48 protein-coding genes and 1 tRNA gene (1 of these 49 cut by a window edge) are annotated in these 57,671 nt (G+C 72.8%); 40 read left to right on the top strand and 9 right to left on the bottom strand.

Going from position 1 to position 57,671, the window contains the following annotated elements; translation table 11 throughout:
- Positions 1 to 130 precede the first annotated feature (130 nt).
- Both ACZ4W5_RS03615 and ACZ4W5_RS03620 read left to right on the top strand, forming a co-directional pair.
- Positions 131 to 682, top strand: coding sequence for a GtrA family protein (locus ACZ4W5_RS03615; protein WP_360233507.1), 552 nt, complete (start codon positions 131 to 133; stop codon positions 680 to 682).
- Positions 683 to 692: 10 nt separating this feature from the next.
- Complete coding sequence (locus tag ACZ4W5_RS03620; protein ID WP_465652537.1) at positions 693 to 1,907, top strand: ROK family transcriptional regulator; 1,215 nt, start codon at positions 693 to 695, stop codon at positions 1,905 to 1,907.
- Between the two features lie 101 nt (positions 1,908 to 2,008).
- On the opposite strand, the gene ACZ4W5_RS03625 is transcribed toward ACZ4W5_RS03620, so the two are convergent.
- Positions 2,009 to 3,058 (bottom strand): ABC transporter permease, encoded by a 1,050-nt coding sequence (locus tag ACZ4W5_RS03625; RefSeq protein WP_360233513.1) that lies wholly within the window; start codon positions 3,056 to 3,058, stop codon positions 2,009 to 2,011.
- Between the two features lie 409 nt (positions 3,059 to 3,467).
- Here ACZ4W5_RS03625 and ACZ4W5_RS03630 point away from each other — a divergent pair, with 409 nt between their 5' ends.
- Positions 3,468 to 4,964: an MDR family MFS transporter gene (locus tag ACZ4W5_RS03630; protein ID WP_465652608.1), complete on the top strand. Its 1,497-nt coding sequence runs from the start codon at positions 3,468 to 3,470 to the stop codon at positions 4,962 to 4,964.
- 121 nt (positions 4,965 to 5,085) lie between these two features.
- On the opposite strand, the gene ACZ4W5_RS03635 is transcribed toward ACZ4W5_RS03630, so the two are convergent.
- Together ACZ4W5_RS03635 and ACZ4W5_RS03640 are read right to left on the bottom strand one after the other, a co-directional pair.
- Positions 5,086 to 5,334 (bottom strand): hypothetical protein, encoded by a 249-nt coding sequence (locus ACZ4W5_RS03635; protein ID WP_360233519.1) that lies wholly within the window; start codon positions 5,332 to 5,334, stop codon positions 5,086 to 5,088.
- 25 nt (positions 5,335 to 5,359) lie between these two features.
- Entirely contained in the window at positions 5,360 to 6,556 is a 1,197-nt protein-coding gene (locus tag ACZ4W5_RS03640; protein WP_360233522.1) for an inorganic phosphate transporter, read from the bottom strand.
- A gap of 438 nt (positions 6,557 to 6,994) precedes the next feature.
- Between ACZ4W5_RS03640 and ACZ4W5_RS03645 the strand changes: the two genes are divergently transcribed.
- Positions 6,995 to 8,512 (top strand): NlpC/P60 family protein, encoded by a 1,518-nt coding sequence (locus ACZ4W5_RS03645; protein WP_360233525.1) that lies wholly within the window; start codon positions 6,995 to 6,997, stop codon positions 8,510 to 8,512.
- 150 nt (positions 8,513 to 8,662) lie between these two features.
- Here ACZ4W5_RS03645 and ACZ4W5_RS03650 read toward each other — a convergent pair whose 3' ends face one another.
- Positions 8,663 to 10,948: an FdhF/YdeP family oxidoreductase gene (locus ACZ4W5_RS03650; protein ID WP_465652541.1), complete on the bottom strand. Its 2,286-nt coding sequence runs from the start codon at positions 10,946 to 10,948 to the stop codon at positions 8,663 to 8,665.
- 160 nt (positions 10,949 to 11,108) lie between these two features.
- Between ACZ4W5_RS03650 and ACZ4W5_RS03655 the strand changes: the two genes are divergently transcribed.
- Positions 11,109 to 12,983: a serine/threonine-protein kinase gene (locus ACZ4W5_RS03655; protein ID WP_465652543.1), complete on the top strand. Its 1,875-nt coding sequence runs from the start codon at positions 11,109 to 11,111 to the stop codon at positions 12,981 to 12,983.
- Between the two features lie 71 nt (positions 12,984 to 13,054).
- Positions 13,055 to 14,953, top strand: a complete 1,899-nt coding sequence (locus ACZ4W5_RS03660) for a serine/threonine-protein kinase (RefSeq protein ID WP_465652545.1) — start codon at positions 13,055 to 13,057, stop codon at positions 14,951 to 14,953.
- 16 nt (positions 14,954 to 14,969) lie between these two features.
- On the opposite strand, the gene ACZ4W5_RS03665 is transcribed toward ACZ4W5_RS03660, so the two are convergent.
- A complete protein-coding gene (locus tag ACZ4W5_RS03665) occupies positions 14,970 to 16,898 on the bottom strand; it encodes an FAD/NAD(P)-binding protein (RefSeq protein ID WP_465652547.1) in 1,929 nt (642 codons plus the stop codon).
- A complete protein-coding gene (locus ACZ4W5_RS03670) occupies positions 16,895 to 17,854 on the bottom strand; it encodes an amino acid ABC transporter permease (protein ID WP_465652549.1) in 960 nt (319 codons plus the stop codon). The genes ACZ4W5_RS03665 and ACZ4W5_RS03670 overlap by 4 nt, the downstream gene beginning before the upstream one ends.
- Positions 17,855 to 18,568: 714 nt before the next feature.
- On the opposite strand from ACZ4W5_RS03670, the gene ACZ4W5_RS03675 reads away from it, so the two are divergent.
- From ACZ4W5_RS03675 to ACZ4W5_RS03705, 7 genes are all read left to right on the top strand, one after another.
- Positions 18,569 to 19,723, top strand: coding sequence for an LLM class flavin-dependent oxidoreductase (locus ACZ4W5_RS03675; protein ID WP_465652551.1), 1,155 nt, complete (start codon positions 18,569 to 18,571; stop codon positions 19,721 to 19,723).
- Positions 19,720 to 20,247 (top strand): GNAT family N-acetyltransferase, encoded by a 528-nt coding sequence (locus tag ACZ4W5_RS03680; protein ID WP_465652553.1) that lies wholly within the window; start codon positions 19,720 to 19,722, stop codon positions 20,245 to 20,247. Before ACZ4W5_RS03675 ends, ACZ4W5_RS03680 begins: the two co-directional genes overlap by 4 nt.
- Positions 20,248 to 20,257: 10 nt before the next feature.
- Positions 20,258 to 21,205, top strand: a complete 948-nt coding sequence (locus ACZ4W5_RS03685; RefSeq protein ID WP_465652555.1) for an ABC transporter substrate-binding protein — start codon at positions 20,258 to 20,260, stop codon at positions 21,203 to 21,205.
- 28 nt (positions 21,206 to 21,233) lie between these two features.
- A complete protein-coding gene (locus tag ACZ4W5_RS03690; protein WP_465652557.1) occupies positions 21,234 to 22,295 on the top strand; it encodes an amino acid ABC transporter permease in 1,062 nt (353 codons plus the stop codon).
- Positions 22,296 to 22,360: 65 nt separating this feature from the next.
- On the top strand, positions 22,361 to 23,113 hold the full coding sequence (locus ACZ4W5_RS03695) for an amino acid ABC transporter ATP-binding protein (RefSeq protein WP_465652610.1): 753 nt from the start codon (positions 22,361 to 22,363) through the stop codon (positions 23,111 to 23,113).
- Between the two features lie 56 nt (positions 23,114 to 23,169).
- Positions 23,170 to 24,159 (top strand): ABC transporter substrate-binding protein, encoded by a 990-nt coding sequence (locus ACZ4W5_RS03700; protein ID WP_465652559.1) that lies wholly within the window; start codon positions 23,170 to 23,172, stop codon positions 24,157 to 24,159.
- 93 nt (positions 24,160 to 24,252) lie between these two features.
- Complete coding sequence (locus ACZ4W5_RS03705) at positions 24,253 to 25,461, top strand: serine/threonine-protein kinase (protein WP_465652561.1); 1,209 nt, start codon at positions 24,253 to 24,255, stop codon at positions 25,459 to 25,461.
- Here the strand turns inward: ACZ4W5_RS03705 and ACZ4W5_RS03710 are convergent.
- Positions 25,417 to 25,602 carry a hypothetical protein gene (locus ACZ4W5_RS03710; protein ID WP_465652563.1) on the bottom strand — a complete coding sequence of 62 codons (186 nt, stop codon included), beginning with the start codon at positions 25,600 to 25,602 and terminating at the stop codon, positions 25,417 to 25,419. The genes ACZ4W5_RS03705 and ACZ4W5_RS03710 overlap by 45 nt on opposite strands.
- A gap of 235 nt (positions 25,603 to 25,837) precedes the next feature.
- On the opposite strand from ACZ4W5_RS03710, the gene ACZ4W5_RS03715 reads away from it, so the two are divergent.
- Complete coding sequence (locus ACZ4W5_RS03715) at positions 25,838 to 26,689, top strand: fumarylacetoacetate hydrolase family protein (protein WP_465652565.1); 852 nt, start codon at positions 25,838 to 25,840, stop codon at positions 26,687 to 26,689.
- A 47-nt stretch (positions 26,690 to 26,736) separates the two neighbouring features.
- Here ACZ4W5_RS03715 and ACZ4W5_RS03720 read toward each other — a convergent pair whose 3' ends face one another.
- Positions 26,737 to 27,495, bottom strand: a complete 759-nt coding sequence (locus tag ACZ4W5_RS03720) for a TetR/AcrR family transcriptional regulator (protein ID WP_360233567.1) — start codon at positions 27,493 to 27,495, stop codon at positions 26,737 to 26,739.
- 164 nt (positions 27,496 to 27,659) lie between these two features.
- On the opposite strand from ACZ4W5_RS03720, the gene ACZ4W5_RS03725 reads away from it, so the two are divergent.
- The 3 genes from ACZ4W5_RS03725 to ACZ4W5_RS03735 all read left to right on the top strand — a co-directional run bounded on the left by ACZ4W5_RS03725 (position 27,660) and on the right by ACZ4W5_RS03735 (position 32,485).
- On the top strand, positions 27,660 to 29,366 hold the full coding sequence (locus ACZ4W5_RS03725; RefSeq protein ID WP_465652568.1) for a DUF885 domain-containing protein: 1,707 nt from the start codon (positions 27,660 to 27,662) through the stop codon (positions 29,364 to 29,366).
- A gap of 239 nt (positions 29,367 to 29,605) precedes the next feature.
- Positions 29,606 to 31,225 carry an MFS transporter gene (locus tag ACZ4W5_RS03730; protein WP_465652570.1) on the top strand — a complete coding sequence of 540 codons (1,620 nt, stop codon included), beginning with the start codon at positions 29,606 to 29,608 and terminating at the stop codon, positions 31,223 to 31,225.
- Between the two features lie 261 nt (positions 31,226 to 31,486).
- A complete protein-coding gene (locus ACZ4W5_RS03735) occupies positions 31,487 to 32,485 on the top strand; it encodes a trypsin-like serine peptidase (RefSeq protein WP_360233576.1) in 999 nt (332 codons plus the stop codon).
- A 139-nt stretch (positions 32,486 to 32,624) separates the two neighbouring features.
- Here the strand turns inward: ACZ4W5_RS03735 and ACZ4W5_RS03740 are convergent.
- A tRNA-Arg gene (locus tag ACZ4W5_RS03740) sits at positions 32,625 to 32,696 on the bottom strand.
- A gap of 180 nt (positions 32,697 to 32,876) precedes the next feature.
- On the opposite strand from ACZ4W5_RS03740, the gene ACZ4W5_RS03745 reads away from it, so the two are divergent.
- The 23 genes from ACZ4W5_RS03745 to atpD form a co-directional block, all read left to right on the top strand.
- The gene (locus tag ACZ4W5_RS03745) at positions 32,877 to 33,296 is read left to right on the top strand and encodes a response regulator (protein WP_360233707.1); all 420 of its coding nucleotides are present in this window, start codon (positions 32,877 to 32,879) and stop codon (positions 33,294 to 33,296) included.
- An 84-nt stretch (positions 33,297 to 33,380) separates the two neighbouring features.
- Positions 33,381 to 35,042: an arginine--tRNA ligase gene (gene argS, locus ACZ4W5_RS03750; RefSeq protein ID WP_465652572.1), complete on the top strand. Its 1,662-nt coding sequence runs from the start codon at positions 33,381 to 33,383 to the stop codon at positions 35,040 to 35,042.
- Between the two features lie 89 nt (positions 35,043 to 35,131).
- Positions 35,132 to 36,523: a diaminopimelate decarboxylase gene (lysA, locus tag ACZ4W5_RS03755; RefSeq protein ID WP_465652574.1), complete on the top strand. Its 1,392-nt coding sequence runs from the start codon at positions 35,132 to 35,134 to the stop codon at positions 36,521 to 36,523.
- Between the two features lie 137 nt (positions 36,524 to 36,660).
- The gene (locus tag ACZ4W5_RS03760; protein ID WP_360233585.1) at positions 36,661 to 37,953 is read left to right on the top strand and encodes a homoserine dehydrogenase; all 1,293 of its coding nucleotides are present in this window, start codon (positions 36,661 to 36,663) and stop codon (positions 37,951 to 37,953) included.
- Positions 37,954 to 37,963: 10 nt separating this feature from the next.
- Positions 37,964 to 39,061, top strand: coding sequence for a threonine synthase (gene thrC / locus ACZ4W5_RS03765; RefSeq protein ID WP_402481193.1), 1,098 nt, complete (start codon positions 37,964 to 37,966; stop codon positions 39,059 to 39,061).
- Between the two features lie 366 nt (positions 39,062 to 39,427).
- The gene (gene thrB, locus ACZ4W5_RS03770) at positions 39,428 to 40,366 is read left to right on the top strand and encodes a homoserine kinase (RefSeq protein WP_360233591.1); all 939 of its coding nucleotides are present in this window, start codon (positions 39,428 to 39,430) and stop codon (positions 40,364 to 40,366) included.
- A gap of 578 nt (positions 40,367 to 40,944) precedes the next feature.
- Positions 40,945 to 43,050: a transcription termination factor Rho gene (rho, locus tag ACZ4W5_RS03775; protein WP_360233594.1), complete on the top strand. Its 2,106-nt coding sequence runs from the start codon at positions 40,945 to 40,947 to the stop codon at positions 43,048 to 43,050.
- Between the two features lie 140 nt (positions 43,051 to 43,190).
- Positions 43,191 to 44,339, top strand: coding sequence for an LCP family protein (locus tag ACZ4W5_RS03780; protein ID WP_360233597.1), 1,149 nt, complete (start codon positions 43,191 to 43,193; stop codon positions 44,337 to 44,339).
- A gap of 151 nt (positions 44,340 to 44,490) precedes the next feature.
- Positions 44,491 to 44,712 (top strand): 50S ribosomal protein L31, encoded by a 222-nt coding sequence (rpmE, locus tag ACZ4W5_RS03785; RefSeq protein WP_030235761.1) that lies wholly within the window; start codon positions 44,491 to 44,493, stop codon positions 44,710 to 44,712.
- Positions 44,713 to 44,860: 148 nt separating this feature from the next.
- Positions 44,861 to 45,937, top strand: a complete 1,077-nt coding sequence (prfA, locus tag ACZ4W5_RS03790) for a peptide chain release factor 1 (RefSeq protein ID WP_360233600.1) — start codon at positions 44,861 to 44,863, stop codon at positions 45,935 to 45,937.
- A 63-nt stretch (positions 45,938 to 46,000) separates the two neighbouring features.
- On the top strand, positions 46,001 to 46,867 hold the full coding sequence (gene prmC / locus ACZ4W5_RS03795) for a peptide chain release factor N(5)-glutamine methyltransferase (RefSeq protein ID WP_360233602.1): 867 nt from the start codon (positions 46,001 to 46,003) through the stop codon (positions 46,865 to 46,867).
- 128 nt (positions 46,868 to 46,995) lie between these two features.
- Positions 46,996 to 47,643, top strand: a complete 648-nt coding sequence (locus tag ACZ4W5_RS03800) for an L-threonylcarbamoyladenylate synthase (protein WP_360233605.1) — start codon at positions 46,996 to 46,998, stop codon at positions 47,641 to 47,643.
- Between the two features lie 32 nt (positions 47,644 to 47,675).
- A complete protein-coding gene (locus ACZ4W5_RS03805) occupies positions 47,676 to 48,317 on the top strand; it encodes an arsenate reductase/protein-tyrosine-phosphatase family protein (protein ID WP_360233710.1) in 642 nt (213 codons plus the stop codon).
- Positions 48,318 to 48,426: 109 nt separating this feature from the next.
- Positions 48,427 to 49,707: a serine hydroxymethyltransferase gene (locus ACZ4W5_RS03810; RefSeq protein ID WP_465652580.1), complete on the top strand. Its 1,281-nt coding sequence runs from the start codon at positions 48,427 to 48,429 to the stop codon at positions 49,705 to 49,707.
- A gap of 173 nt (positions 49,708 to 49,880) precedes the next feature.
- Complete coding sequence (locus ACZ4W5_RS03815) at positions 49,881 to 51,161, top strand: MraY family glycosyltransferase (RefSeq protein WP_360233611.1); 1,281 nt, start codon at positions 49,881 to 49,883, stop codon at positions 51,159 to 51,161.
- Between the two features lie 301 nt (positions 51,162 to 51,462).
- Positions 51,463 to 51,906: a hypothetical protein gene (locus ACZ4W5_RS03820; protein WP_360233614.1), complete on the top strand. Its 444-nt coding sequence runs from the start codon at positions 51,463 to 51,465 to the stop codon at positions 51,904 to 51,906.
- 285 nt (positions 51,907 to 52,191) lie between these two features.
- Complete coding sequence (gene atpB / locus ACZ4W5_RS03825) at positions 52,192 to 53,007, top strand: F0F1 ATP synthase subunit A (protein ID WP_360233617.1); 816 nt, start codon at positions 52,192 to 52,194, stop codon at positions 53,005 to 53,007.
- A gap of 84 nt (positions 53,008 to 53,091) precedes the next feature.
- Positions 53,092 to 53,325 carry an ATP synthase F0 subunit C gene (atpE, locus tag ACZ4W5_RS03830; protein WP_360233620.1) on the top strand — a complete coding sequence of 78 codons (234 nt, stop codon included), beginning with the start codon at positions 53,092 to 53,094 and terminating at the stop codon, positions 53,323 to 53,325.
- 37 nt (positions 53,326 to 53,362) lie between these two features.
- The gene (locus tag ACZ4W5_RS03835; protein ID WP_360233623.1) at positions 53,363 to 53,923 is read left to right on the top strand and encodes a F0F1 ATP synthase subunit B; all 561 of its coding nucleotides are present in this window, start codon (positions 53,363 to 53,365) and stop codon (positions 53,921 to 53,923) included.
- Positions 53,920 to 54,735: a F0F1 ATP synthase subunit delta gene (locus ACZ4W5_RS03840; protein WP_360233626.1), complete on the top strand. Its 816-nt coding sequence runs from the start codon at positions 53,920 to 53,922 to the stop codon at positions 54,733 to 54,735. Before ACZ4W5_RS03835 ends, ACZ4W5_RS03840 begins: the two co-directional genes overlap by 4 nt.
- Before the next feature lie 172 nt (positions 54,736 to 54,907).
- On the top strand, positions 54,908 to 56,482 hold the full coding sequence (atpA, locus tag ACZ4W5_RS03845) for a F0F1 ATP synthase subunit alpha (RefSeq protein WP_360233628.1): 1,575 nt from the start codon (positions 54,908 to 54,910) through the stop codon (positions 56,480 to 56,482).
- A 32-nt stretch (positions 56,483 to 56,514) separates the two neighbouring features.
- Positions 56,515 to 57,429 carry a F0F1 ATP synthase subunit gamma gene (locus tag ACZ4W5_RS03850; protein WP_360233631.1) on the top strand — a complete coding sequence of 305 codons (915 nt, stop codon included), beginning with the start codon at positions 56,515 to 56,517 and terminating at the stop codon, positions 57,427 to 57,429.
- Between the two features lie 2 nt (positions 57,430 to 57,431).
- Positions 57,432 to 57,671, top strand: partial view of a F0F1 ATP synthase subunit beta gene (atpD, locus tag ACZ4W5_RS03855; protein WP_465652585.1) — the beginning only. Its footprint extends 1,206 nt past the window's final position; only the first 240 of its 1,446 coding nucleotides appear in the window; the start codon lies at positions 57,432 to 57,434; its stop codon lies beyond the right edge, outside the window.

A 57,671-nucleotide genomic window follows, 5' to 3' on the forward strand; every position in this document is an offset into this window, starting at 1 on the left:
GGGGGGGGGGGGGGTGGGTCGGGGAGTGGGGGGGAGGGTTTGTCGCTGTGTCGGGAGGGGTGGGGGGGGGGGGGCCGGGGCGGGTCGGGGGGCCCCCCCGGCCCGCCCCGCCGCGTGCCACACTGCGGAGATGCCGTCCCCCACGCAGCGCGTCCTGGCCCGGGTGCCGGCGAGGCTGCGGCCGTTCCTGGTGCGGCACCGCCGGCTGGTGAAGTTCCTGACGGTCGGCAGCGGCTGCTTCGTCCTCACCACGGTGATCGACGTCGAGCTCAAGTTCACCGTCCTGGAGCACCAGCCGGTGGTCGCCCTGACGGTGGCGACGGTGATCGCCACCGTCGTCTCCTACGTGCTCAACCGCCGCTGGGCCTTCCGGACGGACGGGCGCCGGCCGGAGGCCCTGCTGTTCTTCCTGGTCAGCGTGGTGGCGATCGGGGTCAACGACATTCCGCTGGCGCTCTCCCGGTACGCCCTCGACCTGCGCGAGCCGTACGTCGACCCGTTCCAGCAGGAGGTCGCCGACTTCCTCAGCGGGATGGTGGTCGGCACCTTCGTCGCCATGCTGTTCCGCTTCTGGGCGATGCGGCGCTGGGTCTTCACCAGCCCCGCCGCCCGGACGCACGCGGAGCCGGAACCCGGTTACGCTGCACCCGAGATGCCACGGGATGTACCGGAAAGACCGTGAGGTGAGGGTTATGCGCGGGGAGCCGGACGGCGTCCGGACCGGGCCCGCCAGCCAGCAGGGGATGCGCCGGGCCAACCTGGCCCTGGTGCTCGGCCTGATCGCGCGCGGCCCCCGCTCGCGCGCCGAGGTGGCCGCCGGAACCGGGCTGACCAGGGCCGCGGTCTCCTCGCTCGCCGAACAGCTGATCTCGGCCGGCCTGGTCGTCGAGGAGGGCCCGGCCGCCCCCAGCGGCAAGGTCGGCCGCCCCGGCACCGCGCTCGGCCTCAACCCGCTCGGGCCCGGCGGCCTCGGCGCCGAGATCGGGGTCCGCCACCTCGGCGTCTGCGTGGTCGACCTGCGCGGCGAGGTCCGGGCCTGGCGGCGCGAGGAGAGCGCCAACCACGGCCGGGAACCCGCCGCCGTGATGGCCGACCTGGCCCGGCTGGTGCGCTCGGCCGTCGCCGAGTCCGGCCTGCGCCCGGCCGGGCTGACCCTGGCCGTGCCCGGGCTGGTCGGCAGCGGCGGGGTGCTCCAGCGGGCCGCCAACCTCGGCTGGCAGGACGTCCCGCTGGCCGCCGAACTGCGCCCGGCGCTGCGCCTGGTCGGCGACGGCCTGGCCGAACTGCCGGTCGACGCGGACAACGAGGCCAACCTCGGCGGCCTGGCCGAACGCTGGCTGGGCGAGGGCCCGGAGGACTTCCTGTACGTCTCCGCCGAGGCCGGCGTCGGTGCCGCCGTGGTGGTCGGCGGCCGGCTGCTGCGCGGGTCGCGCGGCTACGCGGGCGAGCTGGGCCACATGCCCGTCCACCCGGAGGGGCGGCGCTGCGCCTGCGGCTCGCACGGCTGCCTGGAGCAGTACGCGGGAGAGGCGGCGGTGCTGCGGGCGGCGGGGCTGGCCGGGGTGCCCGGCGACTGGGTGGCGCTGCTCGCCGAACGCGCCGGCGCCGGGGACGAGCCGGTCCGGACGGCGCTGGCCGGGGCGGGGGCCGCGCTCGGCATCGCCGCCGCCGGGGCGGTCAACCTGCTGGACCCGGCCGAGGTGGTGCTGGGCGGCGGCTACGCCCGGCTGGCGCCCTGGCTGGTGCCGGCGATGCGGCACGAGCTGGCGGCCCGGGTGACGGTTCGGCCCTGGGCGGAGGACCGGCTCACGGTCTCCCGGCTCGGCCGGCGCGGGCCGCTGCTGGGGGCGGCGGTGGGCGTGGTGCGCGCGATCGTCGCCGACCCGGGGCCGCTCGCGGGCGGCTGAGCCGACCGGCCCCCGAACAGGAGCGGGCCCCCGGAGCGGGAACGGGCCCCCGACCACAGTGGTCGGGGGCCCGTTGCCGTTCGGAGGCGGTGTGTCGGGGCTCAGGCCGCTGCGGGGGCCTCGGCGTCGAGCTCGCGCCCGGCCTCGCGCGGGGTGCGCAGGACGGCCAGGAAGGCGACGGCGACGCCGACCAGCGCCCAGACCACCAGGACCAGGATCGGCATGCCCAGGTTGGTGGAGCCGAAGTAGGCGATCGACTTGGTGGCGCTGGTGCCGGCGCCGTTCGGGATCAGCGAGCCGATCGCCCGCCAGAACGGCGGCATCATCGGGGCCGGGTAGACGCCGCCGGCGCTCGGGTTGCCGAGCACCACGAAGACCAGCACCGCGAGGCCGATGCCGATGATGCCGAACAGGCACTGCAGGGCCATGGTGAAGGCGCCGACGGTGAACACCACCAGGGCGCCGAGGGCGGTCAGCGACAGGATCGAGCCGGGCATCGCGTCCAGCACCGGCCCGGCGATGATCGTGCCGCCGAGCCCGGCGCCGACCGAGTACAGCGCGAGGACGCCGAGGCGGATCAGCAGGCGGTGGACGTTGGCCGGCTTGGAGCCGGCGCTGATGCCGAGGATGGAGGCGACCAGGTAGCCGCCGACGCACCAGCCGATGACCAGGTAGAAGCCGGTGAGGCCGTTGGTGTCGCCCTTGGCCAGCGGCACGACGTCCTCGACCTTGACGGTGCGGCCCTGGGACTTGTCCAGCGCGGTGGTGATGCTCTCGGCGGCCTTGGCGGCCGAGGTGCCGCGGGCGCCGGCGGTCAGCAGGGTGTCCTGGGTGCCGTTCGGGTCCACGACCAGCGCGGCGTAGATCTTCTGGTCCTTGATCTGCTGGGTGGCCGTCTCGGTGTCCGGCGCGGTGACCGGCTTGACCGCCTCGTCCGGCACCGACTCCAGGGCCTGGACCAGCTTGGGCGTGACCTGCGGCGGGGCGACCACCGCGATCGAGAGCTTGTGCGGCGTCGGGTGGTGCAGCGCCCCGACGTACGAGGTGATGAACCCGAGCTGCAGCAGCAGCACGCCGATCACCAGCAGTGCCGCACGCGGTGTGACCGCGCCCTTCAGTTCGGCGACGAATCCCTGCCCCGGGGCGGTCATCCACATCTCCTTGCGTATCGGCGGAAAACGGATACTTAATACCATGAACTAACTTGCTCGTCCTATCTCCCGCGCCGGTTCTCGGCCACTGCCGCTGGGCGGCGCCGGCGCCGCGGCGGACGAGGAGTGCCTGGTGGTGACGGGGCGTCGGGTCGGGGCGAGGGCCCGGCGGGCCGCGCCGAAGTGGCGGAACTCTCACGCCGGACGGGGCTTTGCTTGGGCTTGAAGAAGGTTGCCTTACTCAACTATCAGTCGTATGGTTGCTTAAGGCAACGAATTTCCCTGCCCGTGTACCCCGCACGCCGCGCCCTGCGCCCCGCCCCGTAGCCGTCCGCCTCGCCGAAGGACCCAGATGACCGTGACCACCCAGGCCTCGACCGGCGCCGCAGCCGCCGTCGACGACCGTCCGATGACCCACCGGCAGGTGATGGAGGCACTGTCCGGCCTGCTGCTCGGCCTGTTCGTGGCCGTGCTCTCGTCGACCGTCGTCTCCAACGCCCTGCCGCACATCCTCACCGACCTGCACGGCGGCCAGTCCGCCTACACCTGGGTGATCACCGCGGCCCTGCTCACGCTGACCGCCTCCACCCCGATCTGGGGCAAGCTCTCCGACCTGGCCAGCAAGAAGCTGCTGCTCCAGATAGCCCTGCTGATCTACATCGCCACCTCCGCGCTGGCCGGCCTCTCGCAGAACACCGGCGAGCTGATCGCCTGCCGCGCCCTCCAGGGCATCGGCGCCGGCGGCGTCGTCGCGCTCGGCCAGATCTGCCTGGCCGCGATGGTCCCGCCGCGCGAGCGCGGCCGGTACAGCGGCTACTTCGGCGCGGTGTTCGCCCTCGCCACCATCGGCGGCCCGCTGATCGGCGGCGTCATCGTCGACACCTCCTGGCTCGGCTGGCGCTGGTGCTTCTACGTCGGCATCCCGTTCGCGCTGGCCGCGATCCTGGTGGTGCAGCGCACCCTCAAGCTGCCGGTGGTCAAGCGCCCGGCGAAGATCGACTACCTGGGCGCGCTGGTCATCACCGGCGCCGTCAGCCTGCTGATGATCTGGATCACGCTGGCCGGCACCGACTACCCGTGGCTGTCCTGGCAGACCGCGGCCATGGTCGGCGGCGGCGTGCTGCTGGCCGCGCTGGCCGTGGTGGTCGAGCGCCGCGCCGCCGAGCCGATCATCCCGCCGTCGCTGTTCAAGTACCGCACCGTCACCCTGGCCGCGATCGCCAGCGTGCTGGTCGGCGTCGGGATGTACGGCGCGACCACCTTCCTCAGCCAGTACTTCCAGCTGGCCCGGGACAAGTCCCCGACGACGGCCGGCCTGATGACGCTGCCGATGATCATCGGCCTGGCGGTCTCCTCCGCGGTGGCCGGCCGGCTGATCACCAAGTACGGCAGGTGGAAGGCCTACCTGGTCGCCGGCACCGCGCTGCTCGCGATCGGCTTCGGCCTGCTCGGCACCGCCCGGGTCGACACGAACTACGGGCTGCTCTCCCTCTACATGGCGCTCACCGGCATCGGCCTCGGCCTGACCAGCCAGAACCTGGTGCTCGCGGTGCAGAACACGGTGCCCCGGCACGAGCTCGGCGCGGCCAGCTCCGTCGTCACCTTCTTCCGCACCATGGGCGGCGCGATGGGCGTCTCCGCGCTGGGCGCGCTGATGTCCAACAAGGTCGGCCACTACCTGGCCGAGAACCTCGCCGCGGCGCACATCCCGGCCGGGGCCGCGGCCTCCGGCGGCGGCATCCCGGACCTGGCGAAGCTGCCGGCCCCGATCCTGCCGCTGGTCACCGACGCGTTCGGCCACGGCGTCGGCACGGTCTTCCTGTGGGCCGCGCCCTTCGCGGCGCTGTCCTTCGTCACCGTGCTGTTCATCCGGGAGACCGCGCTGCGGACCACCCAGGAGAGCTGACCGGGGCGGGGAAGCGCGCAGGCACGAACGCCGACGGGCCGGGGAGAGTTCGACTCTCCCCGGCCCGTCGGCGTCGCTCGGTGCCGTGGTGCCTTACGGCGCGGCACCGAGCCGCGATGCCTTACGGCGCGGCGATCAGCACCAGGCCGTAGACCACGGCGCAGGCGCAGAGCGCGAAACAGGCGTACGCGCCGGCCAGCAGGGCGGGCTTGCCGCCGCCGGCCGCCTGACCGCCCGCCTCGCGGGAGCTCAGCGCGGCCTCCCGGCGGGACAGCGCCAGGATGCCGAGGGCGAAGACGGCGACCACGGCGACGGTGACGCCGAAGCTGATGCCGGCGGTCTGGGCCAGGGCGTTCCACTTGATGTGCATGGGAGTGCTCCTCGGTCTGCGGCGCTCAGGCCGCGACCGTGGTCGAGGCGGGGGTGGGGGCGGCGGTGGCCGGGGTGGCGGCGACCTCGACGGGGGTGACCTCGACCGGGGTGACCTCGGGGACGTCGTTGACGTTGTCCGCGCCGACCGGCTGGCGGCGGGAGATGACCCACATGGTGGCCGAACCGGCCACCAGCACGGCGCCGACCAGGGCGACGCCCCAGGCGCCCTGGCGGGCCAGTACGGCCGCTCCGCCGGCGACCAGGCCGGCGGCCGGCAGGGTCAGGCCCCAGGTGTAGACCATGCGGCGGACCAGGCTCCAGCGCAGCTCCGGCTTCGGGCCGCCGAGGCCGGCGCCCATGATGCCGCCGGTGCAGACCTGGGTGGTGGAGAGGCCGAAGCCCATGTGCGAGGAGGTCAGGATGACGGTGGAGACGGCCGACTCGGAGGCGAAGCCCTGCAGCGGCTTGATGTCCGCCAGGCCCTTGCCCATCGAGCGGATGATCCGCCAGCCGCCCATGTAGGTGCCGAGCGCGATCGCGGCGCCCGCCGAGACGATCACCCAGGTGGGGGGCAGCGCGCCGTGCGGCAGGGCGCCGACCGAGACCAGGGTCAGGGTGATGATGCCCATCGTCTTCTGGGCGTCGTTGGTGCCGTGCGCCAGCGAGATCAGCGAGGAGGAGAAGATCTGGCCGGTCTTGAAGCCCTTGTCGGTGGCGGCGCCGTTGCCCCTGCGGGTGATCGCGTAGGCCAGCTTGGTGGCGCCCCAGGAGGCGAGGCCGGCGACCAGGGGGGAGGCGACCGCCGGGATGATGATCTTGGTGATCACGGTGTCGAAGTTGACGCCGTTCATGCCGACGCCGACGATCGTGGCGCCGATCAGGCCGCCGTACAGGGCGTGCGAGGAACTGGACGGCAGACCGCGCAGCCAGGTCAGCAGGTTCCAGAGGATCGCGCCGGCCAGGGCGGCGAAGATCACCTCGGGGTGGATGCCGGCCTTCTCGTTGACGATGCCACCGGAGATGGTGGTGGCGACCTTCACCGACAGGAACGCGCCTGCGAAGTTGAGCAGGGCCGCGATGGTGACCGCGACCTTCGGACGGAGGGCCCCGGTCGCGATCGCGGTGGCGGACGCGTTGGCGGTGTCGTGGAACCCGTTGGTGAAGTCGAAGGCGAGCGCCGTGATGATCACAACGGCTACCAGGAACGAGATGTGTTCCATACCCAAACAATCGTCGTAGTTGTCGCACGGACGTTGATGACCTCGCGACCGTAGGTCCGTTGGGTAAACGGAAGGTGAACTGAGCCGGGAATCGTGGTTCCGCCGGTGACCCACCGGTGTCCGGGAGCTTTCGGAGGGGTGTCCTGGGCCGCGCTGAGCTGGGCATTGGCGGAGAACGTCCTGTTTCGCCCCCGTTTGCTGAGACCTGTCTCACAGCTGCCGCGCGGATCAACGGGTCGGCGGATCAACAGTTCAATCGAGAATTAACCTCCCGGTCCGCGTGCGCTCTGTTTCCGACGAGTAACCCGTGGGAGGATCTGCGGGATCGTTCCCGGGGGAGCCCGCGGGCGGCGCACCGGCAGGACAGGGCAAGGGCGGGGAGGACCACCCATGGGCGGGGCTGCACAGCGCACGGAGACAACAGGAGTACGCCCCTGGGTGCGGGCGGCCCTGCGGTGCGGAGCCGTCCTCGCGGCCGCCGCGCTGGCGCTGCCGGTCGCCACCCAGGCCGCCTACGCGGCACCCGACCCGGGCGCCGGCGCCGCCGTCGCCCCCGGAGCCGACCCGCTCGCCGCGGCCAAGGCCACCCTCGGCCCGCTGCTCGACCAGCTGCACGGGCTCTACCAGAGCGCCGAGGCCGCCACCGAGCAGTACAACGGCGCGGTCGCCAAGGTCGCCGAGCAGCAGACCACGCTCACCGACCTCCAGGGCAGGCTCGACAAGCAGCAGAAGCAGGTCGACGCCGGGACGGACATCGCCTCCCAGCTCGCCGCCGCCCAGTACCGCAACGGCGCCTCCTCCGCCTACGCCGAGCTGCTGCTCTCCAAGGACCCGTACGAGGCCGTCACCATCGCCGAACTGCTCGCCGCGGCCAGCCGCTCGCAGTCCGAGTTCCTGGACAAGCTCAAGGCCGACCGGGACGCGCTCGACGGCTTGAAGAAGCAGACCGAGGAAGCCCTCAAGACCTCGCAGGCGCTGGTCGTCCAGCAGGACGCCGCCAAGGCCAAGGTCACGGCCGACCTCGCCTCGGTCGAACAGCTGGTCTCCTCGCTCACCGGCGCCCAGCGCACCGAACTCGAACAGCTGGAGAAGGCCAAGGCCGACGAGGCCCAGCTCGCCTTCCTCGCCTCCGGCGCCCTCGGCAAGGGCGAGCGCACCCCCTCGCTGGCCGGCCGCGGCGCCGTCGCCTTCGCACTCGCCCAGCTCGGCAAGCCGTACCTGTGGGGCGGCACCGGCCCGGACTCCTACGACTGCTCCGGCCTCACCTCGCAGGCCTGGCTGCACGCGGGGAAGGCGATCCCGCGCACCAGCCAGGAGCAGTGGGCGCAGCTGCAGCACGTCCCGCTGAACCAGCTGCGGCCCGGCGACCTGGTGGTCTACTTCCAGGACGCCTCGCACGTCGCGATGTACATCGGCGGCGGGCTGATCGTCCAGGCGCCGCGGCCCGGCGCGTTCATCAAGGTCTCGCCGATCGGCTCGATGGCGATCCTCGGCGCCGTCCGCCCCGACCCGGACGGCACGGCCGACGACGCCGGCGGCGCCTGGAAGGTGCCGGACCTGCCCAAGGGCTGGGACACCGTCACCCCGATCGCGCCCAGCCCGGTCGACCGGACCCCGGCCCCGCCGGCCACCGGCGGCACCCCGGCCACGCCCACCCCGGGCGGCACCGGCACGCCGACCGGGACGCCGTCCGGCACCGGCACGCCGACGACGCCGACCGGCCCGGGCACGCCGACCGGTACGCCCACCGGGACCCCGACCCAGACGCCGACGGGCACGCCGACCCAGACGCCGAGCGACAAGCCCACCCAGACGCCGACGGGCACCCCGACCGGCACGCCGTCCGGCACCGGGACGCCGTCGGGCACCGGCACCCCGAGCGGCACCGGCTCGGCGAGCGCCCCCGTGCCGGGCAGCCCCACGGCCACGCTGCCGCTCGGCGGCCTGCTGCACTGATCGCGTTCGGCTCCGGCGCCGCGTTCGGCTCCGGCGCCGCGTTCGGCTCCGGTGCCGCGTACGGCTTCGGCGCCGCGTACGGCTCCGGCACGAGGAGGCCGCCCCGCGTCCCAGGACGCCGGGCGGCCTCCGTGCCGTTCGGGGGAGCCGTTACCCGGCCGCGCCGGTGTCGGGCTCGAAGCGGATCACCACGGCCTTGGAGGTCGGGGTGTTGCTGATGTCGGCCGTGGAGTCGAGCGGCACCAGCACGTTGGTCTCCGGGTAGTAGGCCGCCGCGCCGCCGCGGGCGACGGGGTAGTGGACGACCCGGAAGTGCGGGGCGCGGCGCTCGGTGCCGTCCGTCCACTCGCTGACCAGGTCGACGTACCGGCCCTCGGTGAGGTCGAGTTCGGCGGCGTCCGCCGGGTTGACCAGGACGACGCGGCGGCCGCCCTTGATCCCGCGGTAGCGGTCGTCCAGGCCGTAGATCGTGGTGTTGTACTGGTCGTGCGAGCGCAGGGTCTGCAGCAGCAGCCGGCCCGGCGGGACCTCGGGGGCGGTCAGCGGGTTGACCGTGAAGTTGGCCTTCCCGGTGGCGGTGGGGAAGGTGCGGGTGTCGCGGGGGCCGTGCGGGAGGGTGAAGCCGCCGGGGCGGCGGACCTTCTCGTTGAAGTCCTCGAAGCCCGGCACCACCCGGGCGATCCGGTCGCGCAGGGTGTCGTAGTCGGTCGCGAAGTCCTCCCACGGCACGGTGTCCCGCGGGCCGAGGACGGTGCGGGCGAGGCGGCAGACGATCGCCGTCTCGGAGAGCAGCCCCGGCGCGGGCGGGCGCAGGCCGCCGCGCGAGGAGTGGACCTGGCCCATCGAGTCCTCGACGCTGACGAACTGGGCGCCGGCGGCGGTGACGTCCCGGTCGGTGCGGCCCAGGGTGGGCAGGATCAGGGCCCGGGCGCCGGTGACCACGTGCGAGCGGTTGAGCTTGGTGGAGACGTGGACGGTCAGCCGGCAGCGGCGCATCGCGGCCTCGGTGACCTCGGTGTCCGGGGTCGCGGCGACGAAGTTGCCGCCCATCGCGAAGAACACCTTGACCCTGCCGTCGCGCATCGCCCGGATGGTGTCCACCGAGTCGAGGCCGTGGGCGCGCGGCGGCTCGAAGCCGAACTCGTTCTCCAGCGCGTCCAGGAAGGCCTTGGCGGGCCGCTCGAAGATGCCCATGGTGCGGTCGCCCTGGACGTTGCTGTGCCCGCGCACCGGGCAGACCCCGGCGCCGGGGCGGCCCACGTTGCCGCGCAGCAGCAGGAAGTTGACCACCTCGCGGATGGTCGGCACCGCGTGCTTGTGCTGGGTGAGGCCCATCGCCCAGCAGACGATGATCTTCTTCGAGGCCAGCACCAGCCGGCCGAGCTCCTCGATCTGCTCCCAGGGCAGGCCGGTCGCCGCGAGCACCTCCTCGCGGTCCGTCTTCCGGGCCTGCTCCTCGAACTCCTCGAAGCCGTGGCAGTGTTCGGCGACGAAGGCGCGGTCGACGCCGTCCGCCTCCAGGATCATCCGGTTGAGCGCGCGGAACAGCGCCAGGTCGCCGCCGAGGCGGATCTGCAGGAAGAGGTCGGTCAGCTTGGTGCCGTGGCCGAGCAGGCCGCGGGCGTTCTGCGGGTTCTTGAACCGCTCCAGGCCCGCCTCCGGCAGCGGGTTGACGCTCACCACGGTGGCACCGGCCCGCTTGGCGCGCTCCAGCGCGGAGAGCATCCGGGGGTGGTTGGTGCCCGGGTTCTGGCCGGCCACGATGATCAGGTCGGCCTGGTAGAGGTCCTTGAGGCTGACGCTGCCCTTGCCGACGCCGAGCGTCTCGGTGAGCGCCGAACCGGACGACTCGTGGCACATGTTGGAGCAGTCCGGCAGGTTGTTGGTGCCGAACCGGCGGGCGAACAGCTGGTACGCGAAGGCGGCCTCGTTGCTCGTGCGGCCGGAGGTGTAGAAGGCGGCGCCGTCGGGGGTGTCCAGGGCGCGCAGCTCCTCGGCGATCAGCGCGAAGGCGTCGTCCCAGGAGACCGGGGTGTAGTGGGTGGCGCCCTCGTCCAGCAGCATCGGCTGGGTGAGCCGGCCCTGCTGGCCCAGCCAGTAGCCGGAGCGTTCGGCCAGGTCGGCGACCGGGTGGGCGGCGAAGAACTCGGCCCGGATCCGGCGCTCGGTGGCCTCCTCGGCGACGGCCTTGGCGCCGTTCTCGCAGAACTCGGCGGTGTGGGTCTTGCCGGGCTCCGGCCAGGCGCAACCGGGGCAGTCGAAGCCGTCCGGCTGGTTGACCTTGAGCAGGGTGGCGAGGGTGCGCCGGGCGCCCATCTGCTCGGCGGCCATCCGCAGGCTGTGACCGACGGCGGGCAGGCCGGCGGCCGCGTGCTGGGGCGCGGACACCTCGGGGGCGTCCTGCACCGGGTCGCTCTGCGGGGCCTGCTTGGCCATGACTGCGCTCCTCGGGGCTGTACGGGTCCGAGCCATCGCACCGTTGCGGGCTCTCCGCTCATCCTTCCACCTGGGCCGTCGGGTGGGGAGGCCCGTCAGGTGGGGAGGGCTGTCGGCCGTCGGTAGAGTCTGGGCGTCACAACGGGTGGGGGAGGGGCGCGTGCGAGTCGGGGACGTTCTGGACGGCCGGTACGAGCTGCGGGAGAAGCTCGGCCAGGGCGGTTTCGGAGTGGTCTGGCGGGCCCAGGACACCCGGATGCAGCGGCCGGTGGCCGTCAAGGTCATCGGGCACCACGGCGGCGACCAGGCGAAGGCCGCACTGCGCTTCGTCCGGGAGGCCTGCGCGGCCGGGAACCTCTCGCACCCGCACATTGTCACCGTGCACGACCTGGGGCAGAGCGAGGCCGACGACCAGCAGGTCACCTTCCTGGTGATGGAGCTGCTCACCGGCCGCACCCTGACCGAGGTGCTCCGGGCCGGACTGCCCGAGCCCGCGCTCAGCCTGCGCTGGGGGCGGGAGATCTGTGGGGCCCTGGCGGCCGCCCACGACGCGGGCATGGTGCACCGGGACATCAAGCCGGACAACGTCATGATCACCGACGCCGGGCACCTCAAGGTGCTGGACTTCGGCATCGCCCAGCTGGACACCGGCGCCGGCGGGCTGACCACCACCGGGACGATCGTCGGCAGCCCCGCCTACATGGCGCCGGAGCGGTGGACCGGCGGCCGGGTGGACGGGCGGGCGGACCTCTACGCGCTGGGCTGCGTCCTGGTCGAACTCTTCACCGGGGCACGGCCGTTCGGCGGGGACTCGACGCCGGTGCTGATGTACCAGCACCTCAACGAGCCGCCCCCGGCGCTCGATCCGGCCCAGTTCGGGCTGCCGCCCCAGGTGGCCGGGCTGGTCGCGGAGCTGCTGGCGAAGGACCCGGCGGAGCGGCCGGCCGACGCCCGTACGGTCGAGCGGCGGCTCGCCGAGCTGGCCGGGTGGCCGGTCGACGGGGTGGCGGCGGGGGCGGACCGGGCGGTTCCGGTCGCTCCGGTGGCTCCTGCTGTGCCCGCTGCTCCGGTTGTTCCGCCAGCGCCGGTCGCGCCGCCCGCGCCGCCCGCGCCGCCTCCGGCGCCGCCCGTCGCACCGCTCGCGCCGCCCGTGCCTTCGGCGCCGCCCGCGGCTCCTGCGGCGCCCTCCGTGCTGTCCCCGCTGACCACCCCGCCGGTGGTCGCGGCCCCCGCGTCCGGGGACGCCGTCCGGGCCGGGCTGCGCGAGCGCCGTGCGGCCGCGTACCGGGCCGCGACGGCGGGCGAGTCGGCGATCCTGCTGCAGGCGGTCGCCCAGGAGAGCGTCACCGCGCTCGGCGCGAGCGACCGGGACACCCTGGGAGCCTGGCGGGACTTCACCTGGTACCTCAGCCGGACCGGGGACCTGGACGGCGCGATCCGGCTGCTCTCCAGCGTGGTGGCCGACATGCGCTCCGCGCTCGGCCCGACCGACCCGGACACCCTCGGCGCCCGCTACCACCTCGCCTGGTGCATCGGCGAGAGCGGCTCGGCGGTCACCGCGATCCGGCTGCTGCGCGAACTCCTGCCGGACCTGGCCGCGGCCTGGGGCCCGCAGGACAGCCGGGTCCTCAAGGCCCGGCACGACCTCGCCGTCCACCAGGCCAACCGCGGCGACCTCCAGGGCGCGGTGGTGCAGTTGCACGCGCTGCTGCCCGAGCTGGCCCGGGCGCTGGGCGACCACCACCCGAACACCGTCCAGGCCTGGCAGGACCTGGCCGGCTACCAGCAGCGGCTGGCCCAGTCCGGCCGCAAGGGCGGCCACCACCGCCGCCGGGCGCCGCGGATGAGCCCGATCGAGGCCCTGGTGCTGGTCCGCCGGCTGCGGGTGTGGGACTTCGCCACCGACCAGGAGGCGGCCGCCTGCGTCGGCGCGCTGGAGCGGGGCATCGGCCTCAAGGGCGTCGCCGACGTGGTGTTCGAGGCGCCGGACCACGTCTCGGACGAGGACGTGGTGGAGGAGATCTTCGGCCCGTGAGGGCGGGGCGCGCCGCTGCCCGGGCCGCTCGCTAGAGTCGGTGGGTACACAGCCGATTGGGGGGAGGGCAGGTGCGGGTCGGTGACGTCCTCGACGACCGGTACGAGCTCCGGGAGAAGCTCGGCCAGGGTGGATTCGGGGTGGTCTGGCGGGCCCAGGACACCCGGGTCGGGCGGCCGGTGGCGGTCAAGGTCATCCGGCACGACGACGGCGACCAGGCGAAGGCCGCGCTGCGGTTCGCCCGGGAGGCCTCGGCGGCGGGCAACCTGTCGCACCCGCACATCGTCACCGTGCACGACCTCGGCCACAGCGAGGCCGACGACCAGCAGGTCACCTACCTGGTGATGGAGTTGCTCACCGGCCGCACCCTGACCCAGGTGATCCGGGAGGGCCGGCCGGATCCGCAGGTGGGTCTGCGCTGGGCCCGGCAGATCTGCGAGGCGCTGGCGGCCGCGCACGACGCGGGGATGGTGCACCGGGACGTCAAGCCGGACAATGTGATGATCACCGAGGACGGCCTGGCCAAGGTGCTGGACTTCGGTATCGCCCAACTGGACGTCGGGGCGAGCGGGTTGACCACCGTCGGCACGGTGATCGGCAGTCCGCCGTACATGGCGCCGGAGCGGTGGACCGGCGGCCGGGTGGACGGCCGGGCGGACCTCTACGCGCTGGGCTGCGTCCTGGTCGAACTCTTCACTGGGAAGCGGCTGTTCACCGGGGACTCGACGCCGGTGCTGATGTACCAGCACCTCAACGAGCCGCCCCCGGCGGTGGACCCGGTGAAGTACGGTCTGCCGCGCCAACTCCCCGACCTGTTGGTCCAGTTGCTGGCGAAGGAGCCGGCGGACCGGCCGGCCGACGCCCGGACGGTCGCCCAGCGCTTCGCGGACCTGGCGGAGGGCCGGGAGCTGCCGCCGACGGCGACACCGGTCGACCGGGTCGGGCCGGACGCGGCTGCTGCGGAACCGGCGGCCCCGGAGCCGACGGGCCTGGAGCCGACGAGCCCGAAGCCGACGAGCCCCGAACCGGCCGCCCCGAAAGCGGAGTTGGCGAAGCGGCCCGCACCCGTCCGGCGGCGCGCCCCGGCCCGGCAGCCGAAGCTCCGGCCGGTGGGCCGGCCCGCGCTGCTGTACCCGGCGCCCCGGCCGGTCGGCCGCCCCGTCGAACCGCCCGGGCCGGTCGAGGACGCGGTGGCCGTCCGGGCCCGGCTGGCGGCGACCGTGGGGGCCGTGCAGGACGAGCGGCCCGCGGCGGCCGTGCACCGGCTCCGGCCGGTGGTCGAGGCGGCCGTGCGCTCGCTCGGCGGGACCGACCCGGAGGTCGTCGCCGCCCGGCGGGACCTCGCCCGGCACCTCGACCGGGACCGCCGCCCGGCGCAGGCCGTCGGGCTGCTGGAGGACCTGCTGGCGGACCTCCAGCCCGTCCTCGGGCAGCTCGATCCGCAGGTGCTGGAGGTGCGGTACGACCTGGCCGGGATGGTCCGCAGGAGCGGCCACCCGGCCACCGCCGTCCGCCTGTTGACCGCGCTGCTGCCCGCGCTGCGGAGCGCCCGGGGCCCGCGCGGCCCGCTCGTCCTCCAGGCCGGGGTCGACCTCGCGGCGTGCTCCGCCCAGCTGGGCGACTTCCCGGCCGCCGCGGCCCGCCTGGAGGAGCTGCTGCCCCAGCTGGTCGAGGCCTTCGGCCCGGCCCATCGGCGCTGTGTGCAGGCCGGGGCCGACCTGGCGGAGTACCGGAAGCGGGCCCGGTTCCACCGCGCGCCGCACCGGGCCGTCCGCGCCTGGCGGGTGCGGATCGACCGTGACCAGGCGCTGCGGCTGGTCCGGTGGATCCGGACCGCCGGGGAGCCCGTCCCGGAGCTGTCCCGCGAGCTGGAGCGCGGGACGGGCGTCAAGGGCCTCGCGGAGCGGGTGGCCTCGGCGCCGCCCTTCGTCTCGGACGAGGACCTGCTGGTTGAGGTCTTCGGGCCGTGACGCCCCGCCCCCGGCCTCACCCCACCAGGGCCGCCGCCGGGAGTGCGGCCAGGGCGCGGAGCAGGGCCCGGGCGGCGGCGTCGTTCTGGCGGAAGGCCGGGGCGTTGGTGCGGGGCCGGGCGAAGGCGGCGGCCGCCCGGAGGCTGGTGTGCGGGCCGAGTGCGGTGCGGCGCGGGTGCGGGGCGCCGCCCAGGGCCGGGTCGATCAGCCGGCTGTCGGCGGGGTCGATGGTGACCAGCCCGGAGCGGTGGGTGTGCTCCGCGTCGCTCACCACCTCCTCCGCCACCCGTCCGGCGCGGTGCAGCGAGTCCAGCACCGGGTCGAGGGTGCGGGCCAGCGCGTGCTTGGGCAGGTACGCCTCGACCAGCGCGGTGACGGTGACGGCGTGGCCGGGCACGGTGCTGCCGGAGGCCCGCCAGGTGCCGGTGGCCTCGTCCCGCTCGATCCGTACGCCCGCGCCGAGGAAGCGCACCACCCCGGCCTCGGAGAGCGCGAGCAGCTGGCGCAGCCGGAAGCCGGGCGGGCCGGAGGCGAGGAAGCTGAAATAGCCGAAGAACCACTCGTCGACGTCCTCGGCGACCGAGCGGGCGGTGAGCCGGCCGGAGGCGAGGATCCGCGGGAGCTGGCCGAACAGCGACAGCAGGGCGAGGAAGGCGCCCAGGTCGGCGCTGTGGGACGGGTCGGCGCGGCGGTCGGCGTCGGCGGTGACGTAGTCGCGCAGGTGGGCCTGGAGCTCCTCGGCGGAGCCGAGTTCGAGCCCGGCCAGCGGGTGGTCGAGCCGTTCGAAGTCGATCCGGTCGGCCGGGTCGGGGACGGCCTCGGCGACGAGTGCGGCCAGTTCGGGGGAGTACCAGTCGTGCCGGTCGTACCGGGCGAGGAACTCGGGCCAGGGCAGCGCGGTGCGCTCCGGGTGGGCGTGGAACAGCTCGTGGTAGTGCCCGAAGCCGACCTCCTTGGCCATCGCCGGCCAGACGTCGCGGCGCAGCCGCAGCGGCCGGCCGGTGGCGAGCAGGGCGTCCACGGCGGCCGCGTCGAAGTACCGGGGGAGCGGGGCGGGCGGTCCCTGGAGCCGGTAGTCGGTCTTGGAGTGGTAGGGCACGCCGCGCCGGGAGCCCAGGTGCAGCACCGGTTCGCGGCCGGACGGGAGGTAGCGCAGGGCGGGCCCCTCGCCGGTGGGTTCGAAGCGGCCGCCGCGCCCCTCGGTGAGCATCGCGACCAGGTCGACGGAGGCCAGGCCGAAGCCGCGCAGCGCCACCTGCTCGCCGGGGGCGATCCGGGCCAACTCGGCCTCGACGTCGGCGGAGTAGGCGGGCGGGAGGTGGAAGCGGCCGTGCCGGGCGGCGAAGGCGGCGTCGGCGGCGTACCGGGGGTGCGGGGCGGAGTCGAGGTGGCCGAGGGTGAGGGCGACGTGGTCGGCGGTGAGGGTGGTGCCGTCCAGGTGGACGGTCTGCGGGCCGTCGGCCGGTCCGTCGATCCGCCGTACCGTGCCCCGGTGGACGGTGACCGTGACGTGGGCCGGCAGGTCGGCGACGGCGCGGCGGAACACCCAGTCCAGGTAGGCGCTCTGGGCGCGCCGGGTGGGGAAGTCGGTGGGCGCCAGGGTGGCCAGCTCGGCCCGTACGGCCGGGTCGGTGACCTCCCGGTAGGGCGCGAACTCCCTCTGCTGCAGGGCCCATTCGGCCAGTGAGGGGCCGGGGCGGACCGGGCCCTCGATGGTGGAGCGCTCGTCGGTGAACATGGTGACGTCCTCGGCCATCGAGTTCATCCGCAGCAGCGGGGACTGGTCGCGGCGCCAGATCCGGCCCGCGCCGGGCGGGTACGGGTCGACCAGGTGGATCTCCAACGGCCGGTCGGCGGGGAGGAGTTCGGCGGCGTTGGCGGCGATCCGCTCCAGCAGTCCGGTGCCGCGCGGCCCGGCGCCGACGATCACGAGCGTCGTCGTCATGCCCGGACCACCCGGGCGAGGGCGGCGCGGGCGCGCTGCAGCGGGGTGGGCGGCAGGCCGTCCCGGGTGGCGCCCCTGGCGAAGTGGCGTTCGACGTAGTACTGGAGGAGCGACAGCACGGTGGTGACCACCAGGTACCAGAGGGTGGCGACCATCAGCATCGGGATGACCTGGTAGGACTGCAGATAGACCAGTTGCACCGAGTAGAGCAGGTCGGAGACGGCCAGCACGCTGACGATGCTGGTGCCCTTGAGCGCCCCGATCAGCATGTTCCCGGCGCTCGGCACGATCGCGCGCATCGCCTGCGGCACCACGATCCGGCGCAGCACCCGCCACCGGCCGAGCCCGAGCGCGGCGGCCGCCTCCAGCTGGCCGCGGTCGACGGAGAGGATGCCGCCGCGGATCACCTCGGCGGCGTACGCGCTCTCCAGCAGGGTGAGGCCGATGACGGCGGTCAGGGTCGGGCCGATCAGGTTGACGGTCCTGACCGTGACGAACTCGGGGCCGAAGGGGATGCCGAGGCCGAGGGTCGGGTAGAGCGCGCCGATGTTGAAGAAGAACAGCAGCTGCACCAGCGGCGGGGTGGAGCGGAAGATCCAGATGTAGCCCCAACTGAGCGTGCGCAGTACCGGGTTGGTGGACAGCCGCATGGTGGCCAGGACGGTGCCGAGGACGAAGCCGAGGGCGAGGGTGACGGCGGTCAGCCACAGGGTGAGGGTCAGGCCGTCGAGGACGGACCGGGCGGTGAACCACTCGGCGACCACGCCCCACTGGAAGGCCTTGTTGCGGACCACCGAGCCGACCGCCATCGCGGCCAGCAGCAGGGCGGCGGCCGCGGCGATCCACTGCCCGGGCCTGCGGCGGGCGACGATCCGGGCCTCGGGGGGTGCCGGCGGGCTCTCGGTGAGGGCGGGCGCGGCGGCGGGTGCGGGCAGGACGTCCTGCGGGGTGGCCATGGCGGCGGCTCCTGGGCGGAGTGCGGGCGGGGAGAGGTACGGGTGTGATCACGTACGGGCCCTCGCGCACCGGCCCGCGTCCCTCAACGCGGCCGGCGCAACGCACTGCACTCCACCTCGATCGTACGCATGCGCGATCGACGGCTGTCAAGGGTGATCGGGGAGCGGTAGGGGCGCGGTCGGGGCCGCTCGGGGGCGGCGGGAGAGGCGACAGGAGATCGCAACAGTGCGGCAATGATGCACGGTTGACGTACCGCTCGGCCGACTGCTCAACTTGAAGCCATGTACGCCGAGCTGCCCCTGGTCACCCGCGACCACATCGACTTCGGTCGGGTGTGGTCCGCGGCGTGTCGCGGCTGACCCGGCAGCGGGCCGCCCGTCCGGCCCTGAATCCCTTCGGGGAGACCTCCCTCGGTGTGCCCCGTCGCGGGCCGGGAACCATGGTCCGTCACGCTAGTTGACGGGCCGTCAGGCGCACGCTGCCGCCTCGCCCTCCACCGCCCTCGTTCTGCGCTCCGGCAGTTCCGCTCGCATCCGCCGTCCTCCCGCGTCCCTCCTCCCGCGTCCGCACGCCCGCACGCCCGTACGCCTGTACGCCTGTACGCCCGCGTCACCGCTCCACCGCCCCGTGCCCGACGGCCGCGCCCCGCCGCGGCCGCCTCCGGCCTGCCCACCCGCAGCCCACCGGAGTCAGCCCACCCGAAAGGTTCCGCCATGCCCGTCGAATTCCTCGGCATCGCCGCCACCGGCGACGGTTCGGAGACCAACCCGCGCACCACCGCCGCCTTCGACCGCGACTACACCCTGCGGCTGGCCCGGGCGCACGAGGACCACGGCTGGGACCGGGTGCTCTTCGCGTACGGCTCCGGCTCCCCGGAGCCCGCGGCCGCGGCGGCCTTCCTCGCCTCGCACCTCGACCGGCTGCAGATCCTGCTCGCCCACCGGCCGAACGTCTCCTACCCGACCTTCGCCGCCAAGACCTTCGCGACCCTCGACCAGATCAGCGAGGGCCGGCTGACCGTCCACTTCATCACCGGCGGTACCGACCACGAGCAGCAGCGCGAGGGCGACTTCCTCACCAAGGACCAGCGCTACGAGCGCACCCGCGAGTACATCGGCATCGTGAAGAAGGCCTGGACCAGCCGGGAGCCCTTCGACCACGAGGGCCCGCACTACCGCTTCAACGACTTCGTCTCCGACGTCTTCCCGGTCCAGCAGCCGCGCCCGGCGGTCTCCTTCGGCGGCTCCTCGGACGCCGCCTACGCGGCCGGCGGGGCCGAGGCCGACATCTACTGCCTGTGGGGCGAGCCGCTGGCCCGCACCGCCGAGCAGATCGAGCGGGTACGGGAGGCGGCCCGGGCCGCCGGGCGGACCGACCTGCCGCGGATCCAGGTGGCGTTCCGGCCGATCATCGCGCCCACCGAGGAACTGGCCTGGGAGAAGGCGCACCGCACGGTGGCCGCCATCCGGGCCCGCCGGGAGAGCGGGGAGCCGGTGACCAGGCGCCGCCCGGTCGGCGGGGCCCCGGAGAACACCGGATCGCAGCGCCTGATCGAGATCGCCGAGGCCGGCGAGCGCTACGACCGCGCGCTGTGGACCCCGACCGCCGCGGCCACCGGCGGGGCCGGCAACTCCAACGCGCTGGTCGGCACCCCGGAGACGGTCGCCCAGGCGCTGCTGGACTACTACGACCTGGGCGTGGACATCCTCTCCGCCCGCGGCTACGACCTGCTGGACGACGCGATCGACTTCGGCCGGTACGTGATCCCGATCGTCCGCGAGGAGGTCGCCAAGCGCGACGCGGCCAAGGCCGAGGCGGCGGCCCGCGCCGAGCGGGACCGGCACCAGCTGATCGCGGTGCAGGCGTGAGCCCGGTCCCCGGGTGGGAGTTCCGCCGGGTCGCCCTGGCGGACCCGCTGGTCGAGCCGCTGCTGCGCGAGCTCACCCACGAGTACGTCACCCGCTACGGCCCCGAGGCCCACCAGGAGATGACCCGCTACCCGGACGACGCCTTCGCCGAGCCGCACGGAGTGCTGCTGCTCCTGCTGGAGGACGGCGAGCCGGTGGCCGGCGGCGCGTACAAGCGGTACGACGAGCGGACCGCCGAGGTGAAGCGGATGTGGACCCACTCCGCGCACCGCCGCCGGGGCCTGGCCCGCCGGGTGCTCGCCGAGCTGGAGCGGACCGCCGCGGCCGCCGGCTACCGGCGGATCTACCTCACCACCGGCCCGCGCCAGCCCGAGGCCAAGGGCCTCTACCTGGCCGCCGGCTACACCCCGCTGTTCGACGTCGGCGCCGACCCCCTGACCATCGGCCCGCTCCCGTTCGAGAAGCCCCTGCCGATCCCTGCCCCCTCGGCCCCTGCCCTGTCGACGCTGGTCCCGACCCACTGAAAGGCCCCCCGTGAGAACCACCACCGTCCGCCGCCTCCTCCTCGCGACCACCGCGCTGCTGCCGGTCCTGGCACTGGCCGCCTGCGGCTCGGACCCGAAGATCGCGGGCGCGGCCGGGGCGGGCGGACCGGCCGCCACCGCCACCGAGGACGTCGTCTCCGGCCTCGGCAAGTCGGAGGCCGCCGCCGCGCTGCTGCCCGAGGAGGTGCGCAAGTCCGGTGTGGTGAAGTTCGGTTCGTCCTTCGGCGCCCCGCCCAGCGCCTACTACGCCGACCAGACCACCAAGAAGCCGGTCGGGGTCGACGTGGACTTCACCGACGCCGTCGCCAAGGTCCTCGGCCTGACCGTCCAGCGCCAGGACGCCGCCTTCGAGACCATCCTGCCCGCCCTGGACAGCGGCAAGTTCGACGTCGGCACCGGCAACTTCGGGGTCACCACCGCCCGCCTGAAGACCATCGACTTCGTCACCTACATCGACGACGGCCAGGGCTTCGCGGTGAAGAAGGACAACACGTCCGTCCAGCCGGTCACCGACCTGGCCCAGCTCTGCGGACTGACCATCGGCACCGGCGCCGGCACCACCTTCGAGACCACGCTCAACAGCAAGAAGAACGTCTGCACCGACGCCGGGAAGAAGCCGTACGAGGTGAAGGCGTTCAGCGAGGGCGGCGCCCTGCTGACCGGCCTCCAGCAGGGCCGGGTGGACGTCGAGATGTCCACCATCAACGGACTGCGCCACCAGGCCGCGCAGGAGGCCGCCGGGGTGCGCTTCCTCAACGAGTTCCACCGCCTGGACGTCGGCTTCGCCTTCAAGAAGGGCTCCCCGCTCACCCCGGCCTTCCAGGCGGCGGTCAACCAGCTGATCAAGGACGGGACGTACGAGCGGATCCTCCGGAAGTGGGGGCTCACCGACTCGGCGATCAAGGAGTCGCAGATCAGTCCGCCCGAACACCCGTGACCGCAGGGCCTGTCGAAGGAGTCCTCCGATGACCACCAGTACCCCGGCACCGCCGTCCCCGCCGAGACCCGCCCCTGCCCCCGCCCCCGCCCCCGGCCTCGACGCCGCCGAGCTGGCCGGCCTGCGGACCGTCCCCGCCCGGCACCCGTGGCGCTGGGCGGCCGGGGCGGCCGCCCTCGTCGTCCTGCTCCAGTTCCTGCACGGCCTGGCCACCAACCCCGGCTGGGACTGGGCCACCTTCCGGCTCTACTTCACCGCCGACACCATCCTCCAGGCGATCGGCCGCACCCTCGAACTCACCGCCTACGGCACGGTGCTGGGCTTCGCGCTCGGCGCGGTGGTGGCCGGGATGCGGCTGTCCCGCAGCGCGGTGCTGCGGACCATCGCCTGGGCGTACGTCTGGGTGTTCCGCTCGATCCCGCTGATCGTCCAGCTGGTGTTCTGGTTCAACCTCTCCTACCTCTACAAGCGGTTCGGCTTCGGCATCCCGTTCGGCCCGACCTTCGGCGAGTTCGAGACGGTCGGGGTGCTGGGCGCGCTCGGCGCCGCGGTGCTCGGGCTCGGGCTGCACCAGGCCGCGTTCGCCGCCGAGATCATCCGCGGCGGCATCATCGCGGTGGAGGCCGGCCAGCGCGAGGCCGCCGCCGCGCTCGGCATCCCGCGCTGGCGGCAGGCCTGGCGGATCGTGCTGCCGCAGGCCATGCGGGGCATCCTGCCGGCCGCCGCCAACGAGGTGATCTCGCTGCTCAAGGGCACCTCGGTGGTCTATGTGATGGCCATCGGCGAGCTCTTCTACCAGGCCCAGGTGATCTACGGCCGGACCGGCCGGGTGGTGCCGCTGCTGATGGTGGCCACGGTCTGGTACGTGGTGCTGACCACGGTGCTGTCGATCGGCCAGTACTACGTCGAGCGCTACTTCGCCCGCGGCTCCCGGCGCACTCCGCCGCCCGGCCCGCTGCACCGCCTGCGGACGCTGCTGCGCAGCCTGCCCGTCCGCACCGACGCCCGCGCCGACGTCCGCGCCGGTGCGCGCACCGCCGCCCGTACTGACGCCCGCACCGCCGTTCGCACCCCCGGAGGAACCCCGTGACCACGCTGACCAAGGCCGACCCGACCCCTCCGGCCGACCGGGCCGACGGCGCCGGGGCCGCCCCGATGGTGCAGGTCCGCGGCCTGCACAAGAGCTTCGGCCGGCTGGAGGTGCTGCGCGGGGTCGACCTGGACGTCCCGGCCGGCTCGGTCACCGTGGTGCTCGGCCCGTCCGGCTCCGGCAAGTCCACCCTGCTGCGGGCGATCAACCACCTGGAGAAGCTGGACCGCGGCCACGTCGCCATCGACGGCGAGCTGATCGGCTACCGCCGCTCCGGCGACCGGCTGTACGAGCTCAAGGAGCGCGAGGTGCTGCGCCAGCGCACCGGCATCGGCTTCGTGTTCCAGAACTTCAACCTGTTCCCGCACCTGACGGTGCTGGAGAACCTGGTCGAGGCGCCGATCGCCGCCCTGGGCCGCCCGCGGGCCGAGGCCAGGACGGCGGCGCTGGCGCTGCTGGAGCGGGTCGGCCTGGCCGACAAGGCCGCCGCCTACCCCCGGCAGCTGTCCGGCGGCCAGCAGCAGCGGGTGGCGATCGCCCGGGCGCTGGCCCTGGAGCCCAAGGTGCTGCTGTTCGACGAGCCGACCTCGGCGCTCGACCCCGAACTGGTCGGCGAGGTGCTGGACGTCATCAAGGACCTCGCCCGCAGCGGCACCACGATGATCGTGGTCACCCACGAGATCGGCTTCGCCCGCGAGGTCGCCGACACCGTGGTCTTCATGGACGGCGGCGTGGTGGTCGAGCAGGGCCCGCCCGCCGAGGTCCTGGACCGTCCGCGGCAGGAGCGCACCCGGGCCTTCCTGGCCAAGGTGCTGTAGCACCCCGCCCGAATCTCCCCGAACCGAACCCCCTTCACCTGAGCAGGAGTTCCGCCATGTCCCTACCCCGTCGCGCCCTCGTGACCGCCGCCGGCTCGCTCGCCGCCGCCCTCGTCCTGGCCGGCTGCGGCAGCGGCGCGAACGGCGCCTCGGCGGAACTCGCCCCGGCCAAGGGCAGCACGGCGCCGAACGGCACCGTGGTGAACCTGTCGCCGCAGCAGAACCGGGTCTCGACGGCCAAGGTCGACGCGATCGCGGCACTCGTCCCGGAGGAGATCCGGAAGAGAGGCACCTTGAAGGTCGTCGACTCGATCGGCACCACCCCGCCGCTGGACTTCTACGCCAACGACGACAAGACGATCATCGGCATCGAGCCGGACATCGCCTCGCTGATCGGCGACGTGCTCGGCCTCAAGGTCGAGTTCAACCCGGTCTCCTGGGAGAACATCTTCGTCGGCCTGGACAGTGGCAAGTACGACGCCGGCCTGTCCAACATCACCGTCACCGAGGAGCGCAAGGAGAAGTACGACTTCGCCACCTACCGGCTGGACGTCCTCGGCTTCGAGACCAAGAAGGGCAGCGGGATCAAGGTCACCGGCGCCAAGGACCTGGCCGGCCGGTCCGTCGGCGTCGCCACCGGCACCAACCAGGAGAAGCTGCTGCTCTCCTGGAGCGAGGAGAACGTCCGCAACGGCCTCAAGCCGATCGACATCAAGTACTTCTCCGGCACCGAGTACTACCTGGCGCTCTCCTCCGGCCGGATCGACGTCTACACCGGCCCCAACCCCAGCCTGGCCTTCCACGCCGTGCAGACCGGCGAGACCGAGGTGGTCGGCACCTACTCGGGCGGCGGCGCGGACGTCCTCGGCAAGATCGCGGCCACCACCCACAAGGACAACGGCCTGGTCAAGGCGCTCAACGGCGCCATCAACGAGCTGATCAGGAACGGGACGTACGGGCAGGTGCTCAAGCGCTGGGGCCTGGAGAACGAGGCCGTCCAGACCTCCGAGATCAACCCGCTGGGCCTTCCGAAGCCCAAGGCATGAGCCTCCGTCGTTCACCCGTTCGTCCCCGACCGCCGCTATGGTGACCCCTCCGACGGCGAACGCCGGTCGGGCGGGGGCACGTTGGGGGAGGGCATGCGCAAGGGTGAGGTGCTCGGCGGCCGCTTCCGGCTGGAGGAGTGGCTGGGCAAGGGCGGCTTCGGCGAGGTCTGGCGGGCGACCGACACCGTGCTGGACCGGCCGGTCGCGGTCAAGCTGCTGCTGGCCGAGCACGCGGCCGACCGGGAGGCCGTCGGCCGGTTCGTCCGCGAGGCCAAGCTGGCCGGGAACCTGTCCCATCCGCACATCGTCACGGTGCACGACTACGGCCGGGCCACCGGTGCCGAGGGGGAGCTCCACTACCTGGTGATGGAGCTGGTCCGGGGCCGCCCACTGTCCGCGGTGCTCAAGGACGGCCTGCCGGAGCACGGACTCGCGCTGGCCTGGATGACCCAGGTCTGCGAGGCGCTCGACGTCGCGCACCGCAGCGGGGTGATCCACCGGGACATCAAGCCGGAGAACGTCATGATCCAGGACGGCGGGGGCCGGGCCAAGGTGCTGGACTTCGGCATCGCCCGGCTGCTCACCCAGTCGGTCGGGCTCACCTCCACCGGCAGCGTGGTCGGCACCGTCCCGTACCTGGCGCCCGAGTGCTGGTCCGGCGGCACCGTGGACGGCCGGGCCGACCTCTACGCCTTCGGCGTGATGCTGTACGAGGTCAGCACCGGCCGCCGGCCGTTCCGCGCCGACTCGCCGTACGAGTACATGCGCAAGCACATGGACGAGACCCCGCCCCGGCTGCGCGGCACGGACCCGGCGCTGGCCGAGCTGGTCGCCCGGCTGCTCGCCAAGCGGCCCGCGGACCGGCCCGCCGACGCCGCCGAGGTGCTGGAGCTGCTGCGCGCGGTCCGGCCCGGGCTGCAGGGGCCGGGGCCCAGCCCGGAGCAGCTGCGCCGCCGGGCCGACCAGGCCTGGCAGCACGGCGCCGAGGGCCGGCCCGGGGACGCGGTGGACATGCTGCTCCAGCTCGTCCCCGACTTCGCCCGGACCTGCGGCCCGGCCGACCCGCGCACTCTGCGCACCTGCCACGACCTGGCCCTCTGGCTGGCCCGGGACGGCGGCCGGGCCGCCGCCGTCGCCCTGCTGGAGGCGCTGGCCGAGCAGCCCGGCACCGCCCCGGAGGCCCGGGCCGACCTGCGCCGCGACCTCGCGCACTGGCGGCGGGAGGCCGAGCGGCTCGGCCCGGGCCAGGGGCCCTCGCTAGACCTGCGGGTGCTGCTCGGCGGCGGCGCGCAGCGCGGCTGAGGCGCCGGCGGCGATCGGGTCGCCGTGCCCGAAGACGGCGGTCTCCACCGGTAGCGCGGCGAGCCGGTGGAAGGAGGCGAGGGCCAGTCCCGGGTCGGTGTGGAACACCCCCGGCCGGGTCTGCCCCTGGACGTTGGACACCACGTCCGTCCGGTGGATCCGACCTCCCGGTCCGGTGGATCCGGCGGCCCGGGAGGTCTGTCAACCGTACGGGCCACCTATTCGGGCCCCCGTGGCTTCGTGCGATTTGATGGGAATCCGCCCATCGGGACGGTCTGGTCCACCGGCCCGGCCCGTTGATATACCTCGTTGCCAGACTCGGGAGCGGTGTCCGCGCCGCCCCGGTGAGCTGCGACGAAAGGCTGGTGACGGATCGATGAAGCTCCTCCGCGTCGGACCCCCGGGCGCCGAGCGCCCGGTCGTACTGGGCCAGGACGGCACCGCGTACGACCTCTCCGGACGGGCCCGCGACCTCGACGGGGCCTTCCTCGCCGGGCTGGACACCGCCGAGCTGGCCCGGGAGGTGGCCGCCGGCGCGTTGCCGGTGGTGGACCTGGCCGGCCAGCGGGTGGGCGCGCCGGTGGCCCGGCCGGGCAAGGTGGTCGGCATCGGGCTCAACTACCGTGACCACGCGGCCGAGGCCGGGGCGGCGATCCCGGAGGAGCCGGTGATCTTCCTCAAGCCGAGCTCCACCGTGGTCGGCCCCTACGACGAGGTGCTGGTGCCGCGCGGCGGTGAGAAGACCGACTACGAGGCCGAGCTGGCGATCGTGATCGGCCGCACCGCCCGCTACCTGGACTCGCACGCCGAGGCCGCCGCCGTGATCGCCGGCTACACGATCGCCAACGACGTCACCGAGCGGGCCTTCCAGTTCGAGCGCGGCGGCCAGTGGGACAAGGGCAAGTCGGCGGAGACCTTCACCCCGCTCGGGCCCTGGCTGGTCACCGCGGACGAGGTGGCCGACCCGCAGGCCCTGACGCTGCGGCTCTGGGTCAACGGCGAGCGGCGGCAGCACGGCAGCACCGCGGAGATGATCTTCCCGGTGCTGGAACTCGTGCGCTACGCCAGCCAGTTCATGGTGCTGGAGCCCGGCGACGTGATGGTCACCGGCACCCCGGCCGGGGTCACCCTGGGCCACCCGGGCAAGCCGTTCCTGGCCCCCGGGGACGTCGTCGAGATCGAGATCGACGGCCTCGGCCGGCAGCGCCAGGTGCTCGGCAAGGCCTGAGGCCCGCGGCCTGAGGCCCGACCCTTGGCACGGGGGTCGGGAGGCCGTCAGGCCCCGTCCGGGCGAGCGCCGCCCAGCACCGCCCGCAGCCGTTCGGCCCGTTCCGCCCGCGGCCCCTCCAGCGCGAGCAGCCCCGCCAGCACCTCCGCCGTCTGCGGATCGTGCAGCGCCGTCGCCGCCGCCATCGCCGTGAACTGGTCCACCAGCCAGTCCCGCAGCCCCTCCACCGGCAGCGCGCGCCCCTCGTCCAGCCAGCTCAGCGACGCGCCCTCGACGACCGCGATCCAGGAGCGCACCAGCAGGGTCAGCCGCGGCCCGGCCTCCCGCACCCCCAGGTGCCGCAGGGTCCGCCGGAGCGCCGCCCGCCGGACGTCGTCCACGATGGCCGTGGTCCGGGCCGTCTCCACCACCGAACCGCCGCGCAGCAGCGCCGAGTAGCCCGCGTCGTGCTCGGCCACGAAGGCGAAGTAGCCGTCCAGCGCCGCGGCCAGCTGCTCGGAGGGCCGCCCGGCCGACGGGACGGCGAACCGCCCGGTCAGCTCGTCCGCCGCGGTGCGCAGCGCGGCCTCGTACAACTGCTGCTTGCCGCCCGCGAAGTAGCGGTAGACCAGCGGCCGGGAGGCGCCGGCGGCCTCGGCGACGTCGTCCAGGCTGACCTCCTCGGGCGGCCGGGCGGCGAACAGCTCCAGGGCGACCGCGATCAGCTGCTCGCGCCGCTGTTCGACCGGCAGCCGCCGGTAGCCGGCGCGGCGCGGGCGTGGTCCGGGGGCGGCCGGGTCGGTTGCCGAGGTGGGGCGGGCTTCCATGGCCGTCAGCGTAATGGGCGTGGTACCGATCGGGGCCTGTCGCGCACCGGATCTCTCCGAACGGGCGTTTGCCTCGCTCACGCTGGGTCAGACCGTGGACCCCAGCCCGTCAACGGTCGATGACGGAGGCTTGCAATCGGCCCGGGCACCGCCATGATGTCCGAATGGTTGAAGAACTGATCACCACCGGCGGCGACACTCCCCGCCGCATCGCCGACGGTTACGTCCAGGCCCTGGCCGACCTCGACCCGCTGACCGCCGTCTACCTCGGCCTCAACCCCGAGGACGACCGGCTGCCCGACCTCTCCCCGGAGGGCGCCGAGCGGATCGCCGACCTCGCCCGCCGCACCCTGGCCCGGCTGGACGAGGCCGAGCGGGCCGGAGCCGCCGACGACGAGGCCGAGCGCCGCTGCGCCCGCCTGCTGCGCGAGCGGCTGACCGCCGAACTCGCCGTGCACGACGCCGGGGAGGACTACCGCGCGGTGCGCAACCTGGGCTCCCCGGTGCACAACACGCGGGAGGCCTTCACGCTGATGGCCACCGGCACCGAGGCCGAGTGGCAGCTGATCGGCCGCCGGCTGGCCCGCGTCCCGCTGGCGCTGGAGCAGTACCGGCGGACGCTGGCCGAGGGCATCGAGCGCGGTCTGCTGTCCGGCCCGCGCCAGGTCGAGACGGTGGTCGGCCAGTTCGGCGAGTGGCTGGCCGGGGACGTCCCGGGCGGCTGGTTCGGCGAGTTCGTCCAGGACGCCCCGGAGAGCGTGCGGGCCGAGCTGTCCGTGCACGCGGTGGCCGCCGCCGAGGCGCTGGCCGCGCTGCGCGACTGGCTGCGCGACGTGTACGGCCCGGCCGCCGCCGACGCCCCGGACACCGCCGGGCGGGAGCGCTACGCCCGCTGGGTGCGCTACTGGACGGGCGCGGACCTGGACCTGGACGAGGCGTACGCGTGGGCCTGGAGCGAGTTCCACGACCTGCTCGCGCAGATGGAGGCCGAGGCCGAGAAGGTCCGCCCGGGCGTCGGCCCGATGGCGGCGATGAAGTGGCTGGAGACGGACGGCCCGGCGATCGAGGGCGCCGAGGCGGCCCGGGAGTACCTCCAGGGCCTGATGGACCAGGCCATCCGGGACCTCCAGGGCACCCACTTCGACCTGGCCGAGCCGGTCACCCGGGTCGAGTCGCGGATCGCCCCGCCCGGCAGCGCCGCCGCCCCGTACTACACCCAGCCCGCCCTGGACTTCAGCCGCCCCGGCCGGACCTGGCTGCCGGTCCTCGGCGAGGAGCGCTTCCCGGTCTGGGACCTGGTGTCGACCTGGTACCACGAGGGCGTCCCCGGCCACCACCTCCAGCTCGCGCAGTGGGTGTACGTCGCCGACCGGCTCTCCAGCTACCAGGTGAGCCTCGGCGGGGTGAGCGCCAACCTGGAGGGCTGGGCGCTGTACGCCGAGCGCCTGATGGACGAGCTCGGCTACCTCACCGACCCGGGCCACCGGCTGGGCTTCCTCAACGCCCAGATGATGCGGGCGCTGCGGGTCATCGTCGACATCGGCATGCACGTCGGCCTGGACTTCCCGGCGGACTCCCCGTACCGGCCGGGCGAGCCGGTGAGCCCGGAGCACGGGCGGGAGTTCTTCGGCCGCTACTGCGGCCTGTCCGCGGACTTCCTGGACAGCGAGCTGGTCCGCTACCTGGGCATGCCCGGCCAGGCGATCGGCTACAAGCTGGGCGAGCGCGCCTGGCTGCGGGGCCGGGCGGCGGCGCGGGCGGCGCACGAGGCGCGCGGCGAGGAGTTCGACCTCAAGGCCTGGCACATGGCGGCGCTCTCCCAGGGCTCGCTGGGGCTGGACGACCTGGTCGAGGAGCTCTCGGCGCTCTGAGCGGCGCTCTGAGTGGGGCTCCGAGCGGGGCTCCCGCCACGCTGGGCGGAGCTCCCGGCACGCTGAGGCGCGCGGCGGGGACCAGGGCCCCGGGACTCGGTCAGAAGTCCCGGGACCCTGGTCCTTTTGTCCGACAAAGGTCGATTTTGTCAGGTTTTTCCTTGCCATTCCCCGATGTCGGCGTTTGGCTGGAAGGCGACTGCGTGACCTCTCCGTACCCCCTCCGGAAGGCTCGACCAGTGTCTGCTCAACCCGCCGCCATCGGTCATGGGACCGCCGACAGTCGCCGCTGGTGGGCGCTGACGGTCATCGCCATCGCCCAGCTCATGATCGTCCTCGACATCACCATCGTGAACATCGCGCTGCCGTCGGCCCAACGGGACCTGGGTATCTCCGACGCGGACCGGCAGTGGGTGATCACCGCCTACACCCTCGCCTTCGGCGGCCTGCTGCTGCTCGGCGGCCGGCTGGGCGACCTCTTCGGCCGCAAGCGCGTCTTCATCCTCGGCCTGCTGGGCTTCGCCCTCGCCTCCGCCCTCGGCGGCGCGGCGGTCGACCCGGCCATGCTGTTCGGCGCCCGCGCCCTCCAGGGCGCGTTCGGCGCCCTGCTCGCCCCCTCCGCGCTGGGGCTGCTCTCCACCACCTTCTCCGATCCGAAGGAACGCAGTACGGCCTTCGGCATCTTCGGGGCGATCGCCGGTGGCGGCGCCGCGATCGGCTTCATCGCCGGCGGGCTGCTCACCGAGTACCTGGACTGGCGCTGGTGCCTGTTCGTGAACGCCCCGATCGCCGCGGTGACCGCCTTCGCGGCATTCCGGGTGCTCAACCGCGACCACGTCGAGAAGGGGCGCCGGATCAAGCTGGACCTGCCCGGGGCGCTGCTCGGCTGCGGCGGCCTGCTGGCCATCGTGTTCGGCACCTCCGAGGCCGTCACCCGGGGCTGGAGCGACGGACTGGTGATCGGCTCGCTGCTGCTGGGCCTGGCCCTGCTGGCCGTGTTCGTGCTGGTCGAGAGGCGTTCCGCGCACCCGCTGCTGCCGATCCACATCGTGGCCGAGCGCAACCGCGGCGGCGGTGCCCTCTCGGTGGGCCTGGCCATGGTCGGCATGTTCGGCCTGTTCCTGTTCCTCACCTACTACATGCAGGCGATCAAGCACTTCTCGCCGGTGGTCTCGGGCGTCTCCTTCCTGCCCATGACGGCGGCCATCATTCTGAGCTCGACCGGGGTGGCGGCGCGGCTGATGACCAGGGTGCCGTCCCGGAACCTGATCACCCCCGGGCTGCTGCTGGCCGCGGGCGGCATGGCCTGGCTGACCCAGATGAAGGTGGACAGCCCGTGGGCCGCCATGGTGCTGCCCTCGGTGCTGCTGATCGGCTTCGGCATGGGCCTGGTGTTCATGCCGGCGATGAGCCTGGCCACCCTCGGGGTCGCCCCGCACGAGGCCGGCGCGGCCTCGGCGACCATCAACTCGGCGCAGCAGGTGGGCGGTTCGCTCGGTACGGCGCTGCTGAACACGATCGCCGCCAGTGCCACCGCGACCTACCTGGCCACCCGGATCACCAGCGATCCGCTGGTGCGGGCCCAGGGCGCGGTGCACGGCTACGTGGTCGCCACCTGGGTCGCGATGGGCGTGCTGCTGCTGGCCGCACTGGTCGCCTTCCTGATGATCGACCACCGGCCGTCGCCCGCCGAGGCGACCGCCGTCCCGGGCGGCGCGCAGGCGCCGGCCGCCGCGCAGGCGGCCGTGGACGGCCGGCCGAGTCCGCGGGCCGCGGCCATGGCCGACGTGAAGGCCAACGTGAAGCCGGCCGCGGAGGTCCGCGCGGAGGCGGGGCGGGACCGGCCACCGGCCGACTGACCCGCGACGGCGCACCGCAACCCCGGCGCCCCCGCGCTCCCCGGGCCACCCGCCCGGGGAGCGCGGGGGCGCCGCCGTGCCGCGACATCCACCGGCTTCGACCTCCACCGCCTTCATCGCGGAGCCCGTTCCGGTTACGCTCCTGCTCCGGTGGGCGCTTTCTCATCGAGCTCCAAGCCGACGGTAACGAGCCTTCCAGGCTGAGGCGCCATAGTCATTGACCGAACGAGGCGCCACCGACCAGGGCAGGGGAGTCAGGGAATGGGCCAGCACAGCCGCGCGAGGTCACGCCGTCACCGTCTGCTCGCCCCTTCGCTGTTCACCGCGCTGTCCGCCCTCCTGGTGGCCGGCGTGGTCGCCGGGACGCACGGGTTCGGCCTGTCGGACGCGACGGCCGCCGGGAAGGTGGCCCGCAGCACCCGGGCCGTCGTGCCCGCCCCGACCACCGCCAGCGCGGCGCCGGCCTCGCCGGGCCCGGCCGCTGACACCACCCCGAGCGCGACCCCGACCCCGACGGACACCCCCACCCCGACGGACACCCCGACGCCGACCGCCACGGACACTCCGTCGCCGACCGCGTCCGCCGCACCCGACGTGCGCAGCGTCGCGCTCGGGCGGACGGCCGCCGCCCCCGCCGACGACCGGGAGTCCTCCACCGTCGGCGCCCTGTTCAGCGGTCCGGTCGGGCCCGGCAACCACTTCTGCTCCGCCAGCGTGCTGCACAGCGCCACCGGCAACCTGCTGCTGACCGCCGCGCACTGCGTCAGCAGCGCCGGCGGCGTGACCTTCGCCCCCGGCTACCGCGACGGCTCCGCGCCGTACGGCACCTGGCAGGTGACCGCGGTCCACACCGCCGACGGCTGGGCCCAGAACGGCGACGTGGACGAGGACTTCGCGATCCTGGAGACCGCCCCCAACAACGGCCGCAACGTCGAGGACGTGGTCGGCGGCAACAAGCTCGGCACCGACGAGTCCTTCGGCGCCACCGTCCGCCTCTACGGCTACCCGGCCGACGCCGAGACGCCCAGCCTCTGCACCAACACCACCGCCCAGCACAGCGCCTACCAGCGGGTGATCGACTGCCCGTCCTACCCGGCCGGCACCAGCGGCGGCCCCTGGATCAACACCGCGACCGGGGACGTGGTCGGCGCGATCGGCGGCTACCAGCAGGGCGGCGAGAGCGACGACACCTCGTACAGCGCCTACTTCGACCACACCATCGCGGCCCTGTACACCCAGGTCGAGGGCAGCGCCCCCTGACCCGACGGGTCCGGGCCCGTCCCCCCGGGGCCCGGGCCCGTCGGCACCCCTCCCGGGGCAGCCGTGCCCGGACATGACGAAGGCCCAGATCCGTGGACCAACTCCACTGATCTGGGCCTCGACTGCACTTCCTGCGAAGTGCCCCCGGTAGGATTCGAACCTACGCACCCGCCTCCGGAGGGCGGTGCTCTATCCCCTGAGCTACGGGGGCCGGTTGGCCTGTCGGTCACTCGCGCGTTCCGACGGGATGAACACTACCAGGCTTCCGGCGGGGTCCGTGCACGGGTTTCCGGAAAGATCGTCGGGGTGCCGCCGGCCGCCCGACGGGCGGAAGTGTCCAAAGGCCGGACGGGGCGACGGGGCCGCCGATACCCTCGGTGAGGTGTCGGGAGTGTCCGGGCGGGTCCTCGTGGTGGACGACAGCGAGGTGATCCGCCAGCTGATCAGGGTCAACCTGGAGCTCGAGGGCTTCGAGGTGGTGACCGCCGCCGACGGCGCCGAGTGCCTGGAGGTCATCCGCCGGGTGAAGCCCGACGTGGTGACGCTGGACGTGGTGATGCCGCGGCTGGACGGCCTGCGGACGGCGGCCCGGCTGCGCGCGACCCCGGACACCAGCGGGCTGCCGATCGCGATCGTGAGCGCCTGCACCCCGGCGGACCTCGACCTGGGGGAGGCGGTCGGGGTGGACGGCTACCTCGGCAAGCCCTTCGACCCCGCCGATCTGGTGGCCCTGGTCCGCCGGCTGATGCGGGCCGCGGAACGGTCCGGCGGGTTTCGCCCTGAGCGAACAGAGCGTACGGATCACGGCTGACACCCCAGGGGGCGCCGTCCCGCGCCGTCTCAACCGGCAAACCGAGTGGCGGGCGGGCACCCCGTCTCGCCTACGCTTGGCGTCGTGACCCCCGCAGACCTTTCCCAGGCAATCCAGGCCGCAGTGAGCTCCGCCGTCGAGGCGGGCGAACTGGCCGTCGCCGTGCCCGAGCACGTGACGGTCGAGCGGCCCAAGAACCGGGACCACGGCGACTACGCGACGAACGTGGCCCTCCAGCTCGCCAAGGCGGCCGGCAAGCCGCCGCGAGCCGTTGCCGAGGCCCTGGCCGAGCGCCTGCGAGGGATCACCGGCGTCGCCAAGGTCGACATCGCCGGTCCGGGCTTCCTGAACATCACCCTGGACACCGCCACCGCCGGTGCGCTCGCCCGCACCATCGTCGAGGCGGGCGAGGCGTACGGCCGCAGCGAGGCGCTCAAGGGCCTCAAGATCAACCTGGAGTTCGTCTCCGCCAACCCGACCGGCCCGATCCACATCGGCGGCGTCCGCTGGGCCGCCGTCGGCGACTCGCTGGCGCGGGTGCTGCGGGCCTCCGGCGCCGACGTCACCACCGAGTACTACCTCAACGACGCCGGCGTGCAGATCAGCAAGTTCGCCGCCTCGCTGCAGGCCGCCGCGAACGGCCGCGAGGTCCCCGAGGGCGGCTACGTCGGCGAGTACATCGTCGACATCGCCAAGGCGCTCACCGACGCGATCCCGGGCGTGCTCGACCTGCCCGAGGCCGAGCAGCTGGAGGTCTTCCGCACCGAGGGCCTCAAGCTCATGGTGGCCGAGATCAAGCGCTCGATGGACGAGTTCGGCACCCACTTCGACGTCTGGTTCTCGGAGAAGACGCTGCACGACTCGGGCGCCGTCGAGAAGGCCATCGAGCGGCTGCGCGAGCAGGGCCACGTCTTCGAGCAGGACGGCGCGGTCTTCCTGCGCACCACCGACTTCGGCGACGACAAGGACCGCGTCCTGATCAAGGCCGACGGCGACAAGACCTACTTCGCCGCCGACGCCGCGTACTACCTGTCCAAGCGGGACCGCGGCGCCGAGGTCGCGCTCTACATGCTGGGCGCCGACCACCACGGCTACGTCAACCGCCTCAAGGCCATCGCGGCCTGCGCGGGCGACGACATGGGCCACAACATCGAGGTGAAGATCGGCCAGTTCGTGAAGATGCTTCGCGACGGCGAAGAGGTCCGCATGTCCAAGCGGGCCGGCAACATCATCACGATCGACGACGTGGTCGAGTGGATCGGCGTCGACGCCGCCCGCTACACCCTGGCGCGCTCCTCCACGGACTCGACGATCACGCTGGACATCAACATCCTGACCAGCCAGACCAACGAGAACCGGGTCTACTACGTCCAGTACGCCCACTCGCGGATGTGCGCGGTCCAGCGCAACGCCGACGACCAGGGCATCACGCGCGGTGCGGCCGAGGACTTCAAACCGGAGCTGCTGGCCACCGAGTGGGAGTCCGACCTGCTCGGCCACCTCGGCGAGTTCCCGCGCGTGCTGGCCGCGGCCGGCGAGCTGCGCGAGCCGCACCGGGTCGCCGTGTACCTGGAGGACCTGGCCGCCAAGTACCACCGCTTCTACGACAACTGCCGCATCCTGCCCCGGGGCGACGAGGAGGTCACCGACCTCACGCGCGCCCGCCTCTGGCTGGCCGACGCCACGCGCACGGTCATCGCCAACGGCCTCACGCTCCTGGGCGTGACGGCGCCCGAGCGGATGTAGGCACCACCCCCAAGCGCTCAGCGGGGGGCGGCTGACGGTCAACGGGGACCGTCGCCGCCCCTCGCCATAGGTCTCGAAGGAACCCGGACATGAGTCGTTCCGCACACCCCGCAGGCCCCCGGCACGGTGACGTCCTGCCCGAGGGCCACTACCAGGCCCCGCCGGCCGACCTCAACGCGCTCGACCCCAAGGTCTGGTCGCGCACCGTCGCCCGCGACGCCGAGGGCGTGGCCACCGTCGGCGGGATCGACGTCAAGCGGCTGGCGGCCGAGTTCGGCACCCCGGCCTACGTGCTGGACGAGGAGGACTTCCGCAGCCGGGCCCGCGCCTGGCGGGACGCCTTCGGCACCGACGCGGACGTCTACTACGCCGGCAAGGCCTTCCTCTCCAAGGCGGTCGTGCGCTGGCTGCACGAGGAGGGCCTCAACCTCGACGTGTGCAGCGTCGGCGAGTTGGCGGTGGCGCTGGCCGCCGGGATGCCGCCGGAGCGGATCGCGCTGCACGGCAACAACAAGTCGGTGGACGAGCTGGAACACGCCGTGAAGACCGGCGTCGGGCACATCGTGGTCGACTCCTACGAGGAGATCGAGCGGCTGGCCGCGATCGCCGCCCGCCAGGGCGTGCGCCAGCAGGTGCTGATCCGGATCACCGTCGGCGTCGAGGCGCACACCCACGAGTTCATCGCCACCGCGCACGAGGACCAGAAGTTCGGCCTGTCCCTCAACGGGGGAGCGGCCGCCGAGGCGGTGCGCCGGGTGCTCGGCCACGACAGCCTGGAGCTGCGCGGCATCCACTCGCACATCGGCTCGCAGATCTTCGACATGGCGGGCTTCGAGGTCGCCGCCCGCCGGGTGGTCGGCCTGCTGGCCGGGATCCGCGACGAGCACGGCGTCGAGCTGCCCGAGATCGACCTCGGCGGCGGCCTGGGCATCGCCTACACCAGCGAGGACGACCCGCGCGAGCCGGCCGAGATCGCCGCCGCGCTGGCCGAGATCGTCCGCCGCGAGTGCGCCGCCGCGAACCTGAACGCCCCCCGGCTGAGCGTGGAGCCGGGCCGGGCGATCGTCGGCCCGACCGCGTTCACGCTGTACCAGGTCGGCACCGTCAAGCCGCTGGAGGGCCTGCGCACCTACGTCAGCGTGGACGGCGGGATGTCCGACAACATCCGCACCGCGCTGTACGACGCCGAGTACTCGGTGGCCCTGGTGTCGCGCACCAGCGAGGCCGAGCCGATGCTGGTGCGGGTGGTCGGCAAGCACTGCGAGTCCGGCGACATCGTCGTCCGGGACGCCTTCCTGCCGTCCGACCTGGCCCCGGGCGACCTGATCGCGGTGCCCGCCACCGGCGCCTACTGCCGCTCGATGGCGAGCAACTACAACCACGCCCTCAGGCCGCCGGTGCTCGCCGTCAAGGACGGCGCGGCCCGGGTGATCGTCCGGCGCGAGACGGAGGAGGATCTCCTGCGGCTGGATATCGGATGACGAAATTCTCGTCTCAGATCATGGAACGACCGTAGATCCGTGCGGAAAGTCCCCGAGACTGGTACGGACCGAAGTCTCCGGCGGCCCCTGAAAACCGCCGGAAATACCGAAGCACGAAGAATGCAGAGCGGAGTCGGATGATGCGTACGCGCCCGCTGAAGGTGGCGTTGCTGGGTTGTGGTGTGGTGGGCTCCGAGGTGGCGCGCATCATGACGACGACGGCCGACGACCTCGCCGCTCGCATCGGTGCCCCGGTCGAGCTCGCCGGGATCGCGGTCCGCCGGGCCGGCCGGGTGCGCCCCGGGGTGCCCGAGCACCTGATCACCACCGACGCCGAGGCCCTGGTCACCCGGGGCGACATCGACGTCGTGGTCGAGGTGGTGGGCGGCATCGAGCCGTCCAAATCGCTGATCCTGTCGGCCTTCGAGCAGGGCGCCTCGGTGGTCAGCGCCAACAAGGCGCTGCTCGCCAAGGACGGCACCGAGCTGCACGAGGCGGCCGCCGCGGCCGGCGTGGACCTGTACTACGAGGCCGCGGTGGCGGGCGCGATCCCGCTGCTGCGCCCGCTGCGCGAGTCCCTCGCGGGGGACAAGGTCAACCGGGTGCTGGGCATCGTCAACGGCACCACCAACTTCATCCTCGACAAGATGGACACCACCGGCGCCGGCTACTCGGAGGCGCTGGAGGAGGCCACCGCGCTCGGCTACGCCGAGGCGGACCCGACGGCCGACGTCGAGGGCTTCGACGCCGCCGCCAAGGCCGCCATCCTGGCCGGGATCGCCTTCCACACCGAGGTCACCGCGGCGGACGTCTACCGCGAGGGCATCACCGAGGTCACCGCCGCCGACATCGCCTCCGCCAAGGCGATGGGCTGCGTGGTCAAGCTGCTGGCGATCTGCGAGCGGGCCGCCGACGGCGAGTCCGTCACCGCGCGGGTCCACCCCGCGATGATCCCGCTCTCGCACCCGCTGGCGTCCGTCCGCGAGGCGTACAACGCGGTGTTCGTCGAGGCCGAGGCGGCCGGCCGGCTGATGTTCTACGGCCCGGGCGCGGGCGGCTCGCCGACCGCCTCCGCGGTGCTCGGCGACCTGGTCGCGGTCTGCCGCAACAAGCTGGCCGGGGCCACCGGTCCCGGTGACTCCGTGTACACGCAGCTGCCCGCCAAGCCGATGGACGAGGTGGTCACCCGCTACCACGTCAGCCTGGACGTGGACGACCGGGCGGGTGTGCTCGCCCAGGTCGCGTCCGTCTTCGCCGAGCACGGCGTCTCCATCGACACCGTGCGCCAGCAGGGCCGCGACGGCGACGCCTCGCTCGTCGTGGTCACCCACCGTGCCACCGACGCCGCGCTGTCGGCGACGGTCGACAAGCTCCGCGCGCTGGACAGCGTGCGGGACGTGGCCAGCATCATGCGGGTCGAAGGGGAATAAGGAACCAGCCATGAACGCCGTTGCCGAGAACGTCGTCCGAGGCGCGCACACCCACCAGTGGCGCGGCCTGATCGAGGAGTACCGGGACCGCCTGCCGGTCACCGCGGCCACCCCGGTGGTCACCCTGCTGGAGGGCGGCACGCCCCTGGTACCGGCCCAGGTGCTCTCCGAGCGCACCGGCTGCGAGGTCTACCTCAAGGTCGAGGGCGCCAACCCGACCGGTTCCTTCAAGGACCGCGGGATGACGATGGCCATCTCCAAGGCCAAGGAGGAGGGCGCCCAGGCCGTCATCTGCGCCTCCACCGGCAACACCTCGGCCTCCGCCGCCGCCTACGCGGTGCGGGCCGGGATGGTCTGCGCCGTGCTCGTCCCCCAGGGCAAGATCGCCCTGGGCAAGATGGGCCAGGCGCTGGTGCACGGCGCGAAGATCCTCCAGGTCGACGGGAACTTCGACGACTGCCTGACGCTCGCCCGCGAACTGTCCGAGAAGTACCCGGTGGCGCTGGTCAACTCGGTGAACCCGGTGCGGATCGAGGGCCAGAAGACGGCGGCCTTCGAGATCGTCGACATGCTCGGCGACGCCCCGGACATCCACGTCCTGCCGGTCGGCAACGCGGGCAACATCACGGCCTACTGGAAGGGCTACCGGGAGTACGCCGCCGACGGGATGGCCGCCCGCACCCCGCGGATGTGGGGCTTCCAGGCCGCCGGCTCGGCCCCGATCGTGGACGGCGCGCCCGTCCTCAAGCCGCAGACCATCGCCACCGCGATCCGGATCGGCAACCCGGCCTCCTGGGACTTCGCGCTCGCCGCGCGGGACGAGTCCGGCGGCCTCATCGACAAGGTGACGGACCGTCAGATCCTCGCCGCCTACCGGCTGTTGGCCGCACAGGAGGGCGTCTTCGTGGAGCCCGCCTCGGCCGCCTCGGTGGCCGGCCTGCTGGCCAAGGCGGAGGCCGGACTGGTCGACCCGGGCCAGCGGATCGTCTGCACGGTGACCGGCAACGGCCTCAAGGACCCGGACTGGGCGGTGGCCGGTGCGCCGCAGCCGCAGGTCGTCCCGGTCGACCCGGAGGCCGCGGCCCGGCGGCTCGGACTGCTGGACTGACGGCGGGGCCTGACACTGCGACGGGCCGACCCTTTCGGGGGTCGGCCCGTCGAAGTTCTCCGGTGACACTTTTGTGTCAATTCCGCGGCGCATTCCGATCCGATTCCACCCCGTTCCCTGACCGCAGGGGGTGCGCATTCCGGCCAGAACCGGCAACACACCAGATCGAAGGCCCACGGGGTGTACCACTGGGGAACCTCTCTTCGATACTCTGGGTCCGGCCGTGTGGCACATGCCCCGGGCCCGTCCTGGTACGGGCCGCGCCGACGACAGCGACCGCCAGGCCCGAGGGGCCCGCGGCCCTTTCCCCACCTCGCACCGACGACGCGCTCCGCGCCGCCCGATTTCCCCAGGAGAGTCCACCGCATGGCCGGTCCTGCGTTCCGTGCCGCCGCCGTCCGGGTCCGGGTTCCCGCGACCAGCGCCAACCTCGGCCCTGGCTTCGACGCCTTCGGGCTCGCCCTGGGTCTGTACGACGACGTCGTCGTCCGGGTCTCCGACTCCGGCCTCTCCGTCGACATCGCCGGTGAGGGCGCGCAGACGCTGCCGCGGGACGAGCGCCACCTGCTGGTCCGCTCGATGCGGGCCGCCTTCGACCGGCTCGGCGGCCAGCCGCGCGGCCTCGAAGTGGTCTGTGCCAACCGGATACCGCACGGCCGCGGCCTGGGCTCCTCCTCGGCCGCCATCTGCGCCGGCATCGTGGCCGCCCGCGCCGTCACCATCGGCGGCCCGTCCGCGCTGGACGACGACGCGCTGCTGGCCCTCGCCTCCGAGCTGGAGGGCCACCCGGACAACGTCGCGGCCTGCCTGCGCGGCAACTTCACCATCGCCTGGACCGACGAGGAGTCGGCCAAGGCGGTCGCCCTGGAGCCCTCCGGGCAGGTCGTCCCGGTGGTGTTCGTGCCGGCCGGCGAGGTGCTCACCGAAACCGCCCGCGGCCTGCTGCCGAAGACCGTCCCGCTGGCCGACGCCGCCGTCAACGCGGGCCGCTCCGCGCTGCTGGTGGAGGCCCTGACCAGGCGCCCCGAACTGCTCCTCGCCGCCACCGAGGACCGGCTGCACCAGGACTACCGCGCCTCCGCCATGCCGGACAGCGCCGCGCTGGTCGGCGCGCTGCGCGCGGAGGGCGTCCCCGCGGTCATCTCCGGGGCCGGCCCGACGGTGCTGGCGCTCACCGACGAGGCGGGCGTCGACAAGGTGCTCTCCTTCGCCGGGCACCACGGCCACGGCGGCGATCCGGCGTTCGCCGCGCACCGGCTCGAGGTCGACCGCACCGGGGCCACCGTGCTCCCGCTGGGCGTCTGAGCTGCCGGTTCGGCCCGGCGTGGAGCCGGGCCGTCCGGACACGATTGGCAAGCTCGAGGTCGGGGAATGTCTGAGGGGGTCGGTAGTGTTAACCTCATTGCTGCACCAGGTGCCCTCCGGGGCTAGGTGCGCCGCGTCCCGATCCCAGCGTTCCACTGCCGTGGAACCGCCGCGATGTCCGGGGCGACGATTCTCCGGGAGCCCACCGCAGCGCGTACGCAGCCTGCCTGCGCGACAAGCGGTCGCATCCCGAAGCCGTGACGGCACCTGACTCCCACCCGCGGTCTCCCACCTAGAGGCCAGGACGGGCGGAGCGCGGGCCACCGTCACGCGACGGGGGCCCGGGATTCGCAGGCAGCGTGGGCGCAACGCCCTCTGGGGAGGTCGACCCACGACCGGCCCACGCGCCACCTCAGCACCACCGTGCTTCACGCACCGCACCTCGCAGCTCTCCCTCGACGGGCTCCCGCCATTCGAGGGATCACCGCCTCGGACCGACGCAGTCGAGCGTTGGTCAGGACAGCACAACCGGTCGCCGAGCCAGACAGGCCGACGTCCGCTCCAGGGAAGGACCCTTAGTGAGCGACTCCACCGATCTGATGGGCGCGCGCCCGGACGCCGAAGCGTCGGACGCGACCGCCGCCCCCGCTGCCCCGGCCCGCCGCCGCCGCAGTGCCGCCGCGGGCCTGGACGGAATGGTCCTCGCCGAGCTGCAGAAGCTCGCCGCGGACCTGGGCATCACCGGTACCGGACGCATGCGCAAGAGCCAGCTGATCGAGACCATCAAGGAGAAGAGCGGCGGGGACCCGCTGCTCGCCGCCGGTGGCGCCCCGGCCGCCAAGCGCACCGCCGCCAAGGCGGACGCCGAGGCCCCGGCCGAGAAGCCGGCCCGCCGCACCAAGGCCGCCGCCGCCGCTGCCGCGGCCCCGGCCGCCGAGCCGCAGGCCCAGATCGAGATCCCGGTCCAGGCCGCCGCCGAGACCGCCGCGCCGGCCCGTGCCGAGCGCACCCGCCGCCGCGCCACCTCGGCCGCCGGCGCCCCGACCGCGCCCGTCGCGGCCGCGGAGACCGTCGCCGAGGCCGCCACCGTCGCGGTGGCCGAGCCCAAGCAGGCCGACCGTCCGGCCGAGACCCGCGCCTTCGAAGGCCGCGAGGAGGGTCGCGAGACCCGTCGCGACCGCCGCGAGCGCCGTGACCGCCGGGACGGCGGCGAGCGCACGGAGCGCACCGAGCGCCAGGACGCCGGCGAGGCCCAGGCCGGGCAGGACGCCGACGGCCGCGAGTCGCGTCGCGACCGCCGCAACCGCCGCGAGCGCACCGACCGCCAGGGCCAGCAGGGCCAGCAGCAGGGCCAGGGCGACGGCCAGCAGCGCCGCGAGGGCGGCCAGGGCCAGCAGGCCCAGCAGCCGCAGGCCCAGCAGGGCGGCTACGACGACGACGAGTTCGGCGAGGGCCGTCGCGGCCGTCGCGGCCGTTACCGCGACCGTCGGGGCCGTCGTGGCCGCGAGGGCTTCGAGGCCGGTCCGGTCGAGACCCAGATCGGCGAGGACGACGTCCTGATCCCGGTCGCGGGCATCCTCGACATCCTGGACAACTACGCCTTCGTGCGCACCTCCGGCTACCTGCCGGGCCAGAACGACGTCTACGTCTCGCTCGCCCAGGTCCGCAAGAACGGCCTGCGCAAGGGTGACGCCATCACCGGCGCCGTGCGCCAGCCGCGCGAGGGCGAGCGCCGCGAGAAGTTCAACGCCATGGTGCGGCTGGACTCCGTCAACGGCATGGACCCGGAGACCGGCCGCGGCCGCCCCGAGTTCAACAAGCTCACCCCGCTGTACCCGCAGGAGCGGCTGCGCCTGGAGACCGACCCGGGCGTGCTGACCACCCGGATCATCGACCTGGTGTCGCCGATCGGCAAGGGCCAGCGCGGTCTGATCGTCGCGCCGCCGAAGACCGGCAAGACCATGGTGCTCCAGGCGGTCGCCAACGCGATCACCCACAACAACCCCGAGTGCCACCTGATGGTCGTCCTGGTCGACGAGCGTCCGGAAGAGGTCACCGACATGCAGCGGTCGGTCAAGGGCGAGGTCATCTCCTCGACCTTCGACCGCCCGGCCGAGGACCACACCACCGTCGCCGAGCTGGCCATCGAGCGCGCCAAGCGCCTGGTCGAGCTGGGCCACGACGTGGTCATCCTGCTGGACTCGATCACCCGCCTGGGCCGCGCCTACAACCTGGCGGCGCCGGCCTCCGGCCGCATCCTGTCCGGTGGTGTCGACTCGACCGCGCTGTACCCGCCGAAGAAGTTCTTCGGTGCCGCGCGCAACATCGAGAACGGCGGCTCGCTGACCATCCTGGCCACCGCGCTGGTCGAGACCGGCTCGCGGATGGACGAGGTGATCTTCGAGGAGTTCAAGGGCACCGGCAACATGGAGCTCAAGCTCGACCGGAAGCTCTCGGACAAGCGCATCTTCCCGGCCGTCGACGTGGACGCCTCCAGCACCCGCAAGGAGGAGATCCTGCTCGGCAGCGAGGAGCTGGCCATCGTCTGGAAGCTGCGCCGGGTGCTGCACGCGCTCGACTCGCAGCAGGCGATCGAGCTGCTCCTGGACAAGATGAAGCAGACCAAGAGCAACGCCGAGTTCCTGATGCAGATCGCCAAGACCACCCCCGGCTCGGGCGACTGACCGTAGTCGGACCGGCTGCACAGCACGGAACCCCGGATCGCGCGAGCGGTCCGGGGTTCCGTGCGTCCGTGGCCGCTTTGTTCCAGAGTTGGGACAGCTTGGGACTATTTGATCTTCTTGTCCGATTTACTCTGGACCGTATGGCCGAGCACAAGAGGGTCCCGAGTCGCCGCCGCAAGGTCCTGCGGTGGTCCGCCTGCGCGGTCGCCGCGCTCGTCGTCGCCGGCGGCGGTGCGGGGGCGTACGCGTACCTGAAGCTCAACGGCAACATCAAGAGCGTCGACATCGACTCCCGGCTCGGCGACGCCCGGCCCCCGGCCGCCACCGACGGCTCCTTCAACATCCTGGTGCTGGGCTCCGACTCGCGGGTCGGCGAGAACGGCGACCTGGCCGGCGGGGACACCGGCGACTCCGCCCGCTCCGACACCGCGATGGTGGTCCACGTCTACCAGGACCACTCCAGGGCCTCGGTCGTCTCGATCCCGCGCGACACCCTGGTCGACCGCCCGCAGTGCACCGACGGCGCCGGCAAGGCCGTCCCGGCGGCCAAGCGCGCGATGTACAACAGCGCCTTCGAGGCGGGCGGCGCGGCCTGCGCCGTCAAGACCACCGAGCAGCTCACCGGGCTGCGGATGGACCACTACCTCCAGGTGGACTTCGCCGGCTTCGCCCGGGTCGTGGACGCGATAGGCGGGGCCACCGTGACCACCACGGTGGCCATCCACGACAAGGACAGCGGGCTCGACCTGCCCGCGGGCCAGCACCACCTGGACGGGCAGCAGGCGCTGGCCTTCGTGCGCACCCGGCACGGCGTCGGCGACGGCAGCGACCTCGGCCGGATCGAGCTGCAGAAGCAGATGGTCAAGTCGCTGCTCCAGCAGGCCGGCGGGCTCGGGCTGTTCTCCAACCCGGTCAAGCTGTGGTCGATCGGCGACACCATGACCAAGAGCGTCACCACCGACTCCGCGCTCGGCTCGGTGAACTCCCTGGTCGGGCTGGTGCAGGAGCTCAAGGGGATCGGGCCGGACCAGCTGAGCATGGTCACCCTGCCGGTGGTGACCGCGCCCAGCGACCCCAACCGGGTGGTCGAGCAGCAGCCGCAGGCCGGGAGCCTCTGGGCGGCGCTCAGGGCCGACCAGCCCCTCCCGCAGGCGGTGGTCTCGGCCCAGCCGGAGAACCCCGCCCAGGCGGCCCCCACGGCCCCGGCGACGGGCGCCGCCGGGCAGTCCGTGAAGCCCACCGCGAAGCCGTCCGTGAAGCCCACCGCGAAGGCCTCCGCGGCCCGCTGAGCCGTCGGCCCGACGTCCCCCGGAATAAGCCGCGGCGGGACCCGGTTTGGGAAGATGCGGCCGGTCCTGGCAGACTGGTCCGTCGGTCCCGGTTCACGTGCGGCATTCCCAGCCGCCGACCCGGTGCCCTCCCGAAAACTAGGAGAACCCCTTGAAGTCCAACGTTCACCCGGAGTACGTGGTCACCCGCGTGACCTGCACCTGCGGCGCCGAGTTCACCACCCGCTCGACCGAGACCAGTGGCGAGATCCGCGCCGAGGTCTGCTCGCAGTGCCACCCGTTCTACACCGGCAAGCAGAAGATCCTCGACACCGGTGGCCGCGTGGCCCGCTTCGAGGCCCGCTTCGGCAAGCAGCACAGCGCGAAGGCCTAGCGCTCCCTCGGCGCCGGTTCCCGGTGCCCCCTACTCGTTGTCGGGGGCGCAGGGGACCGGCGCCGTTCGCGTCCCAGCGCGAACCGCGCAGCTCCGCCCCGTTCCGCACCCCCCGCACGTTCCGAGTCCCCGGGAAGAAGGCCACCCCATGTTCGAGGCAGTCGAAGAGCTCCTCGTCGAGCACGCCGACCTCGAGACGAGGCTGGCCGACCCGTCGGTCCACGCGGACCAGAACAACGCCCGCAAGCTGGCCAAGCGGTACGCCGAGCTGACCCCGATCACCCGGGTCTACCGGCAGTGGCGGCAGGCCGGCGAGGACATCGAGGCCGCGCGCGAACTCGCCGCCGAGGACCCGGATTTCATCTCCGAGGTGAAGGACTCCGAGGCGCGCCGCGACGAGCTGACCGAGGAACTGCGGCTGCTGCTCGTCCCGCGCGACCCGAGCGACGACAAGGACGTCATCCTTGAGATCAAGGCGGGCGAGGGCGGCGAGGAGTCCGCGCTGTTCGCCGGCGACCTGCTCCGGATGTACCTGCGCTACGCCGAACGGATCGGCTGGAAGACCGAGATCATCGACTCCAACGAGTCCGACCTCGGCGGCTACAAGGACGTCTCGGTGGCCGTGAAGACCAAGGGCAGCGCCGAGCCCGGCCAGGGCGTCTGGGCCCGGTTGAAGTACGAGGGCGGCGTGCACCGCGTGCAGCGCGTCCCCGCCACCGAGTCGCAGGGCCGCATCCACACCTCCGCGGCGGGCGTGCTGGTCACCCCCGAGGCGGAGGAGGTCGAGGTCGAGATCGTCGCCAACGACCTGCGGATCGACGTCTACCGCTCCTCCGGCCCCGGCGGCCAGTCGGTCAACACCACCGACTCGGCGGTCCGGATCACCCACCTGCCGACCGGTATCGTGGCGTCCTGCCAGAACGAGAAGAGCCAGCTGCAGAACAAGGAGCAGGCGATGCGCATCCTGCGTTCGCGGCTGCTGGCCGCCGCGCAGGAGGAGGCCGAGCGGGAGGCCTCGGACGCGCGTCGCAGCCAGGTCCGCACGGTGGACCGCTCCGAGCGGATCCGGACGTACAACTACCCGGAGAACCGCATCTCGGACCACCGCACGGGCTTCAAGGCGTACAACCTGGACCAGGTCCTGGACGGCGACCTGAACGCCGTGATCCAGTCCTGCGTCGACAAGGACGCGGCGGCCAAGCTCGCCGCGGCCCAAGAGAACTGAGACCGGCGCGCCCCAGCCCGACGCAAGACCGAAGCCGGAGCGCAGAAACATGAGGTCGTACGGATGAACCTGCTGCTCGCCGAGGTGGCCCAGGCCACCCAGCGGTTGGCCGCGGCCGGCGTGCCGTCGCCGCGCTTCGACGCGGAGGAACTTGCCGCCTACGTCCACAACGTCAAGCGCAGCCAGCTGCACACCGTGCAGGACGCCGACTTCGACGCCCGCTACTGGGAGGCGGTCTCGCGCCGCGAGGCCCGCGAGCCGCTGCAGCACATCACCGGGCGGGCGTTCTTCCGCTACCTCGAACTGGCGGTCGGCCCCGGGGTGTTCGTGCCCCGGCCGGAGACCGAGACGGTCGTCGAGTGGGCGATAGACGCGGTGCGCGACATGGACGTCGCCGAGCCGCTGGTGGTCGACCTGTGCTCCGGCTCGGGCGCCATCGCGCTCGCCCTGGCCCAGGAGCTGCCGCGCTCCACCGTGCACGCCTTCGAGCTGGACGCGGGGGCGCTGGAGTACACCCGGCGCAACATCGAGGCCAGCCCGGACCGGGCCAGGGTCACCCTGCACGCCGGTGACGCCACCAAGGCCTTCGAGGACGACCGCTCCTGGGACGGCCGCTTCGACCTGGTGATCTCCAACCCGCCGTACATCCCGCTCACCGAGTGGGAGTACGTCGCGCCGGAGGCCCGCGACCACGACCCGCAGATGTCCCTGTTCTCCGGCGAGGACGGCCTGGACACCATCCGCGGCATCGAGCGGGTGGCCGCCCGGCTGCTCCGCCCGGGCGGCGCGGTGGTGATCGAGCACGCCGACCAGCAGGGCGGCCAGGTGCCGTGGATCTTCAACGAGGAACGCGGTTGGACGGACACGGCCGACCACCGCGACCTGAACAACCGGCCCCGTTTCACGACCGCCCGGAGGGTCGGGTCGTGAACATCGAGCACCGCACGACGGCCCGCAGGGTCGGGTCGTGAACGTCGAGCACCGCACGACCGGCCGCGGGGCCGGGTCGTGAACACCGCCGTGAACGTCATGAGCCTTTCCGGAAGGGGACCGCACCGATGAGCCGCCGCTACGACTGTGCCGACGCCGGGGACCGCGCCACCGGCCTGCGCGAGGCCGCATCGGCCATCCGCCGCGGCGAACTCGTCGTGCTGCCCACCGACACCCTGTACGGGGTCGGTGCGGACGCCTTCTCCCCGGAGGCCGTCGGCGAGCTGCTGGCCGCCAAGGGCCGCGGCCGCAACATGCCCTCGCCCGTCCTGGTCGGCTCGCCGACCACCCTGCACGGCCTGGTCACCGACTTCTCCGAGCAGGCCTGGGAGCTGGTCGACGCGTTCTGGCCCGGCGGGCTCACCCTGGTCGCCAAGCACCAGCCCTCGCTGCGCTGGGACCTCGGCGAGACCCGCGGCACCGTCGCGGTCCGGATGCCGCTGCACCCGGTCGCCATCGAGCTGCTGAACAGCACCGGCCCGCTCGCCGTCTCCAGCGCCAACAAGACCGGCGGCCCGTCCCCGGCGACCTGTGACGAGGCGCAGGCCCAGCTGGGCGACGCGATCTCGGTCTACCTGGACGGCGGCACCGCCGACCACGCCACCGCCTCGTCCATCGTCGACGTCACCGGCAAGGTGCCCGTGCTCCTGCGGGCCGGGGCGATCAGCATCGAGCAGCTGAGGGAGGTCGTCCCCGACCTGGAGGCCGGAAGTTGACACCCACCGCCTCGCTCCATGACGGGCCCGGCATAGCGCCGTACCTGAGCGTGGGTCCCAGGCCGCTGGACCACTTCCGGATCCTGTTCGTCTGTACGGGGAACATCTGCCGCTCGCCGATCGCCGAGCGGCTCACCCGGCGTGAGCTGGACACCCGGCTCAGCCCCCGGGTGGCCGGGCGGATCCTGGTGGAGAGCGCCGGCACCTGGGGCCACGTGGGCGCGCCGATGGAGGACCACGCGGCGACCGTGCTCGACGAGTACGGCGCCGACAGCGGTGGCTTCACCGGCCGGGAACTGCTGGACGAGCACGTGGTCGAGGCCGACCTGGTGCTGACCGCGACCCTGGACCACCGCGCCCAGGTGATCTCGATGGGCCACGAGGCGGGCCTGCGCACCTTCACGATGAAGGAGTTCACCCGGCTGGTCCGGACGATCGACCCGGGCACCCTGCCCGACCCGCGCCGCGGCGCCGACGTCACCGAGCGGGCCCGCGCCCTGGTGCGGGCCGCCGCCGCGCTGCGCGGCTGGCTGCTGGCCGCGACCCCGGAGTCCGACGAGGTGGACGACCCGTACGGCGCTCCGATCGGCATGTTCCGCAACTGCGGCGAGGAGATATTCCACGCGGTCGACCCGGTGGTCACCGCGCTGACGGGCGTGCCCGCGCCGCGCTGACGCCTGCCCGCGCCGCGCTGACGGCCGAACGGCCCCTTCTCGGCGGGCCGGACGGGGGCGACCGTCCTACGCTGGGGGCACCGTCCCTGCCGCGCCCGGGAGCCCTGCCATGACCGTCACCGATGCCGCGACCGGCCCGACCGCGACGACGGGGCGCCCGTGGGCGTCCGAGGCGCTGCACCGGGCGGATCCGCAGATCGCCGACCTGCTGGCCGCCGAGTCCGAGCGGCGCGCCGAAACGATCCAGCTGCTGGCGGGGGAGAACCTGACCACGCCCGCCGTGCTGGCGGCGCTGACCGGGCCGCTGATCGACAAGTACGCCGAGGGCTACCCCGGCCGCCGGCACCACACCGGCTGCGCGCTGGCGGACGCCGCGGAGCTGCTGGCGATCGACCGGGCGCGCGAGCTGTTCGCCGCGCCGCACGCCAACGTTCAGCCCCGGTCGGCGACTTCGGCGATGCTCGCGGCCTACGCGGCGCTGCTGCGGCCCGGTGACGGGGTGCTGGCGATGTCGCTGGAGCACGGTGGCCACCTCAGCTGCGGCTCGCGGGCCAACTTCTCCGGCCGCTGGTTCGAGTTCACCGGCTACGGCGTGCGCGAGGACGACGGCCTGATCGACCTGGACCAGGTGCGCGAGCTGGCCCGGCGGCACCGCCCGAAGGCCGTGGTGGCGGGTTCGATCTCCTACCCCCGGCACCCGGACTGGGCGGCCTTCCGGGAGATCGCCGACGAGGTGGACGCCTATCTGATCGCCTCCGTCGCGCAGACCACCGGCCTGATCGCGGCCGGTGTGGCGCCCTCCCCGGTGCCGTACGCGGACGTCACGGTGGCCGCCACCCACAAGCTGCTGCGCGGCCCGCGCGGCGGTCTGCTGCTGTCCACCGCGGAGCTGGCCGAGCGGATCGACCGGGCGGTGTTCCCGTTCAGCCAGGGCGGCGCGGCGATGAACGAGGTGGCCGGCAAGGCGGTGGCCCTCGCGGAGGCCGGGACGCCCGCCTACCGGGCGTACGCGCAGCGGACGGTGTCCGGGGCGCAGGCGCTCGCCAGGGGGCTCGCAGAGGCCGGAATGCGCCCTCTGACGGGCGGTACCGACACCCACCTGGTGACCGCCGACGTCAGCCCGCTCGGCGTGACCGGTGCGGAGGCCGAACGGCGCTGCGCGGCGGCCGGGTTGCTGCTCGGCAAGTGCGCGCTGCCGTACGACCCGGCGCCGCCCGCCGACGCCTCCGGGATCAGGCTGGGCACGGGCACCGTGACCAGCCAGGGGATGGGGGAGGCGGAGCTGGCCGGGATCGCCGGTTTGATCGGCCGGCTGCTCGCCGGGGAGGCCCCCGGGCCGGTCGCGGCGCAGGTCCGGGAGCTGGCGGCGGCCTTCGCGGGGCGGGCCTGAGGCCCGGGCGGCCGCGGGGATTCGGATCTCCTACCCGGGAGAGCGAACCGCGATGCACGTCCCGGGCGTCCGACTCAATAAGGTGTGTGCCGTGGCGACGCACCTCGAACCCCGGGAAGGCAGGGGAGTACCTTCGGTACCTCCCCGTTCGACAGTGATGCAGGAGGCCAGTGGTGCGTGAGTATCTGCTGGTGCTGTTCTGCACCGCCGCCGTCACCTACCTGCTGACCGGCCCGGTCCGGAAGTTCGCCATCGCGGCGGGCGCGATGCCCCCGGTCCGCGCCCGCGACGTGCACCGCGAGCCCACTCCTCGGCTCGGCGGCATCGCGATGTTCGGCGGACTGTGCGCGGGCATCCTGGTCGCCTCCCAGCTGGACAACCTGAGCAAGGTGTTCAACGGGGGCAGCGACATCCGCGCGCTGCTGTCCGGCGCCGGGATCATGTTCCTGCTCGGGGTGCTGGACGACAAGTGGGGCGTGGACGCCCTGGTCAAGCTGGGCGGCCAGATGATCGCCGCCGGCGTGATGGTCTGGCAGGGCGTCACGGTGATCAGCCTCCCGGTGCCCGGCGTCGGTTCGGTCGCGGTGAGCCCGACCCAGGGCATGGTCATCTCGGTCACCCTGGTCGTCGTCATGGTCAACGCGGTGAACTTCATCGACGGACTGGACGGCCTGGCGGGCGGCATGGTCTGCATCGCCGCGATGGCCTTCTTCCTGTACAGCTACCGGCTCTGGTACGGCTACACGATCTCCGACGCGGCCCCCGCCGTGCTGTTCAGCGTGCTGCTGATCGGCATGTGCCTGGGCTTCCTGGCGCACAACATGCACCCCGCGCGGATCTTCATGGGCGACTCCGGCTCGATGATGCTCGGCCTGATGCTGGCCGTCGCGGCGATCTCGATCACCGGCCGGGTCGACCCGGACCTGATCAACAGCGAGACCGGTTCGCAGACCGCCACCGTGCACACCCTGGTGCCGATCTACATCCCGCTGCTGCTGCCGCTGACGGTCATCGCGCTGCCGCTGGCCGACCTGCTGCTCGCCGTGGTGCGCCGCACCTGGGCCGGCCAGTCCCCGTTCGCCGCCGACAAGCGCCACCTGCACCACCGGCTGCTCCAGGTCGGGCACTCGCACAGCCGGGCCGTGCTGATCATGTACTTCTGGGCCGCGCTGATCGCCTTCGGCACGGTCGCCTTCTCGGTGACCAACACCGGCCGCACGGTGGTGCTGACCCTCGCCGGGCTCTGCCTGGTCGGCCTGGTGGTCCTGCTGACGCCGCGGTTCCGGCCGCGGGCGCCCCGGGCGGTGCAGTCCTTCGTCCCGCCGCGGTACCGGCGGCGCTCGCCGTCCGCCCCGATGGCCGAACTGTCGGCGAAGGACAAGCAACTTCTGGGTGAAGCCAGCCGGGGGTCCACCGCGTCCACCGACCACCACAAGGCCACCGGCCGCCGGTGACAGCGAAGTTGACGATCCGCCAGGTGGGCTCACCCGTACGGCGGATTCGTTGCGCCGTCGGTGTGACAGGAGCCACACATTCATGGTAAAGCTCTCATCAAATAGTTTGTGATACCGTTCACGAGTACCGAGAACACGCCGAAAGACCTGACAGGTGGAGGACTTCCGTCCCTGGTCGGTCTCCCTCGACGGATCCGCCGCTCACCGCGGGCGGTCCGGCGGCGGCCACTCGGTCCGGTGTCACCCCGCCACCATCTGTGCCCGTCCCCCGCCACATCGACATGCCGCCGGAGCTGCCGACATGCCGTCCACCGACGCCCAGATCCTCCGGGGCGCCGCGATTCCCACTGCGGTCGCCGGGATCATCGCCATGGCGATCTCCTTCGCCGTCGCCGGTGGGAAGGGCCTGCTCGGCGCTTTCTTCGGCGCCATCCTGGTGCTGGCCTTCTTCAGCTCCGGCCAGTTCGCGCTCGAGCGGCTGACCAGGTCGAACCCGCAGATCATGATGGCCGCGGCGCTGATGGTGTACACCACCCAGATCCTGCTGGTCGGCATCGTGCTCGCGGTGTTCAAGGACACCGAGCTCTTCAACCGGCAGACCTTCGCCTTCACGTTGATCGGCTGCGTGCTGGTCTTCACCGGCTTCCAGGTGCGCGGCGCACTCAAGGCCAAGATGTTCTACGTCGACCCCCACGCCTCGGAAAGCAAGGGTGACAAGCCCTCCGACAAGGGTCGTCAACAGTGACGAGGCCCAGCTGTCCCCCCAACGAGGGGGGCGGTGTTTATGCCGCACTGACGGGCTGCTATCGTCCGTCGCAACAACGGAGTACGGGAAGAGGCCAGGTCTGTCCGGACATTGGACGGATCGCCCCCCGGACCCGCGCAGTCTTCGATGATCCCGTGGTCGCGCAGCGCGCCGTCGCGCGGGGTCGGCGAGAAACCCATCAAGTTCCAGTGCCGCTCCGTGGTCGCAGGCCACGCCGACACACCGAGGTTGCCGTAACCATGCGTCACGACGAAGGAGTCCGTGGTGAGTGCTGAACTCACGTCCTCGCTCGCCTCAGGCAGTTGCCACTTCGGGGACGCTGGCTGCGGCTTCCCGGCCCCGGGCCTGAACGAGTTCCAGTTCAAGCCGATCTTCTCGGTCGGCGGCGTCGACTTCAACAAGCCGATGCTGCTGTCGATCATCGTCGCGCTCCTGATCGTCGTGTTCTTCTGGGCCGCCTTCGCCAAGCCGCGCCTGGTCCCCGGCAAGCTGCAGCTGGTCGCCGAGATCGGTTACGACTTCGTCAAGCGCTCGATCGCGCTGGAGACGATCGGCAAGCGGGGCGAGAAGTACGTCCCGATGCTGGTCTCGATGTTCTTCTTCATCTGGTTGATGAACATCATGTCGATCATCCCGTTCGCCCAGTTCCCGGTGACGGCGGCGATCGCGTTCCCGGCCGGTCTGGCCGCGGTCGTGTGGATCACCTACATGACGCTGACCTTCAAGACCCACGGGTTCGTCGGCGGCATGAAGAACCTCTGCTGGCCGTCGGGCATCCCGGGCTGGGTCATGTTCATCCTGGTCCCGATCGAGTTCTTCTCGAACATCTTCGTGCGCCCCTTCACCCTGGCGGTCCGAGCCTTCGCGAACATGTTCGCCGGCCACCTGCTGGTCGTGATGTTCTCCGTCGCCTCCTGGTACCTGCTCAGCCCGACCCTGGGCGCGCTGTACGGCTCGGCCTCCTTCGTGGTCGCCGTCGGCCTCACCGCCTTCGAGCTGCTGGTCCAGTTCCTGCAGGCCTACATCTTCGTGATGCTGGCCAGCAGCTACATCGCCGGTGCCCTGGAAGAGGCGCACTGAGCCACGCAGCTCCGGCTGCCACCCCTCCCGAACGCCCGGTGGCCAACCACCACCGGTCCACCACCCCGCAAAGGACAAGCTGAAATGCAGAACCTCGCTGAGGTCTACGGTTCCGTCGCCTCCCTCGGTTACGGCCTCGCCGCGATCGGCCCCGGCATCGGTGTTGGTCTCATCTTCGGTAACGGTGTCCAGGCCATGGCCCGTCAGCCCGAGGCTGTCGGTCTGATCCGCACCAACATGTTCATCGGCTTCGCGCTGACCGAGGCGCTCGCCCTCATCGGCATCGTCATGCCGTTCGTCTTCGGCGCCGGCAAGTAATTCCCACGCCGTAGACCCTTTCGAGGAAGGTCCAGATATGAGTTTCGCGGCACAGCTCGCGGAGGAGGGGGAGAAGATGAACCCCCTGCTTCCCGCGTGGCCCGAGATCATCATCGGCCTGCTCTGCTTCTTCATCGTCTTCGGTCTGCTCGGCAAGAAGCTCCTCCCCAGCATCGAGAAGGTGCTGTCGGAGCGCCGGGACGCCATCGAAGGCGGCATGGAGCGCGCCGAGGCCGCCCAGGCGGAGGCCCAGGCCCTGCTTGAGCAGTACCGCGCCGAGCTCGCCGAGGCGCGCCACGAGGCTGCCCGCATCGTCGAGCAGGCTCGCGAGCAGGGCGCCGCCCAGCTCGCCGAGATGCGCGAGGAGGGCCAGCGTCAGCGCGAGGCCATCGTCGCCGCCGGCCACGCCCAGATCGAGGCCGACAAGAAGCAGGCGACTGCCGCCCTGCGTCAGGACGTGGGTTCGCTGGCCACCCAGCTGGCTTCCCGCATCGTCGGCGAGTCCCTCGAGGACAACGCCCGGCAGAGCGGCGTGATCGACCGCTTCCTGAACGAGCTCGAGGCCAAGGCCGCCGTGGCTCAGGGTGCGGCCAAGTGATCGGCGCCAGCCGCGAGGCGCTTGCCGCCGGCCGGCAGAACCTGGACAGCCTGACCGACTCCACCTCGGTGGACGCGGCCAAGCTCGCCGAGGAACTCACCGCCGTCACGGCCGTGCTGGACCGCGAGGTGTCGCTGCGCCGCGTGCTGACCGACCCGTCCCGGTCGGGGCAGGACAAGGCCCAGCTGGTCACCTCGCTGCTGACCGGTCAGGTCTCCGGCGAGACCGTCGACCTGGTCTCCGGCCTGGTCCGGTCCCGCTGGTCGGGTGCGCGTGACCTGGTGGACGCGACCGAGGAGCTCGCCGCCTACGCCGAGGTCATCGCCGCGGACAAGGCCGGCGCCCTGGACGACGTCGAGGACGAGCTGTTCCGCTTCGGCCGGGTGGTCAGCGGCTCGCACGAGCTGCGCGCCGCGCTCACCGAGCCGAAGGCCGGCACCGGCGCGAAGGCCGGGCTGATCAACAAGCTGCTCGGCGGCCGCGCCAACGCCGGCACCGTCCGGCTGGTCACCGCCCTCGTCAACGCGCCGCGCGGCCGTAGCCTGGAGCAGGGCCTCGAGTCCTACTCGAAGCTCGCCGCCGCGCGCCGCGGCCGCATGGTGGCCCTGGTCACCAGCGCGGTGCCGCTGTCGGACACCCAGAAGGAGCGCCTCACCGGTGCTCTGGGCCGGATGTACGGCCGCCAGGTCCACCTGAACATCGACGTCGACCCCGAGGTCGTCGGCGGTGTGCGGGTGCAGATCGGCGACGAGATCATCGACGGCACCGTGTCGAGCCGCCTCGAAGGCGCTCGTCAGTCGCTCGAAGGCTGAGCAGCACCGAGCAGCACCGAGCAGCCCATCCGACCCTCGGTCGGGAAACCGGCTCCCCATGGAGTCGGCAAAACGTACGGCCGGTTCATACGACCCGGCCGAGAGTCGAGTACTTGCGGCCGGCCCTCAACGGCGGGCCGAGGATCGCAAACTAGGAGAGCAGGGAAGCCTGATGGCGGAGCTTACGATCCGTCCGGAGGAGATCCGGGACGCGCTGGCCGACTTTGTCCAGTCGTACCAGCCGGACGCCGCTTCTGTGGAAGAGGTCGGCACGGTCACTGACGCGGCGGACGGCATCGCGCATGTCGAGGGCCTGCCCTCGGTCATGGCGAACGAGCTGCTGAAGTTCGAGGACGGCACGCTCGGCCTCGCGCTGAACCTCGACACCCGCGAGATCGGTGTCGTCGTCCTCGGTGAGTTCGGCGGTATCGAAGAGGGCCAGACCGTGCGCCGCACCGGCGAGGTCCTCTCGGTTCCGGTCGGCGACGGCTACCTCGGCCGCGTCGTGGACCCGCTGGGCAACCCGATCGACGGCCTCGGCGAGATCGCCGCCACCGGCCGTCGCGCCCTTGAGCTGCAGGCCCCCGGCGTCATGGCCCGCAAGTCGGTCAAGCAGCCGCTGCAGACCGGTATCAAGGCCATCGACGCGATGACCCCGATCGGCCGTGGCCAGCGTCAGCTGATCATCGGTGACCGCCAGACCGGCAAGACCGCGGTGGCCGTCGACACGATCATCAACCAGCGCGACAACTGGCGCTCGGGCGACCCGGAGAAGCAGGTCCGCTGCATCTACGTCGCCGTGGGCCAGAAGGGCTCCACCATCGCGTCCGTCCGCGGCGCCCTGGAGGAGGCCGGCGCGCTGGAGTACACCACCATCGTGGCCGCTCCCGCGTCCGACCCGGCCGGTTTCAAGTACCTGGCCCCGTACACCGGTTCGGCCATCGGCCAGGAGTGGATGTACGACGGCAAGCACGTCCTGATCATCTTCGACGACCTGTCGAAGCAGGCCGAGGCCTACCGTTCCGTCTCCCTGCTGCTGCGCCGCCCGCCGGGCCGCGAGGCCTACCCGGGTGACGTCTTCTACCTGCACTCCCGCCTGCTGGAGCGCTGCGCGAAGCTGAACGACGCCCTGGGCGGCGGCTCGATGACCGGTCTGCCGATCATCGAGACCAAGGCCAACGACGTCTCGGCGTACATCCCGACCAACGTCATCTCCATCACCGACGGCCAGTGCTTCCTGGAGTCCGACCTGTTCAACGCCGGCATCCGCCCGGCCGTGAACGTCGGTATCTCGGTCTCCCGCGTCGGTGGCTCCGCCCAGATCAAGGCCATGCGCTCGGTCGCCGGCCGTCTGCGCCTGGACCTCGCCCAGTACCGTGAGCTGGAGGCCTTCGCCGGCTTCGGCTCCGACCTGGACGCGGCCTCCAAGGCCCAGCTGGAGCGCGGTGCGCGCATGGTCGAGCTGCTCAAGCAGGGCCAGTACCAGCCGTTCCCGGTCGAGGAGCAGGTCGTCTCCATCTGGGCCGGTACCACCGGCAAGCTGGACGACGTCCCGGTCGCCGAGATCCGCCGCTTCGAGCGCGAGTTCCTGGACCACGTCCGCCTGCAGCACAAGGACCTGCTCGCCGGCATCGTCGAGACCGGTCTGCTGGCCGACGGCACCGTCGACGCCCTGACCGGCGCGATCGAGGCCTTCAAGCAGGGTTACCAGACCGCCGACGGCAAGCTGCTCTCCGAGCAGGCCTGAGTCCGGTAGCGAGGGAAAGGACGTAACGACCCATGGGAGCACAGCTTCGGGTCTACAAGCGCCGGATCCGCTCTGTCACCGCGACGAAGAAGATCACCAAGGCGATGGAGATGATCTCCGCGGCGCGCATCGGCAAGGCGCAGCGCGCGGTGGCGGCCTCCGCTCCGTACGCCGATGAGCTCACCCGGGCGGTGACGGCGGTGGCCACCCGGTCCAACGCCAAGCACCCGCTCACCACCGAGAACCCGAACGCCACCCGCGCGGCGGTCCTGCTGATCACGGCGGACCGCGGCCTGGCCGGCGGTTACTCGTCCAACGCCATCAAGGCCTCGCTGACGCTCTCCGAGCGCCTGCGCGGCGAGGGCAAGGACGTCGTGACCTACGTCGTCGGTCGGAAGGGTCTGTCGTACTACACCTTCCGCAACCTGGCGGTGGGGAACTCGTGGACGGGCTTCTCGGACAAGCCGACCTACGGCGACGCGAAGATGGTGGCGGCCGAGCTGATCGAGGCCTTCACGGCCGAGACCGGCGGCGTGGACGAACTCCACGTGGTCTCGACCGAGTTCGTGTCCATGCTGACGCAGGACGCGGTCGCGGCGCGGCTGCTGCCGCTGAAGCTGGACGAGGTCCAGCTCAGCGACCAGTCGCCGGCCAAGTCGGAGATCTTCCCGCTGTACGACTTCGAACCGTCGGCGGAGGGCGTGCTCGACGCGCTGCTGCCGCGGTACGTCGAGAGCCGGATCTACAACGCGCTGCTGCAGTCGGCCGCTTCCGAGCACGCCGCCCGCCGCCGCGCGATGAAGAGCGCGACGGACAATGCCGGCGAGCTCATCAAGTCGCTCACGCGGCTTGCCAACTCGGCCCGTCAGGCCGAGATCACCCAGGAAATCAGCGAGATCGTCGGCGGCGCCAACGCCCTCGCCGACGCTAGCCGCGGGAGCGAATGAGAATGACCACCACTGTTGAGCCGACCACGGCGACGGGCCGCGTCGCGCGGGTCATCGGCCCGGTCGTCGACGTGGAGTTCCCCGTCGACGCGATTCCGGAGATGTACAACGCCCTGCACGTCGAGGTGGACAACCCCGACGGCACGGGCAAGAAGACCCTCACCCTCGAGGTCGCCCAGCACCTCGGCGACGGCCTGGTCCGCGGCATCTCGATGCAGCCGACCGACGGCCTGGTCCGCGGT

It is taken from the genome of Kitasatospora sp. NPDC029367 (genome assembly GCF_055569135.1).

Bases quoted from the DNA above. Each gene is read 5' to 3' on its own strand.
- ACZ4W5_RS03615 (WP_360233507.1), top strand. From the start codon at position 131: ATGCCGTCCCCCACGCAGCGCGTCCTGGCCCGGGTGCCGGCGAGGCTG.
- ACZ4W5_RS03620 (WP_465652537.1), top strand. From the start codon at position 693: ATGCGCGGGGAGCCGGACGGCGTCCGGACCGGGCCCGCCAGCCAGCAG.
- ACZ4W5_RS03625 (WP_360233513.1), bottom strand. From the start codon at position 3,058: ATGACCGCCCCGGGGCAGGGATTCGTCGCCGAACTGAAGGGCGCGGTC.
- ACZ4W5_RS03630 (WP_465652608.1), top strand. From the start codon at position 3,468: ATGACCCACCGGCAGGTGATGGAGGCACTGTCCGGCCTGCTGCTCGGC.
- ACZ4W5_RS03635 (WP_360233519.1), bottom strand. From the start codon at position 5,334: ATGCACATCAAGTGGAACGCCCTGGCCCAGACCGCCGGCATCAGCTTC.
- ACZ4W5_RS03640 (WP_360233522.1), bottom strand. From the start codon at position 6,556: ATGGAACACATCTCGTTCCTGGTAGCCGTTGTGATCATCACGGCGCTC.
- ACZ4W5_RS03650 (WP_465652541.1), bottom strand. From the start codon at position 10,948: ATGGCCAAGCAGGCCCCGCAGAGCGACCCGGTGCAGGACGCCCCCGAG.
- ACZ4W5_RS03665 (WP_465652547.1), bottom strand. From the start codon at position 16,898: ATGACGACGACGCTCGTGATCGTCGGCGCCGGGCCGCGCGGCACCGGA.
- ACZ4W5_RS03670 (WP_465652549.1), bottom strand. From the start codon at position 17,854: ATGGCCACCCCGCAGGACGTCCTGCCCGCACCCGCCGCCGCGCCCGCC.
- ACZ4W5_RS03675 (WP_465652551.1), top strand. From the start codon at position 18,569: ATGCCCGTCGAATTCCTCGGCATCGCCGCCACCGGCGACGGTTCGGAG.
- ACZ4W5_RS03690 (WP_465652557.1), top strand. From the start codon at position 21,234: ATGACCACCAGTACCCCGGCACCGCCGTCCCCGCCGAGACCCGCCCCT.
- ACZ4W5_RS03695 (WP_465652610.1), top strand. From the start codon at position 22,361: ATGGTGCAGGTCCGCGGCCTGCACAAGAGCTTCGGCCGGCTGGAGGTG.
- ACZ4W5_RS03700 (WP_465652559.1), top strand. From the start codon at position 23,170: ATGTCCCTACCCCGTCGCGCCCTCGTGACCGCCGCCGGCTCGCTCGCC.
- ACZ4W5_RS03705 (WP_465652561.1), top strand. From the start codon at position 24,253: ATGCGCAAGGGTGAGGTGCTCGGCGGCCGCTTCCGGCTGGAGGAGTGG.
- ACZ4W5_RS03715 (WP_465652565.1), top strand. From the start codon at position 25,838: ATGAAGCTCCTCCGCGTCGGACCCCCGGGCGCCGAGCGCCCGGTCGTA.
- ACZ4W5_RS03720 (WP_360233567.1), bottom strand. From the start codon at position 27,495: ATGGAAGCCCGCCCCACCTCGGCAACCGACCCGGCCGCCCCCGGACCA.
- ACZ4W5_RS03725 (WP_465652568.1), top strand. From the start codon at position 27,660: ATGGTTGAAGAACTGATCACCACCGGCGGCGACACTCCCCGCCGCATC.
- ACZ4W5_RS03735 (WP_360233576.1), top strand. From the start codon at position 31,487: ATGGGCCAGCACAGCCGCGCGAGGTCACGCCGTCACCGTCTGCTCGCC.
- lysA (WP_465652574.1), top strand. From the start codon at position 35,132: ATGAGTCGTTCCGCACACCCCGCAGGCCCCCGGCACGGTGACGTCCTG.
- ACZ4W5_RS03760 (WP_360233585.1), top strand. From the start codon at position 36,661: ATGATGCGTACGCGCCCGCTGAAGGTGGCGTTGCTGGGTTGTGGTGTG.
- thrC (WP_402481193.1), top strand. From the start codon at position 37,964: ATGAACGCCGTTGCCGAGAACGTCGTCCGAGGCGCGCACACCCACCAG.
- thrB (WP_360233591.1), top strand. From the start codon at position 39,428: ATGGCCGGTCCTGCGTTCCGTGCCGCCGCCGTCCGGGTCCGGGTTCCC.
- ACZ4W5_RS03780 (WP_360233597.1), top strand. From the start codon at position 43,191: ATGGCCGAGCACAAGAGGGTCCCGAGTCGCCGCCGCAAGGTCCTGCGG.
- prfA (WP_360233600.1), top strand. From the start codon at position 44,861: ATGTTCGAGGCAGTCGAAGAGCTCCTCGTCGAGCACGCCGACCTCGAG.
- prmC (WP_360233602.1), top strand. From the start codon at position 46,001: ATGAACCTGCTGCTCGCCGAGGTGGCCCAGGCCACCCAGCGGTTGGCC.
- ACZ4W5_RS03800 (WP_360233605.1), top strand. From the start codon at position 46,996: ATGAGCCGCCGCTACGACTGTGCCGACGCCGGGGACCGCGCCACCGGC.
- ACZ4W5_RS03810 (WP_465652580.1), top strand. From the start codon at position 48,427: ATGACCGTCACCGATGCCGCGACCGGCCCGACCGCGACGACGGGGCGC.
- ACZ4W5_RS03820 (WP_360233614.1), top strand. From the start codon at position 51,463: ATGCCGTCCACCGACGCCCAGATCCTCCGGGGCGCCGCGATTCCCACT.
- atpE (WP_360233620.1), top strand. From the start codon at position 53,092: ATGCAGAACCTCGCTGAGGTCTACGGTTCCGTCGCCTCCCTCGGTTAC.
- ACZ4W5_RS03835 (WP_360233623.1), top strand. From the start codon at position 53,363: ATGAGTTTCGCGGCACAGCTCGCGGAGGAGGGGGAGAAGATGAACCCC.
- atpA (WP_360233628.1), top strand. From the start codon at position 54,908: ATGGCGGAGCTTACGATCCGTCCGGAGGAGATCCGGGACGCGCTGGCC.
- ACZ4W5_RS03850 (WP_360233631.1), top strand. From the start codon at position 56,515: ATGGGAGCACAGCTTCGGGTCTACAAGCGCCGGATCCGCTCTGTCACC.